This is a genomic window from Diaphorobacter sp. LR2014-1 (genome assembly GCF_002916785.1).
Classification (GTDB): Bacteria; Pseudomonadota; Gammaproteobacteria; order Burkholderiales; family Burkholderiaceae_C; genus Diaphorobacter; species Diaphorobacter nitroreducens.
Genome location: NZ_MTBE01000030.1, coordinates 1 through 57671, shown reverse-complemented (window position 1 = coordinate 57671; position 57671 = coordinate 1). Strand labels below are relative to the sequence as shown.

The 57671-nt window shown below is 68.3% G+C and carries 48 protein-coding genes, 2 tRNA genes and 1 pseudogene (1 of these 51 running past the window's edge); 26 read left to right on the top strand and 25 right to left on the bottom strand.

Annotation, left to right across the window (positions count from 1 at the left end; translation table 11 throughout):
- A protein-coding gene (locus BV908_RS17295; protein WP_047350851.1) for an IS256 family transposase crosses the window boundary here: on the bottom strand, positions 1-71 show its 5' end (the start). The gene continues 1201 nt to the left of window position 1, outside the view; the window shows 71 of its 1272 coding nt (coding positions 1-71); it begins with the start codon at positions 69-71; its stop codon lies off the left edge, out of view.
- Between the two features lie 78 nt (positions 72-149).
- On the opposite strand from BV908_RS17295, the gene BV908_RS17290 reads away from it, so the two are divergent.
- Genes BV908_RS17290 through BV908_RS17265 form a run of 6 tightly spaced genes read left to right on the top strand, consistent with a single transcriptional unit; the run spans position 150 to position 5512 of the window.
- Positions 150-932: an ABC transporter ATP-binding protein gene (locus BV908_RS17290; RefSeq protein ID WP_103738754.1), complete on the top strand. Its 783-nt coding sequence runs from the start codon at positions 150-152 to the stop codon at positions 930-932.
- Between the two features lie 17 nt (positions 933-949).
- Entirely contained in the window at positions 950-1543 is a 594-nt protein-coding gene (locus tag BV908_RS17285; RefSeq protein ID WP_103738753.1) for an energy-coupling factor transporter transmembrane protein EcfT, read from the top strand.
- Between the two features lie 36 nt (positions 1544-1579).
- Positions 1580-2164 (top strand): biotin transporter BioY, encoded by a 585-nt coding sequence (locus BV908_RS17280; RefSeq protein WP_103738752.1) that lies wholly within the window; start codon positions 1580-1582, stop codon positions 2162-2164.
- Positions 2161-3645, top strand: a complete 1485-nt coding sequence (locus BV908_RS17275; RefSeq protein WP_103738751.1) for an AMP-binding protein — start codon at positions 2161-2163, stop codon at positions 3643-3645. The genes BV908_RS17280 and BV908_RS17275 overlap by 4 nt, the downstream gene beginning before the upstream one ends.
- Entirely contained in the window at positions 3642-4811 is a 1170-nt protein-coding gene (locus tag BV908_RS17270; protein ID WP_103738750.1) for a thiolase family protein, read from the top strand. Before BV908_RS17275 ends, BV908_RS17270 begins: the two co-directional genes overlap by 4 nt.
- 2 nt (positions 4812-4813) lie before the next feature.
- On the top strand, positions 4814-5512 hold the full coding sequence (locus tag BV908_RS17265) for a nitroreductase (protein ID WP_103738749.1): 699 nt from the start codon (positions 4814-4816) through the stop codon (positions 5510-5512).
- Between the two features lie 176 nt (positions 5513-5688).
- On the opposite strand, the gene BV908_RS17260 is transcribed toward BV908_RS17265, so the two are convergent.
- The gene (locus tag BV908_RS17260) at positions 5689-6876 is read right to left on the bottom strand and encodes a metallophosphoesterase (RefSeq protein ID WP_103738748.1); all 1188 of its coding nucleotides are present in this window, start codon (positions 6874-6876) and stop codon (positions 5689-5691) included.
- A 293-nt stretch (positions 6877-7169) separates the two neighbouring features.
- Between BV908_RS17260 and BV908_RS17255 the strand changes: the two genes are divergently transcribed.
- Both BV908_RS17255 and hrpA read left to right on the top strand, forming a co-directional pair.
- Positions 7170-8510 carry a Gfo/Idh/MocA family oxidoreductase gene (locus tag BV908_RS17255; protein WP_011805521.1) on the top strand — a complete coding sequence of 447 codons (1341 nt, stop codon included), beginning with the start codon at positions 7170-7172 and terminating at the stop codon, positions 8508-8510.
- Positions 8511-8557: 47 nt separating this feature from the next.
- Positions 8558-12583: an ATP-dependent RNA helicase HrpA gene (gene hrpA / locus BV908_RS17250; protein ID WP_103738747.1), complete on the top strand. Its 4026-nt coding sequence runs from the start codon at positions 8558-8560 to the stop codon at positions 12581-12583.
- 232 nt (positions 12584-12815) lie between these two features.
- Here the strand turns inward: hrpA and BV908_RS17245 are convergent, their stop codons facing one another.
- The 3 genes from BV908_RS17245 to lexA all read right to left on the bottom strand — a co-directional run bounded on the left by BV908_RS17245 (position 12816) and on the right by lexA (position 14675).
- Positions 12816-13316: a pyridoxamine 5'-phosphate oxidase family protein gene (locus BV908_RS17245; protein ID WP_103738757.1), complete on the bottom strand. Its 501-nt coding sequence runs from the start codon at positions 13314-13316 to the stop codon at positions 12816-12818.
- A 121-nt stretch (positions 13317-13437) separates the two neighbouring features.
- The gene (locus tag BV908_RS17240) at positions 13438-13839 is read right to left on the bottom strand and encodes a hypothetical protein (protein WP_103738746.1); all 402 of its coding nucleotides are present in this window, start codon (positions 13837-13839) and stop codon (positions 13438-13440) included.
- A gap of 161 nt (positions 13840-14000) precedes the next feature.
- Positions 14001-14675, bottom strand: coding sequence for a transcriptional repressor LexA (gene lexA, locus BV908_RS17235; RefSeq protein ID WP_011805517.1), 675 nt, complete (start codon positions 14673-14675; stop codon positions 14001-14003).
- Between the two features lie 82 nt (positions 14676-14757).
- Between lexA and BV908_RS17230 the strand changes: the two genes are divergently transcribed.
- A complete protein-coding gene (locus BV908_RS17230) occupies positions 14758-15729 on the top strand; it encodes an asparaginase (protein ID WP_103738745.1) in 972 nt (323 codons plus the stop codon).
- Between the two features lie 87 nt (positions 15730-15816).
- Here BV908_RS17230 and adk read toward each other — a convergent pair whose 3' ends face one another.
- From adk to BV908_RS17200, 6 genes are all read right to left on the bottom strand, one after another.
- A complete protein-coding gene (gene adk, locus BV908_RS17225; RefSeq protein ID WP_011805515.1) occupies positions 15817-16473 on the bottom strand; it encodes an adenylate kinase in 657 nt (218 codons plus the stop codon).
- 121 nt (positions 16474-16594) lie between these two features.
- On the bottom strand, positions 16595-17383 hold the full coding sequence (kdsB, locus tag BV908_RS17220; RefSeq protein ID WP_103738744.1) for a 3-deoxy-manno-octulosonate cytidylyltransferase: 789 nt from the start codon (positions 17381-17383) through the stop codon (positions 16595-16597).
- On the bottom strand, positions 17380-17562 hold the full coding sequence (locus BV908_RS17215; protein WP_011805513.1) for a Trm112 family protein: 183 nt from the start codon (positions 17560-17562) through the stop codon (positions 17380-17382). Before BV908_RS17215 ends, kdsB begins: the two co-directional genes overlap by 4 nt.
- A gap of 8 nt (positions 17563-17570) precedes the next feature.
- Positions 17571-18587 carry a tetraacyldisaccharide 4'-kinase gene (gene lpxK, locus BV908_RS17210; RefSeq protein WP_103738743.1) on the bottom strand — a complete coding sequence of 339 codons (1017 nt, stop codon included), beginning with the start codon at positions 18585-18587 and terminating at the stop codon, positions 17571-17573.
- A 10-nt stretch (positions 18588-18597) separates the two neighbouring features.
- A complete protein-coding gene (locus tag BV908_RS17205) occupies positions 18598-19023 on the bottom strand; it encodes a biopolymer transporter ExbD (RefSeq protein ID WP_011805511.1) in 426 nt (141 codons plus the stop codon).
- A 31-nt stretch (positions 19024-19054) separates the two neighbouring features.
- Entirely contained in the window at positions 19055-19693 is a 639-nt protein-coding gene (locus tag BV908_RS17200; RefSeq protein WP_011805510.1) for a MotA/TolQ/ExbB proton channel family protein, read from the bottom strand.
- 376 nt (positions 19694-20069) lie between these two features.
- Between BV908_RS17200 and xseA the strand changes: the two genes are divergently transcribed.
- The 3 genes from xseA (at position 20070) to BV908_RS17190 (ending at position 24715) form a co-directional block, all read left to right on the top strand.
- The gene (gene xseA / locus BV908_RS22835; protein WP_246867537.1) at positions 20070-21407 is read left to right on the top strand and encodes an exodeoxyribonuclease VII large subunit; all 1338 of its coding nucleotides are present in this window, start codon (positions 20070-20072) and stop codon (positions 21405-21407) included.
- A gap of 147 nt (positions 21408-21554) precedes the next feature.
- Positions 21555-22136 (top strand): Fe-Mn family superoxide dismutase, encoded by a 582-nt coding sequence (locus tag BV908_RS22830; RefSeq protein WP_231403412.1) that lies wholly within the window; start codon positions 21555-21557, stop codon positions 22134-22136.
- A 344-nt stretch (positions 22137-22480) separates the two neighbouring features.
- Positions 22481-24715, top strand: coding sequence for an NADP-dependent isocitrate dehydrogenase (locus BV908_RS17190; protein ID WP_103738742.1), 2235 nt, complete (start codon positions 22481-22483; stop codon positions 24713-24715).
- Between the two features lie 235 nt (positions 24716-24950).
- On the opposite strand, the gene BV908_RS17185 is transcribed toward BV908_RS17190, so the two are convergent.
- Together BV908_RS17185 and BV908_RS17180 are read right to left on the bottom strand one after the other, a co-directional pair.
- Positions 24951-25457 carry a DUF192 domain-containing protein gene (locus BV908_RS17185; protein WP_103738741.1) on the bottom strand — a complete coding sequence of 169 codons (507 nt, stop codon included), beginning with the start codon at positions 25455-25457 and terminating at the stop codon, positions 24951-24953.
- A gap of 95 nt (positions 25458-25552) precedes the next feature.
- Positions 25553-25816: a hypothetical protein gene (locus BV908_RS17180; RefSeq protein WP_015913128.1), complete on the bottom strand. Its 264-nt coding sequence runs from the start codon at positions 25814-25816 to the stop codon at positions 25553-25555.
- Between the two features lie 275 nt (positions 25817-26091).
- On the opposite strand from BV908_RS17180, the gene icd reads away from it, so the two are divergent.
- Complete coding sequence (icd, locus tag BV908_RS17175; RefSeq protein ID WP_103738740.1) at positions 26092-27351, top strand: NADP-dependent isocitrate dehydrogenase; 1260 nt, start codon at positions 26092-26094, stop codon at positions 27349-27351.
- Positions 27352-27472: 121 nt separating this feature from the next.
- On the opposite strand, the gene BV908_RS17170 is transcribed toward icd, so the two are convergent.
- The 3 genes from BV908_RS17170 to BV908_RS17160 form a co-directional block, all read right to left on the bottom strand.
- A tRNA-Asn gene (locus BV908_RS17170) sits at positions 27473-27548 on the bottom strand.
- Between the two features lie 52 nt (positions 27549-27600).
- Positions 27601-27676 (bottom strand) — tRNA-Asn (locus BV908_RS17165).
- A gap of 73 nt (positions 27677-27749) precedes the next feature.
- Positions 27750-28169 carry a YbaN family protein gene (locus BV908_RS17160; RefSeq protein WP_103738756.1) on the bottom strand — a complete coding sequence of 140 codons (420 nt, stop codon included), beginning with the start codon at positions 28167-28169 and terminating at the stop codon, positions 27750-27752.
- Positions 28170-28274: 105 nt separating this feature from the next.
- Here BV908_RS17160 and def point away from each other — a divergent pair, with 105 nt between their 5' ends.
- The gene (gene def / locus BV908_RS17155) at positions 28275-28814 is read left to right on the top strand and encodes a peptide deformylase (protein WP_011805502.1); all 540 of its coding nucleotides are present in this window, start codon (positions 28275-28277) and stop codon (positions 28812-28814) included.
- Positions 28815-28872: 58 nt separating this feature from the next.
- Here def and BV908_RS17150 read toward each other — a convergent pair whose 3' ends face one another.
- On the bottom strand, positions 28873-31527 hold the full coding sequence (locus tag BV908_RS17150; protein WP_103738739.1) for a [protein-PII] uridylyltransferase: 2655 nt from the start codon (positions 31525-31527) through the stop codon (positions 28873-28875).
- A gap of 59 nt (positions 31528-31586) precedes the next feature.
- Positions 31587-32402, bottom strand: coding sequence for a type I methionyl aminopeptidase (gene map, locus BV908_RS17145; RefSeq protein ID WP_011805500.1), 816 nt, complete (start codon positions 32400-32402; stop codon positions 31587-31589).
- Positions 32403-32580: 178 nt separating this feature from the next.
- Between map and purL the strand changes: the two genes are divergently transcribed.
- Complete coding sequence (purL, locus tag BV908_RS17140) at positions 32581-36615, top strand: phosphoribosylformylglycinamidine synthase (protein ID WP_103738738.1); 4035 nt, start codon at positions 32581-32583, stop codon at positions 36613-36615.
- A gap of 19 nt (positions 36616-36634) precedes the next feature.
- Here the strand turns inward: purL and BV908_RS17135 are convergent, their stop codons facing one another.
- Entirely contained in the window at positions 36635-37066 is a 432-nt protein-coding gene (locus tag BV908_RS17135; protein ID WP_103738737.1) for a hypothetical protein, read from the bottom strand.
- A 115-nt stretch (positions 37067-37181) separates the two neighbouring features.
- Between BV908_RS17135 and BV908_RS17130 the strand changes: the two genes are divergently transcribed.
- From BV908_RS17130 to egtB, 4 genes are all read left to right on the top strand, one after another.
- Complete coding sequence (locus tag BV908_RS17130) at positions 37182-38180, top strand: DUF808 domain-containing protein (RefSeq protein WP_103738736.1); 999 nt, start codon at positions 37182-37184, stop codon at positions 38178-38180.
- A gap of 153 nt (positions 38181-38333) precedes the next feature.
- Positions 38334-38921, top strand: a complete 588-nt coding sequence (locus BV908_RS17125; RefSeq protein ID WP_011805496.1) for an OmpW family outer membrane protein — start codon at positions 38334-38336, stop codon at positions 38919-38921.
- Positions 38922-39217: 296 nt separating this feature from the next.
- Entirely contained in the window at positions 39218-40219 is a 1002-nt protein-coding gene (gene egtD, locus BV908_RS17120; protein WP_103738735.1) for an L-histidine N(alpha)-methyltransferase, read from the top strand.
- 19 nt (positions 40220-40238) lie between these two features.
- Complete coding sequence (gene egtB / locus BV908_RS17115; protein ID WP_103738734.1) at positions 40239-41603, top strand: ergothioneine biosynthesis protein EgtB; 1365 nt, start codon at positions 40239-40241, stop codon at positions 41601-41603.
- Between the two features lie 68 nt (positions 41604-41671).
- Here egtB and BV908_RS17110 read toward each other — a convergent pair whose 3' ends face one another.
- Positions 41672-42952: an aminotransferase class I/II-fold pyridoxal phosphate-dependent enzyme gene (locus BV908_RS17110; RefSeq protein WP_011805493.1), complete on the bottom strand. Its 1281-nt coding sequence runs from the start codon at positions 42950-42952 to the stop codon at positions 41672-41674.
- A gap of 291 nt (positions 42953-43243) precedes the next feature.
- Positions 43244-45247, bottom strand: a complete 2004-nt coding sequence (locus tag BV908_RS17105) for a U32 family peptidase (RefSeq protein ID WP_103738733.1) — start codon at positions 45245-45247, stop codon at positions 43244-43246.
- Between the two features lie 205 nt (positions 45248-45452).
- On the opposite strand from BV908_RS17105, the gene gltS reads away from it, so the two are divergent.
- The 7 genes and pseudogenes from gltS (at position 45453) to BV908_RS17070 (ending at position 53057) form a co-directional block, all read left to right on the top strand.
- Positions 45453-46667, top strand: a complete 1215-nt coding sequence (gene gltS / locus BV908_RS17100; RefSeq protein WP_103738732.1) for a sodium/glutamate symporter — start codon at positions 45453-45455, stop codon at positions 46665-46667.
- 28 nt (positions 46668-46695) lie between these two features.
- Positions 46696-46932, top strand: coding sequence for a hypothetical protein (locus BV908_RS17095; protein WP_015913150.1), 237 nt, complete (start codon positions 46696-46698; stop codon positions 46930-46932).
- Between the two features lie 53 nt (positions 46933-46985).
- Positions 46986-48071 (top strand): tRNA adenosine(34) deaminase TadA, encoded by a 1086-nt coding sequence (tadA, locus tag BV908_RS17090; RefSeq protein ID WP_103738731.1) that lies wholly within the window; start codon positions 46986-46988, stop codon positions 48069-48071.
- Complete coding sequence (locus tag BV908_RS17085) at positions 48064-49050, top strand: LD-carboxypeptidase (protein ID WP_103738730.1); 987 nt, start codon at positions 48064-48066, stop codon at positions 49048-49050. Before tadA ends, BV908_RS17085 begins: the two co-directional genes overlap by 8 nt.
- An 89-nt stretch (positions 49051-49139) precedes the next feature.
- A pseudogene (locus tag BV908_RS17080) lies at positions 49140-51669 on the top strand (penicillin acylase family protein).
- Positions 51670-51750: 81 nt separating this feature from the next.
- Positions 51751-52155 carry an OsmC family protein gene (locus BV908_RS17075; RefSeq protein WP_103738729.1) on the top strand — a complete coding sequence of 135 codons (405 nt, stop codon included), beginning with the start codon at positions 51751-51753 and terminating at the stop codon, positions 52153-52155.
- Positions 52152-53057: a pirin family protein gene (locus BV908_RS17070; RefSeq protein ID WP_103738728.1), complete on the top strand. Its 906-nt coding sequence runs from the start codon at positions 52152-52154 to the stop codon at positions 53055-53057. The genes BV908_RS17075 and BV908_RS17070 overlap by 4 nt, the downstream gene beginning before the upstream one ends.
- Positions 53058-53115: 58 nt before the next feature.
- Here the strand turns inward: BV908_RS17070 and BV908_RS17065 are convergent, their stop codons facing one another.
- From BV908_RS17065 to BV908_RS17045, 4 genes are all read right to left on the bottom strand, one after another.
- Positions 53116-54003 carry a MinD/ParA family protein gene (locus BV908_RS17065; protein WP_103738727.1) on the bottom strand — a complete coding sequence of 296 codons (888 nt, stop codon included), beginning with the start codon at positions 54001-54003 and terminating at the stop codon, positions 53116-53118.
- A 10-nt stretch (positions 54004-54013) separates the two neighbouring features.
- On the bottom strand, positions 54014-54787 hold the full coding sequence (locus tag BV908_RS17060) for a GGDEF domain-containing protein (protein ID WP_103738755.1): 774 nt from the start codon (positions 54785-54787) through the stop codon (positions 54014-54016).
- 34 nt (positions 54788-54821) lie between these two features.
- Positions 54822-56564, bottom strand: coding sequence for a SulP family inorganic anion transporter (locus BV908_RS17055; RefSeq protein ID WP_103738726.1), 1743 nt, complete (start codon positions 56562-56564; stop codon positions 54822-54824).
- A 188-nt stretch (positions 56565-56752) separates the two neighbouring features.
- A partial coding sequence (locus BV908_RS17045; protein WP_103737516.1) for an IS5-like element ISDisp1 family transposase occupies positions 56753-57671 on the bottom strand: 919 nt, incomplete at its 5' end.

The following is a 57671-nucleotide window of genomic DNA, read 5'->3' as shown; positions in this document are numbered from 1 at the left end:
TCGGCCGGGATGTGAAATTGCGGCTGTGCCGCCTGGTCCGCCAAAGCGGTGGGTTTGGTCTTGCGTGGCATTCATGCTCCTTGTCGACATGCTATGCCTCACACACAAAATTTCTGACAAGCTCGGCGAATTTGCTTGGCTTTCTTGGCATGCTCCCCTCCTGTTCCTCTCACCCCTCTGACGCTCCCGTGCTGCAAGTGCGGCAGGTGCGCCTGCGCCGCGGTGTCACGCAGGTCTTTGACGGGCTTGATCTCACGCTGGCCGAGCCGCGCATTGGACTGATCGGCCACAACGGCGCAGGCAAGACCAGCCTGCTGCGGCTGTTGTGCGCGCTGGAGGTGCCCGACGACGGCCAGGTGCTGTCGCACGGGCAGGATTTGCAGGCACTGCCGCAAGGGCAATTGCGGGCCCAACGCGTGGGCATGATGTTCCAGAACCCCGACGATCAAATCATCTTTCCCACGGTGGAAGAGGAGCTCGCCCTGGGCCTGCAACCGCAGGGCCTGTCCCGGCGTGATGCGCTGGCGCGCGCCCGCGCCTTCCTGGCCGAACGGGGCCTTGCCGACTGGGCCGCGCGCGCGGTCGGGGCGTTGAGCCAGGGCCAGCGCCAGCACGTTTGTTGGCTTGCATTGCTGCTCGCCGGGCCGCGAACGCTGTTGCTGGACGAACCCTTCGCCAGCCTGGACCTGCCGGGGCAGGCACGGCTGGCCGATGACATTGCCGCCTGCGGGCGGCAGGTGGTGGTGTCCACCCATGTGCTGGAGCATGTGCGCGACTACCCGCGCGTGGTCTGGCTGCATGAAGGCCGGGTGCAGGCGGACGGCCGCGGCCACGATGTGTGCGCGGCGTATGAAGCCGCCGTTGCCCAACAGGTGGCGCGGGCCCGCGCCGCGGCGGGCATGCCACATGCCCATATGCGCGCCGCGGCCTGAGCGAAGGATGCACCGCCATGGGTAGCCTCTACAGCGAACACCTCACCTGGCTGCACCGCTGGCCCGCGGGGTGCAAGCTGGCCGGCATGGCGGTGCTGGGCACGTTGCTGTTCGTGCTGTCGGCGCCGGGGGCGTTGGCGGCGGCGGGCGTGGCGTGCGCACTGTTGTGGTGGAGCCTGGGGCCGGCCACGCGCGTGGCGCGCCGGCTCATCGTGTCGGTGCTCATCGCCGCGGCGCTGGTGGCGGGCTTTCACCTGTGGATGGGACGACCCGAGGTGGCGGCGGTGAGCGCGCTGCGCCTGGCCTGCGCCTCCACACTGGGGGTGGCGCTCACCGTGAGCACGCGTCCCACGGACTTGCTGCAGGTGCTGGATGCGCTGCTGCGGCCCCTGGCGCACCTTGGCCTGCGGCCGGAGCGCGTGTCGCTGCAACTGGCGCTGATGCTGCGGTTCACCGAACATTTCTTCGTGCAGTGGAAGAAGCTGGACGAAGCCCACCGCCTGCGCACCGGCCGCGCCGGCGGCCTGCGGCTGATCGCGCCGCTCACCGTGCAGATGCTGCAGGGGGCGCAGCGTGTGGCCGATGCCCTGTACGCCCGTTTGGGCGGCTGACTATTCCTGTTTTTTCTTGTCGACCCAAGGAGTTGTATGACTGCTGCCATGTCCCGCAAAGCCTCTCACTCCATGGCGCTGGTGGCGCTGTTCGCCGCGCTCATGGCCGTGATGGGGCTCATTCCCAAGATCGACCTACCGCTGGGCGTGCCGATCACACTGCAGTCGCTGGGCGTGATGCTGGCCGGCTGCCTGCTGGGCGCGCGCCGGGGCTTTCAGTCCATGCTGCTGTTCCTGGCGGCCGTGGCGGCCGGCCTGCCGCTGCTGTCGGGCGGGCGGGGCGGCCTGGGGGTGTTCATGGCGCCGTCGGCCGGCTACCTGGTGGGTTACGCGCTGGCGGCAGGGGTGACAGGCGCGCTGATGCGCACACTGCCGCAGGGCACGCCGCTGCGCACGGCCACGAGCGCGTTCATCGCTTCCGTGCTTGGCGGGCTGGTCTTCCTGCATGCCATGGGCATTGCCGGCCTCGTGCTGCTGGCGCAGATGCCGCTGGACAAGGCCTTTCTGGCGGACCTGGTCTTCGTGCCCGGTGACCTGGTCAAGTGCGCGCTCTGCGCGGTGGTGGTGCATACCGTGGCCAAGGCGCTGCCAGACTGGCCGTTTGGTGGGCGCGAACGTTGAACACCCACCCTTGCAAGCGGCAGGCGCTGGCGCCCCTGCCGCAACTGCTGACGGGCGATGCGCTGCCTGAGCTGTTCGAGTGGGTACATGGCCCCCTGGCGCACTGGGCCCGCACGCGGCCGCACTCCCTGGCGCTGGCCAATGAAACCACCCAGTGGGACTTCGCGACGCTGCACGACCGTGTGCAGGCGCGGGCGCGCTACTGGGATGCGCAAGGCGCGCCGGCCACCGTGCTGCTGCCCGGTGATGCCGGCACGCTGGAGGGGGTGGTGGAATTCCTGGGCGTGATCGCCAGCGGGCGCTGCGCGGCGATGGGCGATCCCCAGTGGCCGGCGGGTGTGGCCCGGGCGGTTGCCGGGCGGCTGCCTCTGGGCTCCGGAGCCCCGGCAGCGGCCACGCCGCAGTCGCCTTTCTACGTGGGCTTCACCTCGGGCAGCACGGGCCTGCCCAAGGGCTTCATGCGCCACCACCGCTCCTGGGTGGAGAGCTTTCGCGTCAGCCTGCAGGACTTTGGTGTCGCGGCGGCCACGCGCGTGCTGGCGCCGGGCCGCATGTCGCATTCGCTGTTCCTGTTCGGCGCGCTGCTGGGCCTGTGGACGGGCGCTGGCGCGGTGCTGCAGGAGCGCTTTTCCGCGCCGCGCGCGCTGGACACCCTGCGCGCGGGCGGCGCGCCCTTGCTGGTGGCGGTGCCCAGCCAGCTCGTGCTGATGCTGCAGTGGACCGAGCGGCGGCAGCTGGCACCTATCGAGGGGGTGGAGCTGGTGCTGATCAGCGGCGCGCGCTGGCTGCGCGAGCGCACACCCGCGCTGCGCCGGTTGTTCCCGCGCGCACGCATCGTGGAGTTCTACGGTGCATCCGAGGCCAGCTACGTCGCCTGGATGGATGCTGAGCCGGGCGCACCGGCCCAGGCCGTGGGCCGGCCGTTCAGCAACGTGGACCTGCACATCGGCCCCGATCCCCGCAGTGCCGCGCTGCCGCAGGGCGTGCCGGGGCTGATCTGGGTGCGCAGTCCCATGCTGTTCATGGATTACGTGAACGCCGCCGACGGCACCGCCGCCCTGCGCGAGGGCGACTGGCTCTCGGTGCGCGACATGGGTTACGTGGACGACAGCGGTTTGCTGCACCTGTGCGGTCGCGAGAACCGCATGCTCGTCACCCAAGGCAAGAACCTGTTCCCCGAGGAAGTGGAGGCGCGCCTGCTGGCCCACCCACAGGTGGCGCAGGCCAGCCTGCAGGGTGTGGCCGACGGCCTGCGCGGCCTGCGTGTGCAGGCGGTGCTGCAGTGGCAGGGCGACTCGCCGCCACCCGGCGCACTGGAGCTGGCGGCCTGGTGCCGCGCGGTGTTGGAGCCTTACAAGGCGCCGCGCCACTGGTGGGTGTGGGTGGGCGACTGGCCGCAGACGCCCAGCGGCAAGACCGACCACACAGCCATCGCCCGCGCGCTGCAGGCACCGTCGCCCTCGCTGGAGCGCTGGCGGTGAACGCTATTCCCATATTGGCCTGGGCGCGCACGCCGGTGGCGCCGGTCGGCGGGCCGCTCGCGGCCTGCCAGCCGCACGATCTGGCGGCGCCGCTGGTGGCGCGCATGCTGGCGGATGCCGGGTTGCCGCCCGAGGCCGTCGATGCCGTGGTGCTGGGCAACGCCCTGGGCGCCGGGGGCAACCCCGCCCGCATGCTGGCGCTGGCGGCCGGCCTCCCCGAGGGCATTCCCGCCGTGACGCTGGACAGCCAGTGCTGCGCGGGGCTGGATGCCGTCACCCATGCCTGCGGTCTGCTGGCGCTGGGCCAGGCCGATGTCGTGATTGCCGGCGGGGCCGAGGCGTGGAGCCGCGCACCCCTGCGCATGCACCGGCCTCTGCAGGCGGAGGAGGCACCGGTGCCCTATGACCGGCCACCCTTCACGCCCTGGCCCGCGCGCGACCCCGACATGCTGCTGGCCGCGCTGGACGGCGCGCGGCGCCTGGGGCTCACGCGCCACGCGCAGGATGCGTACGCCATGGCCAGCCACGCGCGCAGCGTGGCGGCGCGTGCTGCCATGGCCCATGAAATCGTGCCGCTGCGGGGGTTGGCGCACGACGCCTACCCGCGCCTGTTGAGCGCCGCGCGTGTGGCGCGCATGCCTGCGGTGGCCAGCGGTCAATCGGTGGACGGCCAGGATTGCAGCCTCAGCACCGTCGCCGTGTCGCCCAAGGCGGACGGCGCGGCCCTGCTGCTGTTGGCCACGGCCACGGCCTGCGCGCGCTGGGGCGTGCGGCCGCGTGCGCAGTGGCGCGGCAGCGTCAGCGTGGGCGGCGCGCCCGAGTCGCCCATGCTCTGCGCCGTCGACGTGGCACGCGCCGCGCAGCAGCGCTGTGGCTGGGATTGGACGGCGCTGGAGGCGCTGGAACTGCACGACGCCTTTGCGGCGCAGGGCCTGGCGTTCTGCAATGCGCTGGGCTTGCCGCTCGGTGCCATCAACCGGGGCGGGGGCGGCCTGGCGCGCGGGCACCCCATCGGTGCATCGGGCGCCATTGCGCTGGTGCGCGTGCTGGCGCAGATGGCGCAGCGGCAGGGTGCCGACCGCACCGACCGCACGCTGCGCGGCATGGCGTGCATTGCGGGTGCGGGCGGCCTGGGTGCGGCCACCTGGGTGGAAATACCGGAGTGAGAATGACCGAACCCCTGGTGATGCCTGTGGCGCAGGACGCCTTCGAGACGCTGGCGCAGGCGCGCCATTCCGTGCGCGCCTTCCTGCCGCGGCCCGTGCCCCTCGCGCTGCTGGAGCGGTTGCTGGCTGCGGCGCGGCTGGCGCCCAGCGGGGCCAATCTGCAGCCGGGCCGCTTCTGGGCCGTGGAGGGCGCGGTGCGCGAACGCCTGAGTGCCGCGCTGTGCCAGGCGTGGCGCGACCAGGTGCCTGAGGCCGAGGACTATGGCTATTTCCCCCGCCCCATGCCGCTGGCATTGCGCAAACGCCAGGTGGCAGCCGCGCAGGCGCTGTACGGGGCGCTGGGTGTGGCGCGCGGCGACGGCGCGGGTCGGGCCACGCAGTTCGAGCGCAACTACCGCTTCTTTGATGCACCCGTGGCGCTGATCGTCACCATCGACCGCGGTTTCGGCGCAGGTGGCTTCATGGACCTGGGCATGTGCCTGCACGGACTGATGCTGGCCGCGCAGTCCCAGGGGCTGGCCAGCTGTGCCATTGGTGCGCTGGCGAGCTACCCGCAGATCGTGCGCGACGCGCTGGGCCTGCCGGCCAGCGAGGTGGTCGTCTGCGGCATGGCGCTGGGCTGGGAAGACGCGGGCGCACCCGTCAACCGCACGCGCACCGAGCGCGAGGCGCTGGAGCGCTACTTCACCGTGCTGCGCTGAGGCAATGCGGAACACGTTCCCTCGCGTGTCGTGAGCCCCACCTTTTCTGCGGCCTGCTGCGTTGCATAACGGTCGCGATGGTGATGGCGGGGCTTTGCGTGCGAGGTGCGTCCCCTCGCAGCGCAGGCAGTACCCTCGTGCCGACTTATTTGACGGCGCCGGGCCGTCGCGCGGTCTTACGACGCTGTGCCACGGCGCAGCACCAACAGGTCGATATGGGGCTGAACGCCCAGCCGCACTGCGAAGCCGGCCCACAGGCCCGCGCCCGCGCTCACGAACAGGCGCATGCCGTCCACGTCGTATTGCCCGCGCACGAAACCGTTGTTGAACGGAGCGACCAGCCAGCGGTCCATGCCGCTGATCAGCCCGCCGTGCGTGTGGCCCGAGACCTGCAGGTCCACGCCGTGCGCGGCGTTGTCGCGTGCGAGCTTGGGCTGGTGCGCCAGCAGCAGGTGGAAGTCGGCCTGCGCCGCGCGCGCCTGCCGGGCCACCGCGGCTACATCGGGGGGCACGCCCTCGGGCACGCGCGGGTCGGCATTGTGGTGAGAGGTGCGGCCGTAGACCGGGTCGCCCACGCCGGACAGAGCCAGACGCGCGCCATTCACCTGCAGCACCTGGGTCTGGTTGGCCAAGACGCCCAGGCCCAGGCGGCGAAATTCCGCCATCCAGGCGTTGTAGCCGCCGTAGTACTCATGGTTGCCGGGCGCGGCCCATACGCCGTGCGGTGCGCGCAGTTGCGCCAGTGGAGCCACGAAGGCGGCGCTGCTGCCTACGCCGCCATCCACCAGGTCACCGGGCAGCACGATCAGGTCGGGCCGCGCCGCGTGGGTGCGCTCCACCACGCTCTGCACGTAGGCGGTATGGTTGATGGGGCTCGCGTGGATATCCGCCAGCACGGCCACACGCAGGCCATCCAGGGCCTCGGGCAATTGCGGCAGGTGTACCAACTGTTCACGCACCGTGGGCGGCTGCAGGCCCTGCGCCGTGCCAAAGCCCGCCGCGCCCAGCGCCAGCGCCACGGCGGTGCCGGTCAACCGCCTGCCGCGCAGCCGCAGGTGCCATGTGTCGCCCCCGCCCATGAGCGCGGCGGCCCGCGCCGCGAGCCATGCGGCATCACGCGCCAGAAGAAAAGCAATGATCAGCACCAGCGTGCCCAACACCCAGCCGCCGGGCACCTGCAGATAGGCCAGCGTGGCGTAATCCATGGCGCCGGCCTGCAAGAGCTTGAGCAGCAGGGCCGGTGTCACGCCCAGCAGGGCGGTCAGCGCAATGGCCACCAGGCGCGCCCGGCGCGACATGCCGCGCACGGGCCCCCAGAGCCAGACCGCCAGCAGCGGAATCACCAACGCAGCAAGAGACACCATGGAAAGCCGGGGATGCAAAGAAGAAAGCGGCACCGACGTACGGGGCCGGCGTGGGGGGCGGCGCGGCGACAAGAGGGTGCGCCCCGCCGGCCGAGAACGTGCGCAGGATAACGGTCCTTTTCAATGCCTTGCAGGCGGTGGGGTACTGGGCGGTGTCCCGGCCCTAGGGCGTATCCCAAGAGACGTGGGGCGTACCCTGCGCTACGGTGGCTGTGGGATTCCCACCGGCCCGCGCGCCAGCAGGCGCCGGGGTTTCGCGCCGCAGCGGCGCACTTCTATCGTTTGCCATACCCATGAACCTTCACCAGAAACTGCTGCAGCGTGCCCGGCAAGGGCGTCCCATCCGCATTGGGCTGATCGGCGCGGGCAAGTTCGGCGCCATGTACCTGGCGCAGGTGCCGCGCATGCCGGGCGTGCACCTGGTGGGCATTGCCGATCTGTCGCCGGCCAACGCCCGCGCCAGCCTGGCGCGCGTGGGATGGGCGCCCGAGCAGTCGGAGGCCGCGTCTGCCCAGCAGGCGCTGGAGCAGGGCACGACCTGGATCACCGAGGACTGGCAGGCCCTGGTGCGCCACCCGCAGATCGAGCTGATCGTCGAATGCACGGGCAACCCGCTGGCGGCGGTGGACCACATTCTCGACGCCTTCGCCCACGGCAAGCATGTGGTGAACGTGACCGTGGAGGCCGACGCCTTCTGCGGCCCGCTGCTGGCGCGCAAGGCCCAGGCCGCGGGCGTGGTCTATTCGCTGGCCTATGGCGACCAGCCCGCCATGATCTGCGAGCTGGTGGACTGGGCCCGCACCTGCGGCTTTCCGGTGGTGGCGGCCGGGCGCGGGCACAAGTGGCTGCCGCATTTCTGCGAATCCACGCCCGAGACGGTGTGGGGCTACTACGGCCTGACGCCCGAGCAGGCGCAGCGTGGCGGCCTGAACCCCAAGATGTTCAACAGCTTCCTGGACGGGTCCAAGCCCAGCATCGAGAGCACGGCCGTCTCCAACGCCACGGGCCTGGCCGTGCCGAGCAACGGCCTGCAGTACCCGCCCGCCAGTGTGGAGGACATTCCCTACGTCACGCGCCCGGTGGGCGAGGGCGGAGTGCTAGAGAAAAAAGGCATGGTGGAAGTGATCTCGTCGCTGGAGAAGGACGGCCGCCGGATCCCCTACGACATCCGCATGGGCGTGTGGGTCACGGTGGAAGGCGAGACTGACTACATCCGCCACTGCTTCGAGGAATACAACGCCCACACCGACCCCACGGGCCGCTACTTCACGCTGTACAAGCGCTGGCACCTCATCGGGCTGGAGGTGGGCATGTCGGTGGCCAGCGTGGCGCTGCGCGGCGAGCCCACCGGCGTGCCCCAGGGCTGGAACGCCGATGTGGTGGCCACGGCCAAGCGTGACCTGCGCCCGGGCGACCTGCTGGATGGCGAGGGCGGCTACACCGTCTGGGGCAAGCTGCTGCCGGCGGCGACGTCGCGGCAGATCAAGGGCCTGCCGCTGGGCCTGGCGCACAGCGCGCGCGTGGTGCGCCCGGTGGCAAAAGGCCAGGCATTGTCCTGGGACGATGTGGCGATGGACACCACCACCCACGCCTATCGGGTGCGCCGGGAGATGGAGGCCATGTTCCCCGCCTGACCCTGGTGCGGCACGGGTGCCTGGGGGCTGGGATAATTCCCGCCCCTATGCCCCTCACGATCACCTTTCCCGAGCAACTCCCCGTCTCCAGCCGCCGCGACGAGATCATGGCGGCCATGGCCGAGCACCAGGTCATCATCGTCTGCGGCGAGACGGGCTCGGGCAAGACCACGCAGCTGCCAAAAATAGCGCTGGCCCTGGGACGCGGCAAGTGCAATGCGCCCGAGGGCACGCGCGGGCGCCTGATCGGCCACACCCAGCCGCGGCGCATTGCCGCCAGCAGCGTGGCCAAGCGCATTGCCGAGGAGCTGAACACCCCCTTGGGCGAGGTGGTGGGTTACAAGGTGCGCTTTCAGGACACGCTGCAAAAGGGCGCTTCGGTCAAGCTGATGACCGACGGCATCCTGCTGGCCGAGACGCAGACCGATCCGCTGCTCAAGGCCTACGACACGCTCATCATCGACGAGGCGCACGAGCGCAGCCTGAATATCGACTTCCTGCTGGGCTACCTCAAGCAGATCCTGCCGCAGCGGCCCGATTTGAAGGTGGTCGTGACTTCGGCCACCATCGACGCGGAGCGCTTCGCCAAGCACTTCGAGGGCAAGGCCGGTCCGGCGCCGGTCATCATGGTGTCCGGGCGCACCTATCCCGTGGAGATGCGCTACAAGCCCTTTGAAGAAAAGAAGGACTTCGACCTCAACGATGCCATTGCCGACGGCGTGGACGAGTTGTGGGCGGGCGGCAAGGGCGGAGACATCCTCGTATTCCTGCCCGGCGAGCGCGAGATCCGCGAGGCGGCGGACCACCTGCGCAAGCACCTGCAGCACTCGCCAGTGCTGAGGAACGCCGAGGTACTCCCCCTGTTCTCGCGCCTGTCGCAGGCCGAGCAGGACCGCATCTTCGACGGCCACACCGGCCGGCGCATCGTGCTGGCCACCAACGTGGCCGAGACCTCGCTCACCGTGCCGGGCATCCGTTACGTCATTGACGCAGGTACGGCGCGCGTGAAGCGCTATTCCTTCCGTAGCAAGGTGGAGCAGTTGCTGGTGGAGCCCATCAGCCAGGCGGCGGCCAACCAGCGCGCCGGGCGCTGCGGCCGCGTGGCCAACGGCATCTGCATCCGCCTGTACGACGAGGCGGACTTTCACCAGCGCGACCGCTTCACCGACCCCGAAATCCTGCGCTCGTCCCTGGCGGGCGTCATCCTGCGCATGAAGTCGCTGGGCCTGGGCGACGTGGTGAACTTCCCGTTTCTCGAGGCGCCCTCGGGCCGTGCGATCGCCGACGGCTATCAACTGCTGCAGGAGTTGGGCGCCGTGGACGAGCGCGGCAATTTGCTGCCCATGGGCCGCGAACTGTCGCGCCTGCCCTTGGACCCGCGCGTGGGCCGCATGATCCTGGAGGCCCGCACCCGCGGCGCCGTGGCCGAGGTGCTGGTCATTGCCTCGGCCCTCAGCGTGCAGGACGTGCGCGACCGGCCGCTGGAGGCGCAGCAGCAGGCCGACCAGCAGCATGCCAAGTTCGATGACGAGAAAAGCGAGTTCACCGGCTACCTGCGCCTGTGGAAGTGGCTGCAGGATGCGCGCGGCGGCAAGATCGTCGCCAAGACGCGCAAGGAGATGGCGGCCCAGACCGCCCCCGCGGCCCAAGCGCGCAACACGGCCTTCCTGCCCGTCGCACAGCGCAGCAGCGGCGCGCAAGCGGAGGCCGCAGGCGAGGAGCGCTTGGCACAGTTCCACCCCGCCGATGCGGAGGAGGCCACCCACAAGCTCAGCAACCGGCAGTGGGAGCAGTTGCTGCGCCAGAACTACATCAACATCCGCCGCGTGCGCGAGTGGCGCGACATCCATTCGCAGCTGCTCACCGTGGTGCGGGAGCACCAGTGGCAGGTGAACACCGAGCCCGCGGGCTACGAGGCCGTGCACCTGTCCATGCTGTCGGGCCTGCTGGGCAACATTGGTTACAAGGCCGAGGAGAGCGAGGCCTACCTGGGCGCGCACGGCATCAAGTTCTACCCGCACCCGGGCGCGCACCTGTCCAAGAAGCCCGGCCGCTGGATCGTCGCGGCCGAGCAGGTCGAGACCTCGCGCCTGTACGGCCGCGGTATCGCGGCGATCGAACCGCAATGGCTGGAAGAGGTGGGCGGCCATCTGCTCAAGAAGCAGCTGCTGGACCCGCATTGGTCCAAGAAACAGGCCGACGTGGTGGCGCTCGAGCGCGCCACGCTCTACGGCCTGGTGGTCTACAGCGGCCGCCGCGTGAGCTATGGCCGCGTGGATCCGTACGAGGCGCGCAACCTGTTCATTCGCCAGGCGCTGGTCGAGGGCGAGTGGGAGACGCATTGGCCGTTCCTGGGCGCCAACCTCAAGCTGGTGCGCAAGGTGCAGGAGCTGGAGCACAAGAGCCGCCGCCAGGACGTGCTGGTGGACGACGAGCTGATCTTCGCCTTCTACGACCAGCAGATTCCCAAAGACGTGTACAGCGGCGCCACGTTCGACAAGTGGTTCCGCAGTGCCGGCAAGGAGAACGCCGGCCTGCTGCTTCTCAAGCGCGACGAGCTGATGCGCCATGAGGCCGCGGGCATCACCACCGACAACTTTCCCAAGACGGTGAAGCTGGGCGGCGTGGACTGCACGGCCAGCTACCTGCACAGCCCCGGTGACGCGCGCGATGGGGTCACCGTCACGGTGCCGCTGTTCGTGCTGAACCAGGTGAGCGAGGAGCGTGCGGAATGGCTGGTGCCCGGCATGCTCAAGGACAAGATCCAGGCGCTGCTCAAGAGCCTGCCGCAGCGCCCGCGCAGCCGTTTCGTGCCTCTGCCGGAAAGTGCTGCGCGGCTGGCGTCGCTGTTCACCGAGGAAGAGCGTTGGGCCCAGGGCAGCTTGATCGACACGCTGCTCAAGCAAGTGCGCGACGAGACCTCGCTCGACGTGAAGCGCGCGGACTTCAAGCTGGACATGCTCAGCCCGCACCTGTTCATGAACTTCCGCGTAACGGATGAGCACGGCCGCCAGCTCGGCCAGGGACGCAACCTGGGCGCGCTCAAGGCGGAGTGGGGGAGCAAGGCACGTGGGGCGTTCCAGGCGCTTGCTTCATTAAAGATAGCTGGTGGCGCTCACCAGAAGCCAGATTCCGGTGGAAAACCATCTGAAACCAAGGAAAACCGGTCGCCAGCAGCTATCAAAAAAGAACCGCCTGTCGGCGCGCCCGCGGCCCGCAAGGCCGATGCCCGCTACGAGGATTGGAGCTTTGGCGAACTGCCCGAGCTGATGGAGATCGCCAAGGGCAGCCAGACGCTGATCGGTTTCCCCGCGCTCATCGACCATGGCGATGCGGTGGGCATCGAGGTGTTCGACGAACCCGAAGTCGCCGCCGCGCGCCACCGCGTGGGCCTGCGCCGGCTGTTTGCGCTGCAGATCAAGGACGCGCTCAAGTACCTGGAAAAGAACATCCCCGATCTGCAGAAGATGGCTGTGGCCTTCGTGCCGCTGGGCACGCAGGAGGAGCTGCGCGCACAAATCATCGACGTGGCCATCGACCGCGCCTTCCTCCAAGAGCCGCTGCCCAGCAACGAGGCACAGTTCAAGCAGCGCGTGCAGGACGGGCGCGGGCGCCTCACGCTGATCGCCAACGAGGTGGCGCGCATGGCGGCGGCCATCCTCATCGAATACGCCGCCACGCAGCGCAAGATCAAGGACACCAAGAACGCTCCCGAGGCCACGGCCGACGCGTCACAGCAGCTGCAGCGCCTGATGCCCAAGCAGTTCATCGCCGCCGCGCCCTGGGCGCAGCTGCAGCACTACGCGCGCTACCTCAAGGCCATCGCCACGCGCCTGGACAAGTACCGCGCCGACCCGGCACGCGATGCCGCCAAGCTCAAGGAACTGCAGCCGCTGGAGCAGCGCTATTGGCGCCTGGTGGCCGAGCGCAAGGGCCAGGTGGATGCCCGCATGCAGGAGTACCGCTGGATGCTGGAGGAACTGCGCGTGAGCTTCTTCGCGCAGGAGTTGCGCACGCCGTATCCGGTCAGCGGCAAGCGGCTGGACAAGGTCTGGTCGCAACTGGTGTCTTGAGGGGCTCTCGCGCGGGGACAGGCCGTCGGGGCAGATGTGCTGCCACCAGCCGCCGTGGGCGGGGCCGTTCATGCTTTGGCGCGCACGGCGAGCGTCCGCCAACCCGTCACCAAACCGGCCCTGGCAGCGACCCGTGTGGCCTTCCCAGGCACCGGGCTTGCGGCCGCCAGCGCTCGCCTGGGCGGAACGGCGCCTTGCCATGCAACAGCTGGCGGCGCCGATCGCCCCAGCGTCAAGACATGAGCAGCGCCTTCAGCTCCTCGGCAGATAAATCCCGCGCCGCGCCAAACCCTGCCACGTGGCGGCCCGCCGAAGGGATGATCTGCACGAACTGGAAGTCGCCCAGCGCCGTCATGGGCGCTGCCTCAGGGAAGCGCTGCAGGTAGGCGGCGCGCGCGCTGGCGGCTGCCTCGGGCGCAAGCAGTACGGCTTGCCCTTGGATGGCAACGCGCTCCAGCGCATGCACGGGCTGGGCCGCGTCCTCGGGCGCCGTGATCAGGAGAGAAACCGCGGGCGATTGCCGCAGGTTGCGGGTATGGGCGGCGAGGGCGCTGACATGCAATACCAGCACCTGGGCCGTGGAGTCGATGGCATACGGAACGAACGACACCGCTGGCGTTATGGATGGCACCGATTCCGCGCCGGGCAGGGTTTGCAGCGTTGCCAGCGCGGCCGTGCGCCGGCCCCACAGCAGTTGCCGCAGCAAGCGGTCCAGGCGGGACTCGTGGGTCATGGCGTGCTTGGGGGCGGGCAGTTGCAAGTGCCGTGCATTGTAGAAACGGGCCTGCGATGAACGCGCTGCTGCCGCGACGCCTTCGAAAAGTGTCAGAAGTGGTCGCAGCAGTGCCCCGCGGTCAGCGCAGGGCCAGGCGCTCCAGTTCCGCGCACACATCGGCCATGCGGCCGGAAATCACGAGCTTGCACGCGTCGTCGGTGTCATGGCGCAGGATCACGCGCAGGGGGGGCGAACGGGTGGAGATCGCAGGCCGCAGACCTGTGTGCTGCATGGCCGCATCCGCGGCAGGCATGGCAAAGGCGCGGTGGCGGGCCGGATTTTCTTGCGCCATGCCCGCCACGGCGGGGCTATCGGGAGGGCCGGCGTTGGGCGTCGCTCGCTGGAGTGCATCGGCGCGTCCGTGCGTGGTGCAGGCAGAGGGTGCAGCGCCGCGCGACATATGGCGTGCGGCCAGTCCCCATCGGCGCAGGCGGCGCAAGGGGCGGGAAAGGGAGGCAAAGGCAAAGAGGGCAAATCCCATGTGAAGACTCCGGCATGCCAGGGCATGAAGGTGGAACACAGGCAGGATTGCCAAGGACGTCAAGCGCGCATCCGCAGGGTTGGCATGCCGCAGCCACGGGGCATGCCCGGGCTACCGCCTGCCAGACGCCCGCCACCTGCGGCGGCGCTGCATTCAACGGACTACATGAGCATGGTGTTGCGTATCAGGCCCACGGCCAGCCCTTCGATCTCGAAAGGTTCGCCCGGCTCGACGCGGATCACCGGGTAGTCGGGGTTCTCGGGCAGCAGCTCGATGGCGCTGCCTGTGCGGCGCAGGCGCTTGACCGTGACGTCATCGCCCAGGCGCGCCACGATGATTTGCCCGTTGCGCGCCTCGCGCGTTGCCTGTACGGCGAGCAGGTCGCCGTCCATGATGCCCGCGTCGCGCATGGACATGCCGCGCACCTTGAGCAGGTAGTCGGGCTTGTGCGCAAACAGGCTGCCTTCCACCGTATAGGTCTGGTCCACATGCTCCTGGGCGAGAATGGGCGAGCCTGCCGCCACGCGGCCCACCAGCGGCAGCGTGAGCTGCGACAGGCCGGGTATCGGCAGGTTGAACTGGGCGCCGCGCGCCGCATTGATGTTGCGCACGGTTTCGCCGCGCAGGCGGATGCCGCGCGAGGTGCCGCTGACCAGTTCGATCACGCCCTTGCGGGCCAGCGCCTGCAGGTGCTCCTCGGCTGCGTTGGCGGACTTGAAACCCAACTCTGCCGCGATCTCGGCGCGGGTGGGCGGGGCGCCGGTGCGCGCGATGGCGGTCTGGATCAGGTCCAGGATCTGCTGCTGGCGGGCGGTGAGCTTGGGACTGTCGAGCATGGTGCGATCCAATGCGGTCGGTGGTTGAGTGGGTTACTGTTTTTTAATCCAGTATCTGTATTTTTGAACAGTTTTTGGAGGGATGCAAGTGGCAGCTGCAAGAAAAATCGTCGTTATGGGCACCGGCGGCACGATTGCGGGCTCTTCTGCGGTGCAAGGTGCGAACGTGGGCTACACGGCCGGGCAGATCGGCGTGGAGCAATTGCTGGCCGCGGTGCCGGGGCTGGTGCAGGCCGCGGGCGGTGCGCTGGTGGCCGAACAGGTGGTGCAGCTGGACAGCAAGGACATGGGCTTTGACGTGTGGGCGCGCCTGGCCGGTCGTTGCGCCGCACACCTGGCCGACCCGGCCGTGGCCGGCGTCGTCATCACCCACGGCACGGATACGCTGGAGGAAACCGCCTGGCTGCTGCACAACCTGCTCGATACCACCGCCAAGCCGGTGGTACTGACCTGTGCCATGCGTCCGGCCACGGCGCTCGCGCCGGACGGGCCGCAGAACCTGCTGGATGCCGTCACACTAGCGGCCGACCCCTCAGCGCGGGGGGTTCTGATGGCGGCCGCCGGCGTGGTGCACGGGGCGCGCGAGGTGAGCAAGGTGCACCCGCTGCGGCTGGACGCGTTCGACTCCGGCGATGCCGGGCCTCTGGGCTGGATGGAAGCGGGGCGCGTGCGCTGGGCCCGCGGCCTTGCGCCGCAGGTGGAACAGCCTGCGCATGGCGCGCTGGTGCCGATCCTGCCAGATGCCGCCTGGCCACGCGTGGAAATCGTCCTCAGCCACGCCGGCGCGGATGGCGCGTTGGTGGACTGGCTGGTGGAGAAGGGCGTGCACGGCATCGTGGTGGCCGCCACCGGCAATGGTACGCTGCACCATGCGCTGGAGGCCGCGCTCGCGCGTGCCGTGGCGGCCGGGGTGCAGGTGCGCGTGGCTTCGCGCTGCCCGCAGGGGCGGATGATGGACCTGACGGGCACGCCCTGGCGTGATGCGGATGGGCTGAGCCCTATGAAGGCACGGGTCAGCCTGCTGCTGGAGTTGATGCAGTCCGCTAATTCATAAGCACCGTCATGGGCCGAGGCGCTTGCCTGGGCACACAGCACAACGCCCCGCGTTGCGGGGCGTTGGCGGGCGCCGGCGGCGGGTTCGTCAGCTTGACAGTGCCGTCAGGGCGCGCTGGGTGATTTCCTCCACGCTGCCGGTGCCTTGAATGGCACGGTACTTGGGCGCGTTGGCGGGATCGGTCTTGGCCCAGCTGGAGTAATAGTCCACCAGCGGGCGGGTCTGGTCGCTGTAGACCTGCAGGCGCTTCTTGACGGTTTCTTCCTTGTCGTCCTCGCGCTGCACCAGGGGCTCGCCCGTCACGTCGTCCTTGCCTTCGACCTTGGGCGGGTTGAACTTCACGTGGTAGGTGCGGCCCGAAGCCGGGTGGGAGCGGCGGCCGCTCATGCGCTCGATGATGGCGTCGAACGGCACGTCGATCTCCAGCACATAGTCGAGCTTCACGCCCGCGGCTTTCATGGCGTCTGCCTGGGGGATGGTGCGTGGGAAGCCGTCGAACAGGAAACCCTGGGCACAGTCGGGCTCGGCGATGCGCTCCTTCACCAGGTTGATGATCAGGTCGTCGCTGACGAGCTGGCCCGCATCCATGACGGCCTTGGCCTGCAGGCCCAGGGGCGTGCCGGCCTTGACGGCGGCGCGCAGCATGTCGCCGGTGGAGATCTGGGGGATGCCGAATTTCTGGCAGATGAACGCGGCCTGCGTACCCTTTCCGGCGCCGGGAGCGCCGAGCAGAATCAGTCTCATGGATGTCCTCTAGTGTTTTGAAATCAGCGGGCACGCTTGCCGTCGGCGCGCCAGCGCGGGACAGGTGCTCTTGTTGCGAACAAGGATAGCACGCGGGCCATGCGCCAAGCTGACGGCCGCGCTAGCCGCCCAGGAGGGTGCGCACGCGCTCCAGGTCGGCTGGCGTGTCCACGCCCGCACCGGGTGCGCTGCCGGTCACGTGCACGGCGATGCGGTGGCCGTGCCAGAGGGCGCGCAGCTGCTCCAGCGCTTCCAGTTGCTCGGTCGGCGCCGCTGGCAGCTGTGGAAACCGGCGCAGAAAGCCTGCCCGGTAGCTGTAGATGCCGATGTGCCGCAGCGGTGCGAAACCCACGGGCACCCCCGGTTGGCCCGGCTGCCACCAGAGGCTGCCCGGCCCGTGGTCGCGTGCGTGGGGGATGGGGGCGCGGCTGAAGTAGTGCGCGAGGCCCTGCGCGTCCAGCACCACCTTCACCACGTTGGGGTTCGCAAAGTCCTCCGCGCTGTCGATGGCGTGCGCGGCGGTGCCCATGCTGGCATCGCCGCGCGCATGCAGCAGTGCGGCCACGGCGTCGATCAGCCGTGGGTCGATGAGGGGCTCATCACCCTGTACGTTCACCACAATGTCTTCGCCCGCCAGGCCCAGCAGCTCGCAGGCCTCGGCCAGGCGATCGCTGCCGCTGGCGTGGTCGGCGCGCGTCAGCAGAGCCTGCACCCCGTGCGCCTGGCAGGCCTGGACGATGCGCGCGTCGTCCGCCGCGACCACGCAGCGCTGGGCGCCGCTCTGGCTGGCGCGGCGGGCCACATGCACCACCATGGGCAGCCCGGCGATATCGGCCAAGGGCTTGTTGGGCAGGCGGGTGGAGGCCAGGCGCGCCGGTATCAGCACCGTGAACGGTGCGGCGCGACTCACTGTTCCAGCTCCTCGTCGCTCAAGGGGCGGGCCTCGTTTTCCAGCAGCACGGGAATGCCGTCGCGCACGGGATAGGCCAGCCGCGCGCTGCGCGAGATGAGTTCCTGGCGTTCGCGGTCGTAGGTCAGCGGGCCCTTGGTGACGGGGCAGACCAGCAGTTCAAGCAGTTTGGGATCCATGGTGTTCCTCAATGGCCGGACGATGATAGCGACGCCAGGCGGGCGTCGAGCGCGTCGAAGAAGGCCGGCGGGATCCGCACGGCCAGCGGCACGGCCAGCGCGTCCGGGTGCGCGGGCCAGAGCTTGACGGCGTCTTTTTCGGTGCAAATCAGCCGTAAGCGCTTATCTGGCGGGCGCTGCCAGCTACAAAAATCATAGTGATCGGGCAGTGCTTCCTCGCTCTCGGGCTGAATGCCCCTGGCGTGCAGCATCGCAAAAAAGTCGTGCGGCCGCGCGATCGCCGCGAGTGCGTGCGACGGTTCGCCCTGCAATTGCTCCAGCGGCAGGTGCTGCCCGCTGGCATTCACGGCATGGGCGGCGAGTTCACGTGACAGCGCGAATTGCGGCGCGACCCCACCGGGCGGGGAGCCGGCGTGGAGCACCAGGTCCACCGCGCGCGGCCAGGGCTCGCGCAGCGGGCCGGCGGGCAGCAGCCAGCCGTTGCCGGCGCCTTCGTCGTTGAAGACGCAGACTTCCAGGTCGCGCGCCAGGGCCAGGTGCTGCAGGCCGTCGTCGCAAACCAGGATGTTGGTGGCGGGGTGGGCGGCCAGCAGCGCGCGCCCTGCCTGGGCACGCCTGCGCGCCACGAAGACCGGGACGCCGCTGGCGCGGGCGATGAGCAGCGGCTCGTCGCCCACCTCGGCCGCGCTGCTGGCGGGCAGCACTTCGCGGCAGTCTGCGGTGGCGCGGCCGTATCCCCGCGAGATGACGCCCGGCCGCCAGCCGCGGGCCTGCAGGTGGCGCACCATGGCCAGGGTCACGGGCGTTTTGCCGGCGCCGCCAGCGATCACGTTGCCGACCACGATGACGGGCACGGGCAGTCGCTCGCTGCGCAGTAGACCCGTGCGATAGAGCGCGCGGCGCAGCGCCGTGAGCACGCCGTACAGCAGCGACAGCGGCCACAGCGCCAGGGCCAGCGCGCCACGGTGCTGCCAGGCGCCGCGCAGCCGCTCGGCCAGGGGGGACGGGCGGCCGGGCGCGGCCATCGGCGCAGGCTTACTTGCCGGCCGTGGCCGACGACTGGGTGGCAAAGGTGATCTGCGACAGGCCCACGCGGCGCGCGGCCTCCATCACCGTGACCACGGACTGGTGGGGGGCCGATGCGTCGGCGCTGATGATGACCACGCTGTTCGGCCCCGCAGTGGCGGCATCGGCCAGCGCCCGCGCCACCTGGTCGACCTGCCGGCCCTCCAGCGTGGTCTTGTTGATGGCGTAGCGTCCGTCGGCGGCCACGGCCACGATGACTTCCTTGGGGTGGTCGCGCAACTGCTGAGCGTCCGCTACGGGCAGGGTGAGCTGCAGCTCGGTGAACTTGCTGTAGGTGGTGGTCAGCATCAGGAAGATGAGGATCACCAACAGCACGTCGATGAAGGGGATCAGGTTGATCTCCGGCTCTTCCTTTTGGCGGGGGCGAAAGTTCATGGCGAAACGTGCCTCTGTGCGCTGGCGCCGCTCACTTGCGCAGGCGGTTGATGTGCCGCACGAATTGTTCGGACGCCAGTTCCAGCGTCAGCAGGTAGGCGTCCACACGGCTGCGGAAGTAGCGCCAGAAGATCAGCGCCGGTATGGCCACGATCAGGCCGAAGGCGGTGTTGTACAGCGCAATGGAGATGCCGTGCGCCAGTTGCGCGGGGTTGCCGCCGCCCGTCGCACCCACGGCGCCCGTGCCGGCCTGGGAGCCGAAGATCTCGATCATGCCGATCACCGTGCCCAGCAGGCCCAGCAGCGGTGCGGCCGAGGCGATGGTGGCCAGGGCGTTGAGGTACTTTTCCAGCCGGTGGGCGACGGCGCGGCCGGCACCCTCCATGGCGGCGCGCACGTCGGCCTCGGTGCTCTGGGGGTTGCTGTTGAGCGTGCGCAGGCCGCTGGCCAGCACTTCGCCCAGGGCCGAGTTCTGCGCCAGCTGGTTCACCACGTCGGGCGAGGGAATGGACTTGGAGGAGACCGAGATGGCCTCGTCCAGCAGCTTCGGGGGGGCCACACGGGCGGTCTTCAGTGCGACGAAGCGCTCAAAAACCAGCGCCAGCGCCAGGATGGAACAGGCAATCAGGGGCCAGATCGGCCAGCCCGCGGCTTGTATGATCGACAGCAATTCTCACTCCGCTCACGTAAAAAGCAGCGGGGATTATGGCGCACCTTCCAACCCGGCCTTTGGGCGCATCGTCTGCTTAACGCCACCCCTGTTCGGAGCACAGGGCCGGGGCACGTAGAGTCGCCCGGGAGACTCACATTTTCTGTGGATAACTTTGTGGGAAACCACGTGCATACCCGTCGCGAAGCGGCGCCGTTACGTGGTTTGCTTAGTTTGATGAAAAACTGCGCATCAAAAAAACATTTGAAATCAATGGGTTGCACGTACTCTTGTGGTATGGGGCCGGGTTGGCGCATGGCCTTCCGCCGTGGCGCCGGATGCCCGGATCTGTGGACTAGTGCACCGGCCCGGTGCGCGTACAAGCGTGGAGCGGCCTGTGTTTGAGCGTGCAGATACAGGCGTGGCGCCGCGAATCTGGGAGGTTGGCGCGTTATGCCGCGCCATTGCTGATGCGCTGGAGGCGCGGTTCAATCCTGTCGCGGTGCGCGGGGAGATCACGGGCTTCTCGCGCGCGTCCAGCGGGCACTGCTACTTCACGCTGAAGGATGGGAATGGTCAGATCCGCTGCGCCATGTTCCGCCGTGCGGCGGGCGTGCTGGATTTCACCCCGCGCGACGGCGAACTGGTCGAAGTGCGCGGCCGGCTGGGCGTGTACGAGGCACGCGGCGACCTGCAGCTCATCGTCGACAGCCTGCAGCGCGCGGGGCAGGGGGCGCTCTTCGAGCAGTTCATGCGCCTCAAGGCGCAACTGGAGGCCGAGGGCCTGTTCGACGCGGCGCGCAAGCGCGCGCTGCCGGCCATGCCGCGCGGCATCGGCGTGGTCACGTCGCCGGGCGCTGCAGCACTGCATGACGTGGTGACGGCACTGCGCCGGCGCGTGCCGCACATTCCCGTGGTGCTGGTGCCGGCCCTCGTTCAGGGGGCGCAGGCGCCGGCATCGATTGCCGAAGCGCTATCAAAAATGTATCTGCTTGCGCAGGAGGGGCGGGCGCTGGACGGTGATTTGACTCTGAATTCCGGGGCGCCGCCAGCCATCGACGTGATCCTGCTGGTGCGCGGCGGTGGCTCCATCGAAGACCTGTGGGCGTTCAATGACGAGCGCGTGGCCCGCGCCATCGTGCAGAGCCCGGTGCCGCTGGTCAGCGGTGTGGGGCATGAGACCGACTTCACCATCGCCGACTTCTGCGCCGACCTGCGCGCGCCCACGCCCACGGCCGCCGCCGAGTTGGTGGCACAGCCGCGTGCCGTGTGGCTGGGGGCACTCGACCTGCTGGCGCAACGGCTGGCCGACGGCGTACAGCGCCAGGTGGACCTGCGGCACCAACGGCTGGACCAGGCGGCCCAGCGGCTGGGCCGGCCCTCGGGTTTCGTGGGCCGGCAGCAATTGCGGCTGAGCGGCCTGGAACAGCGCCTGCGCCACGGTTTGCTATTGAAAACGCAGCGGCTTGCGCATGCGGGGCAAGCGCTGCAGAGTCATTTTCCTCAAATCGTGCAGCGCAGCCTGGTGCAGCGCAGAGAGCGCCTGGAGCGCGCGGCGCTGCGGCTGCAACTGCTGGATCCGCGCCTGGTGCTGCAGCGCGGCTATGCCTTGCTGACCGATGCGCAGGGGCAACCCGTGACGCGCCCCGCCCAGGTGCGCCTGGGCGACGCCGTGCATGCCCAGTTGGCCGAGGGCGAACTGGACCTGACAGTATCGCAGCGCCGCTTGCTGTGAACGCGGCGCCGGTCAATCCCGTACCAGAGGGCAGGAGTCGCCGCCCGCCTACAGCGGCGAGTGCTATTACTATCCTACAATGCCCGTTGCTTCGCCGCGCCCTGGTGGCCGCGATCTCCCCCATCCCAACCCACGAAGGACTTGACCATGGAACATACCCTGCCTCCGCTGCCTTACGCGATTGATGCCCTGGCCCCGCACTACAGCCAGGAAACGCTGGAATACCACCACGGCAAGCACCACAACGCCTACGTGGTGAACCTGAACAACCTGCAAAAGGGCACCGAGTTCGAGAACATGACGCTGGAGGAGATCGTCAAGAAGTCGTCCGGCGGTATCTACAACAACGCCGCGCAGATCTGGAACCACACCTTCTTCTGGAACTGCATGGCCCCCAACGGCGGTGGCGAGCCCGGCGGCGCCCTGGCCCAGGCGATCCATGCCAAGTGGGGCAGCTACGCCGCGTTCAAGGAAGCGTTCGTGAAGAGCGCCGTGGGCAACTTCGGCTCCGGCTGGACCTGGCTGGTCAAGAAGGCCGACGGTACGGTGGACATCGTGAACACCGGCGCCGCCGGCACGCCGCTGACCACGGCCGACAAGGCGCTGCTGACGGTGGACGTGTGGGAACACGCCTATTACATCGACTACCGCAACCTGCGTCCCAAGTTCGTCGAGACGTTCCTGGACAAGCTGGTGAACTGGAAGTTCGCCGAAGCCAACTTCGCCTGAGCCGAAAGCGCACGCCGCGCCCTGCGGCGTTGAGCGACCCAAAGACAAACGGCCCGCAGAGGAATCTGCGGGCCGTTTTTTCGTCTGGCTTGACGGCCCGGGCGGCGGCCTCATTGGGTACGGCCTCCCTGGGTAATTTGGCAGCGGGACGACAGTCTTGTAGAAGACTTGCAAAAAAAAGTGCCAGTTCCCCTGTCAATTTTTTGCAATGCGATATTCGATTGCAAATTACACGATTTCCGCGCAACGACTCGCGCACAATCCGGACTGTCACATCGGATGACTGCGCGCGAGGCCGCGGACCGGCGGCGCAAGACCTCTGTTTTGTTTACCTGAGAGACGAGATGAGCACCCAGAAACCCACCATCATCTATACCCTGACCGACGAGGCTCCCCGCCTGGCCACGGCCTCCTTCCTGCCCATCGTGCGCAGCTTCGCGTCGGTGGCCGGTATCGAAGTGGCCGAGAGCGACATCTCCCTGGCGGCGCGCGTCCTGGGTGAGTTCCCTGACTTCCTGACGCCCGAGCAGCGCGTACCCAATACGCTGGCTGAACTGGGCAAGAAGACGCTCGAGCCCGACGTCAACATCATCAAGCTGCCCAACATCAGCGCGTCCGTGGCGCAGTTGATCGCCGCCATCAAGGAACTGCAAGGCAAGGGCTACAACCTGCCCGACTACCCCGAGAACCCCACCACCGACGAGGAAAAGGCCATCAAGGCCCGCTATGGCAAATGCCTGGGCTCGTCCGTGAACCCGGTGCTGCGCGAGGGCAACTCCGACCGCCGCGCGCCTGCCGCGGTGAAGAACTACGCCAAGAAGCACCCGCACTCCATGGGCGAGTGGAAGCAGTGGTCGCAGACGCATGTGTCCCACATGCACGAGGGCGACTTCTATCATGGCGAAAAGTCCCTGACCCTGGACAAGGCCCGCGACGTAAAGATGGTGCTGGAGACGAAGTCCGGCAAGACCGTGGTGCTGAAGGAAAAGGTCGCGCTCAAGGACGGCGAGATCATCGACTCCATGTTCATGAGCAAGAAGGCCCTGTGCGCCTTCTACGAGAAGGAACTGGCCGACTGCAAGGAAGCCGGCATCCTGTTCTCGCTGCACGTGAAGGCCACGATGATGAAGGTCTCGCACCCGATCGTGTTCGGTCACTGCGTGAAGATCTACTACAAGGAAGCCTTCGAGAAGCACGGCGCGCTGTTTGACGAGCTGGGCATCAACGTCAACAACGGCATGGCCACGTTGTACGAGAAGATCGAGACGCTGCCGGCCTCCAAGCGTGAAGAGATCATCCGCGACCTGCACGCCTGCCAGGAGCACCGTCCGGCGCTGGCCATGGTGGACTCCGCCAAGGGCATCACCAACTTCCACTCGCCCAACGACATCATCGTGGACGCCTCCATGCCCGCCATGATCCGCCAGGGCGGCAAGATGTGGGGCGCCGACGGCAAGCCTTACGACTGCAAGGCCGTGATGCCCGAGTCGACCTTTGCCCGTATCTACCAGGAGATGATCAACTTCTGCAAGTGGCACGGCAACTTCGACCCGCGCACCATGGGCACCGTACCCAACGTGGGCCTGATGGCGCAGAAGGCCGAGGAATACGGCTCGCACGACAAGACCTTCGAGATCGCCGAAGACGGCGTGGCCAACATCGTGGACATCGCCACGGGTGAAGTGCTGCTGTCGCAGAACGTGGAAGCCGGCGACATCTGGCGTATGTGCCAGGTCAAGGACGCTCCGATCCGCGACTGGGTGAAGCTGGCCGTGACCCGCGCGCGCAACTCCGGCATGCCCGCCGTGTTCTGGCTGGACCCCTATCGCCCGCACGAGAACGAGCTGATCAAGAAGGTCGAGAAGTACCTGAAGGACCACGACACTACCGGCCTGAACATTCAGATCATGAGCCAGGTGCGTGCGATGCGCTTCACGCTGGAGCGCGTGGCGCGCGGCCTGGACACCATCTCGGTGACCGGCAACATCCTGCGCGACTACCTGACCGACCTGTTCCCGATCATGGAACTGGGCACGTCCGCCAAGATGCTGTCCATCGTGCCCCTGATGGCCGGCGGCGGCATGTACGAGACGGGCGCGGGCGGCTCCGCTCCCAAGCACGTGCAGCAGCTGCTCGAAGAGAACTACCTGCGCTGGGACTCGCTGGGGGAATTCCTGGCGCTGGCCGTGTCGCTGGAAGACCTGGGCCTGAAGGAAAACAACCCCCGCGCCAAGCTGCTGGCCAAGACGCTGGACCAGGCTACCGGCAAGCTGCTGGACGAGAACAAGTCGCCCTCGCGCAAGGTGGGCGAGATCGACAACCGCGGCAGCCAGTTCTATCTGTCGCTGTACTGGGCCCAGGCCCTGGCCGCGCAGTCCGAGGACGCCGCGCTGGCCGCCAAGTTCGCTCCGTTGGCCAAGACCCTGGCCGATAACGAGGCCAAGATCGTCGAGGAACTGCGCGTGGTGCAGGGCAAGCCCGCCGACATCGGTGGCTACTACCTGCCCGATCTGTCCAAGCTGGACGCCGTGATGCGCCCCAGCGCCACGTTCAACGCGGCCATCGCAGCGCTCGCCTGACGGAGCACCGGCCGGGCGTCATCCCGGCCGTCGCCACCCGGCCGTCACCGGCCTTCCCGTAAGGGGAGGCCGGTTTCTTTTTGCACGGCCTTTGGGTGGGGTGGACCCTCGCAATCGCGGACAGGGATGCTATGAAAAATGAAGCTATTTGCGCTTGATACGCAATGGTTTCAAGGTAAATATTTCATGAAATCCTTACGGGGAAAGCGCTGCCAGCTCCTGAATAAATAGCGCGCTACCGCTGCGCAAACGGTCTTCCGCTGAGCCTGCTGCCCGCCTTCAGCCCGCGCTTGGCGAACCAGCCCTGGTTCATCTCCAGCACGAAGCGCACCGGCCGCTTGGAGCAGTGCGATTCTTCGGACAGCGGCTGCATGTCCACCAGGTTCACGATGGTGCCGTCGTCGGCCACGAAGGCCGCGGTGAGCGGCAGCGGCGTATTGCGCATCCAGAAGCATTGCGTGGCCGGCTGCTCGAAGACGAACAGCATGCCCTCGTGCATGGGCATGTCGCGGCGGTGCATCAGGCCGACTTGGCGCTCCTGCGGCGCGGTGGCGACCTGGGCGTCGATGCGGTGCATACCGGCCTGCAACTCCACGCGCGGCAGGTTCATTTGCGGAACACCCTGCGCCGCCGCGGTTGCGCACAGGCCTAAGGCCACGCCGTATGCCAGCAGGGGAGACAGAAAGCTGCGCAGCAAGCGCGCGATGGGCATGGCAGGTGCGGTGAGCGAAAACATGGACATGGAAGACAGGGGTTGGCAGTGGCAATGCGGAACCCCGAGCGTAGCAGGCAGCAAAAAGCCCGCCGAAGCGGGCTGTTCAGCAGTGGCCGCGGCGATCAGGCGGCCGTCTTGCTTCGCTTGGCGGTCTTCTTGGCGACCTTGGCGCTCTTGTGCTTGGCGGGCGCCTTGGCGTGGTGGTTGCGCAGCTTGGCGGGTTTGGTGGCGGCGGCCGGAGCCGGTGCGGCGGCCGCAGGGGCGGCCGTGTCGGGGGCGGCCACAACGGCCGGGGTGGCGGGAACTGCGGGCGTGGCAGGGGTCGCTTGCGCGAAGGCCCCCGTTGCGAGCAGACCGCCGGCCAGGATAGCGAGGAGTTTTTTCATATGTGCCAATTCCTTGGAAGGGTCGGTATACCGGTATACGCCAGGCGGCCAGGCCGCATGGCACGGATGCGTGCGTCGGCCGCGGAGCCTGTTGCACGCCCTGTCTCAACGGCTTCCCGGAGCGCGCGTTGACAGCGACCCTTCGCGGGTCATCATGCCGGGCCGACATGCGCTGCGGGGCGGGCCACCCTGCAGCCTTGCCCTAGAATCTTTGGGCGCCGTTCCTGCGCGAGCAGCCCGCCGCCTTGCGCACGCACCTACAGGAGACCTTCTTCATGACCAGCTACCAGCACATCCAGATTCCGCCCCAGGGCCAGAAGATCACCGTCAACGCCGACATGTCGCTGAACGTGCCCCACCAGCCCATCATCCCGTTCATCGAGGGCGATGGCACGGGCATGGACATCACGCCCGTGATGCTCAAGGTGGTGGATGCGGCTGTGGCAAAGTCTTATGGCGGGCAGCGCAAGATCCACTGGATGGAGGTGTATGCCGGCGAGAAGGCCACCAAGGTCTATGGCCCCGACGTGTGGCTGCCCGAGGAGACGCTGCACGCCGTGCGCGACTACGTGGTTTCCATCAAGGGGCCGCTCACCACGCCCGTGGGCGGCGGCATCCGTTCGCTGAACGTGGCGCTGCGCCAGGAGCTGGACCTGTACGTCTGCCTGCGCCCGGTGCGCTACTTCAAGGGCGTGCCTTCGCCGGTGCGTGAGCCCGAGAAGATCAACATGGTCATCTTCCGCGAGAACTCCGAGGACATCTATGCCGGCATCGAGTTCGAGGCCGAGTCGGACAAGGCCAAGAAGCTCATCAAGTTCTTGCAGGAGGAATTCGGCGTCAAGAAGATCCGCTTTCCTGAGACGTCGGGCATCGGGGTCAAGCCGGTGTCGCGCGAGGGCACGCAGCGCCTGGTGCGCAAGGCCATCCAGTACGCCATCGACAACGACCGGCCCAGCGTGACCCTGGTGCACAAGGGCAACATCATGAAGTTCACCGAAGGGGGCTTTCGTGACTGGGGCTATGAACTGGCAGCCCAGGAATTTGGCGCGCAGCTGATCGACGGCGGCCCGTGGATGCGCATCAAGAATCCCCGCACCGGCAAGGACATCACCATCAAGGACAGCATTGCCGACGCCTTCCTGCAGCAGATCCTGCTGCGCCCGGCCGAGTACAGCGTGATCGCCACGCTGAACCTGAATGGCGACTACATCTCCGACGCATTGGCGGCGCAGGTGGGCGGCATCGGCATCGCCCCGGGTGCCAACCTGTCCGACAGCGTGGCGATGTTCGAGGCCACCCATGGCACGGCCCCCAAGTACGCGGGAAAGGACTATGTCAACCCGGGCTCCGAGATCCTCTCGGCCGAGATGATGTTGCGCCACATGGGCTGGACCGAGGCGGCCGACCTGATCATCAGTTCCATGGAGAAGGCCATCCAGAGCAAGAAGGTGACCTATGACTTTGCGCGCCTCATGGACGGGGCCACGCAGGTGAGCTGCTCGGGCTTCGGGCAGGTGATGATCGACCACATGTAAGCGCCCCGCCAACCACGGGTGCGTGACTGGGCCCGCCGCTGGTCGGCGGGTTTTTTTGCCCTAGCGCAAGGTCAGCGCCCAGCAAAAAGGCCATCCCAACAGATGCTGGAATGGCCTTGAATGGCTCCTCAACCTGGGCTCGAACCAGGGACCTACGGATTAACAGTCCGGCGCTCTACCGACTGAGCTATTGAGGAATGATCGGTGCTTGTTTTTGGCAGGCCTTGTGCAATTGCAAGGCTTGGAATTTGGCTCCTCGACCTGGGCTCGAACCAGGGACCTGCGGATTAACAGTCCGTCGCTCTACCGACTGAGCTATCGAGGAACAAGACTTAGATTATATACATAAAAAAGTGCCGCCTTGACGCTGTGCTGTGCAAGGGATGCGAAGGGCGATGTCAGCGCTGCGGCTCTGGGCGAAGCCACAGCCACACCAGTACGCAGGCCATGCTGACCACCGCGCTGATGGACGCCCAGCGCGGGATATGCACCACCCACAGCACCAGCGCGCACAGGGCCATCAGGAAGGTGGCGCTCCACTTCGCATGGCGGCTCACGCGCCCGCCGTTGGCCCAGTTGCGCAGCATGGAGCCGAACAGCGGGTGGAACCACAGCCAGCGGTACAGGCGCGGCGAACTGCGCGCGGCCGCCCAGCCCGCCATGAGGATGAACACCGTGCTGGGCAGGCCCGGCACGACGATGCCGATCACCCCCAGCGCCAGGCAGAGTGCGGCAAACACCAGCAAGAGCCAGCGCGCCAGCGCGGGCAGGGGCGCTTGCCCAGGGACGGGCGGCAGTGGCTCGGGCGGCGGAGACATGCCTGCCATTGTGCAGGTGTTGCCGGGAGTTATGCTCCAAGGCAGGGACGCCGCCATGCCTTTCGCCATGCCCTGCGCTTGGCGGCTGCAGCCCGCAGACCCACCATGACCATCCGCACCATCCTGAAGATGGGCGACCCGCGACTGTTGCGGGTGGCCCAACCCGTTACCGCATTCGATACGCCCGCGCTGCACCAACTGGTGAACGACATGCGCGAGACGATGCAGGCCGTGAACGGCGCGGGCCTGGCGGCGCCGCAGATCGGGGAGGATTGGCAGGTGGTGATCTTCGGCTCCGGCGAGCGCAACCCGCGCTATCCCGACCGCCCCATCGTGCCGCCCACGGTGCTCATCAATCCCGTGATCACGCCGCTGGGCGCCGACGAGGAGGACGACTGGGAGGGCTGCCTGTCCGTGCCGGGCCTGCGCGGCAAGGTGCCGCGCTTTGCGCGCATCCACTACCGCGGCGTCGATCTGCTGGGCGCGCCCATCGACCGTGTGGCGGAAGGTTTCCACGCGCGGGTAGTGCAGCACGAGTGCGACCACCTGATCGGCAAGCTCTACCCAATGCGCGTGCGCGATTTCACGCAGTTCGGTTACACGGAGGTGTTGTTTCCGGAGATTGGTGCGGTAGAAGACGATTGAGCGCTCAATCAGGCTGTAGCGCCCTTGTGGCAAGCGCAAGCAGCTATCGAAATCATAGTCATTGATCGGCCAGCGCCTGCAGTAGCTCGGTCTCGATCTGGATCTGTCGCGCGTTGTTCTGCATCTCCGGGCCCTGCACCAGGAACACGTCCTCCACCCGTTCGCCCAGCGTGCTCACCTTGGCCAACTGCACGCTGAGGCCGTGGCGCGAGAGCACGCGCGCCACCAGGTACAGCAGGCCGGCACGGTCGCTGGCGGAAATGCTGATGAGCCAGCGCTGGGCCTTTTCGTCAGGGCGCAGCGTGACGCGCGGCGCGATGGGGAAGCTCTTGACGCGACGCGACACGCGCTTGCGCGTAGGCTCGGGCAACGGCCGCGGGTCTTCGATGGCGCGCAGCAGGTCGTTCTCGACCATGTGAATGAGCTCGCGGTAGGCGCCTGGCTGGCTGGAGGCAACGACCTGGAAGGTGTCCAGCGCATGGCCGTTGTTGGCAGTGTGCACGCGCGCATCCAGGATGGAAAAGCCCGCACGGTCGAAGTAGCCGCAGATGCGCATGAACAGGTCGCTCTGGTCGGGCGCATACACCAGCACCTGCAGGCCTTCACCCGCCAGCGACTGGCGTGCGCGCACCACCGGCTTGCCGGCACCCACGTGGCGCGAGAGGTGGCGGGTGTGCCAGGCGATGTCCGCCGCCTCGTGGCGCATGAAATAGCTCACGTCCAGCGTATCCCACAGCTTCTTGTGCGCCTCGTGGGGCTGGGAGGCCAATGCCAGCAGCACCAGCGCCTCGCGTTTGCGCGCCTCGATCTCGGCGGCGGCGTCGGGTGCGCGCCCGCCCAGGGTACGCAGCGTCGCGTGGTACAGGTCTTCCAGCAGCTTGCCCTTCCAGGCGTTCCACACCTTGGGGCTGGTGCCGCGGATGTCGGCCACGGTGAGCAGGTACAGGGCGGTGAGGTAGCGCTCGTTGCCCACGCGGCGCGCGAAGGCGGCGATCACGTCGGGGTCGGACAGATCCTGCTTTTGCGCCACCTGGCTCATGGTGAGGTGCTCGGCCACGAGGAATTCAATGAGCCGCGCGTCCTCGCGCGTGATGCCGTGCGCCGCGTGCTGGCGGCAAAAGCGCCGCACTTCCTGCGCGCCGATCTGTGAATGGTCGCCGCCGCGCCCCTTGCCGATGTCGTGGAACAGCGCAGCGATGTAGAGAATCCACGGTTTGTCCCAGCCTGCGGCGAGCTGTGAACACGACGGGTATTCATGTGCGTGCTCGGCCATGAAAAAGCGCCGCACGTTGCGCAGCACCATCAGGATGTGCTGGTCCACCGTGTAGACATGGAACAGGTCGTGCTGCATCTGCCCCACGATGCGCCGGAAGGGCCACAGGTAGCGGCCCAGCACGGAGGTCTGGTTCATGAGCCGCATGGCGTGCGTGATGCCTGCGGGCTGCTGCAGGATCTGCATGAACAGCCCGCGGTTCGCGGGGTCGCGCCGGAATTCACTGTCCATCACGCCACGCGCGTTGTAGAGCGCTCGCAGCGTGCGTGCCGACAGATCCTTGAGCCCTACGGTGGTCTCATAGAGCAGGAAGGTTTCCAGGACGGCGTGGGGTTCTCTTTCGTACAGGTCGTCGCTGGCCACTTCGATCATGCCGGCCTTCTCGAAGAAGCGCGGGTTGATCGGACGCAGTTCATGCGTGGAGGGGTTCAGTCGCTCCTCGATGCCCAGCAGCAGGATCTGGCACAGCTGCGACACGGCCTTGGCGGCCCAGTAGTAGCGGCGCATCAGCGTCTCGCTGGCACGCATCGCCAGGCGCTGGCCGTCCGGTGCGGTGGAGCGGTAGCCGAAGGTCTCGGCCACGGCGGTCTGCAGATCGAACACCAGGCGGTCTTCGCGCCGGCCGGCCAGCGCATGCAGGCGCGCGCGGATCAGGAACAGCAACGCCTCGTTGCGCTCGATCTGCTGGACCTCGAACGGTGTGGCCAGGCCGCTGGCCGCCAGTTCTCGCCAATTGCGCCCCAGACCCGCGGCGCGCGCCACCCACTGGATGAGCTGCAGGTCGCGCAGGCCGCCGGGCGACTCCTTGCAGTTGGGCTCCAGCGCGTAGGGGGTGTTTTCGTACTTCGTATGGCGCTGGCGCATCTCCAGCGTCTTGGCGACCAGAAAGGCGCGCGGGTCCATCTGCGCGTCGTAGCGCTGGCGGAACGCATCGAACAGCGCGGCGTTGCCGCACAGCAGGCGCGCTTCCAGCAGCGATGTCTGCACCGTCACATCGGCGGCGGCCTCGCTCAGGCATTCGGCCACGCTGCGCACGCTGGAACCTACCTCCAGCCCCGCGTCCCAGCAACTGCCGATGAAGGTCTCGATCGGCGTGCAGGGTGCCGCACCTGCATGGCCCGCGGCCACGCTCATGCCGTCCGGCAGCAGCAGCAGCACGTCCACGTCGGAATAAGGGAACAGCTGTGCGCGTCCGTAGCCCCCCACGGCGACCAGCGCCATGCCTTCAGGCAACTGCGCGCGGTCCCACAGCCGGCACAGCAGGCCGTCGGTCAGCGACGAGAGGCGATGCAGCAGGCTGCGCACGCCGCGCGTGGACGCTCCGGGCGCGCGCAGGGTCGCCAGCAGGGCGGCCTTGTCCTGGCGGTAGGCGTCGCGCAGCGCATGCAGCTGCGCGAGATCCGGTGCGGTGGCGGGGGGGCAGGGGGGGATGGAAGGCATGGAGGACGTTTAGCAAGAACCGTGCATGCCTTGCGGCGCTCTGGGCGCGGCGGCCTGGCTCAGGTCGTGGTGGCGGTGACGAAGGCCGGCAGCGCGGGGGAGCCGGCGGAGAGGGTCAGCACGTCGTAGCCGGTCTCGGTCACGAGCACGGTGTGTTCCCACTGCGCCGACAGGCTGTGGTCTTTGGTGATGATGGTCCAGCCGTCCTTGCCCAGCTCCTTGATGTCGCGCTTGCCCAGGTTGAGCATGGGCTCGATGGTGAAGGTCATGCCGGGCACCAGCTCCTCGCCCGTGCCGGGGCGGCCATAGTGCAGCACCTGCGGGTCCTCATGGAATTTCTGGCCGATGCCGTGGCCGCAAAACTCGCGCACCACCGACAGGCCGTGGCCCTCGGCGAACTTCTGGATGGCGTGGCCGATGTCGCCCAGGCGCGCGCCCGGCTTGACCTGCTGGATGCCCAGCCACATGGATTCGAACGTGAGCTGCGACAGCCGCTTGGCCGCAATGGAGCATTCGCCGATGAGGTACATGCGACTGTTGTCGCCATACCAACCGTCCTTGGTGATCACGGTGACGTCCACATTGACGATGTCGCCCTTCTTGAGCGGCTTGTCGTTGGGAATGCCGTGACAGACCACATGGTTGACCGAGGTGCACAGGTGGCCGGGGTAGGGCGGGTAGCCCGGAGGCTGGTAGCCGATGGTGGCGGACACGGTGCCCTGGGCGGCCATGCATTCCGCGCCCAGGCGGTCGATCTCTGCGGTGGTGATGCCGGGCTTGATGTGTGGGGCAATGTAGTCCAGCACTTCGGACGCCAGGCGGCAGGCCTCGCGCATGCCGGCGATGCCCTGCGCGTCTTTGATGGTGATGCTCATGGCGCAAATTATCCCATCGGCCTTTGCCCCCTGTGGGCGCGGGGCGGGCAAGGGCGGGTGCCGCGGGCTAAAATAGCGGGCTCCCACCAACACGCGCTGCCGGCGCGGCGGCCCCATTCAGCGGCTGCCTCAACCAGCGGGCGAAACGCCTCTTTCTGCCACCACACAGGCCGCTACCGTGACCTTGCACATCACCCCGCTGGAGGGCGGCAATGCCCTCAGCACCTTCCGCGCCCAGCAACTGCAACCCGCCCTGGCGGCCATTCATCCCAAGATCGACGGCATTGCGGCGCGCTTCGTGCACCTGGTAGCTGGCGACGCCGCACCCGATGCCGCCGCGCGCGAGCGCCTGGCCGCGCTGCTGACCTACGGCGACCCATACGCCGGCCCGCGGGACGGCATGGTGCTGTATGTCACTCCGCGCCTGGGCACGGTGTCGCCCTGGGCGTCCAAGGCCACGGACATCGCCCACAACTGCGGCCTGGCGGTGCGCCGCATCGAGCGCATCACCGAATACCGCATCAGCCTCAAGGGCGGCCTGCTGGGTGGCAAGCCCGAGTTGAGCACCGAGCAGCTGCAGCAGGTTGCGGCGCTCTTGCACGACCGCATGACGGAATCGGTGGTCACCACGCTGGACGAGGCGCAGCGCCTGTTCACCGAGCTGCAGGCCGAGCCCATGGCCTTCGTGGATGTGCTGCAGGGCGGGCGTGCGGCGCTGGAGGCTGCGAACAAGGCTTGGGGCCTGGCCCTGGCCGACGACGAGATCGACTACCTGGTCAACGCCTTCACAGGCCTGGCGCGCAACCCCACCGACGTGGAGTTGATGATGTTCGCCCAGGCCAACAGCGAGCACTGCCGCCACAAGATCTTCAACGCCCAGTTCACCATCGACGGCGTGGCGCAGGACAAGAGCCTGTTCGGCATGATCCGCAACACCGAAGCCGTGTCGCCCCAGCATACCGTGGTGGCCTATGCCGACAACGCCTCCATCATGGAAGGCAGCGAGGTCGAGCAATTCATCGCCAAATTCGAGTCTTTCGCCCAACAGGTAAGCGCTCCAAGCTATCAAAAGCGTAGTGCAACCCACCATGTGCTGATGAAGGTGGAGACGCACAACCACCCGACGGCCATCTCGCCATTCCCCGGCGCTTCCACCGGCGCGGGCGGCGAGATCCGCGACGAGGGCGCTACCGGCCGCGGCTCCAAGCCCAAGGCGGGCCTCACGGGCTTCACCGTGTCCAAGCTCTGGGGCAGCGAGGTGGGCAAGCCCGAGCACATCGCCAGCCCCCTGCAGATCATGACCGAGGGGCCGCTGGGCGGCGCCGCGTTCAACAACGAGTTCGGCCGGCCCAACCTGACGGGCTACTTCCGCGAATACGAGCAGGTGGTCGGAACGGGCGAGGGCGCCATCATCCGCGGCTACCACAAGCCCATCATGATCGCGGGCGGCCTGGGCACGATCGACGCGCGGCTCACCCAAAAAATCCTGTTCCCCGCCGGCACGCTGCTGATCCAGCTGGGCGGCCCCGGCATGCGCATCGGCATGGGCGGCGGCGCCGCCAGTTCCATGGCCACGGGCACCAACGCGGCGGAGCTAGACTTTGACTCGGTACAGCGCGGCAACCCCGAGATCGAGCGCCGCGCGCAGGAGGTCATCAACCACTGCTGGGCGCAGGGGGCGGATAACCCCATCCTGGCCATCCATGACGTGGGCGCGGGCGGCCTGTCGAACGCCTTCCCCGAGCTGACGAATGACGCGGGCCGCGGCGCGCGCTTCGACCTGCGCGCCGTGCCGCTGGAGGAGTCCGGCCTGGCGCCCAAGGAAATCTGGTCCAACGAGAGCCAGGAGCGCTATGTGCTGGCCATCGCGCCCGAGTCGCTGGCGCAGTTCACGGCCTTCTGCGAGCGCGAGCGCTGCCCCTTCGCCGTGATCGGCACGGCCACCGAGGAGCGCCAACTGGTGCTGGAAGACACGGCGGTCACGTCGGGCGACCAGAAATATCCTGTGGACATGCCCATGGACGTGCTGCTGGGCAAGCCGCCCAAGATGCACCGCGACGTGACCAGCGTGCAGCGCAGCTTCGCGCCGCTGAACGTGGACGGCCTGCCGCTGGAGAAGGCCGTGATCGAGGTGCTGGCCCACCCCACGGTGGCCTCCAAGCGCTTTCTCATCACCATCGGCGACCGCGCCGTGGGCGGCCTGACCCACCGCGACCAGATGGTGGGCCCCTGGCAGGTGCCCGTGGCCGACGCGGCCGTGACGCTGGCCGACTTCCGTGGCTTTGCTGGCGAGGCCATGGCCATGGGCGAACGCACGCCGCTGGCGGCGCTCAATGCGCCCGCGTCGGGCCGCATGGCGGTGGCGGAAAGCATCACCAACCTGTTGGCGGCACCCATCGAACTGCCGCGCGTGAAGCTGTCGGCCAACTGGATGGCGGCCTGCGGCGAGCCCGGAGAAGACGCCGCGCTGTACGAGACCGTGAAGGCCGTGGGCATGGAGCTGTGCCCGCAGCTGGGCATCTCCATCCCCGTGGGCAAGGACAGCCTGTCCATGCGCACCCAGTGGAGCGAGGGCGGCGAGACCAAGAAGGTCACCTCGCCCGTCAGCCTCATCATCACCGCGTTCGCCACGCTGGCCGACGTGCGCGGCACGCTCACGCCGCAGCTCGACGCCAAGGAAGAGGACACGACCCTCGTGCTGATCGACCTGGGCCGCGGCAAGATGCGCATGGGCGGCTCCATCCTCGGGCAGGTGATGAACCAGACCGGCGACGAGACGCCCGACCTGGACGACGCCAAGGACCTGATCGCCCTGGTGGACGCCGTGAACGCGCTGCGCGCTAAAGGAGCGATCCTCGCCTACCACGACCGGGGCGACGGCGGCCTGCTGGCTACCGTGGCTGAAATGGCCTTCGCTGGCCACGTCGGCGTGGCCATTAACGTGGACATGCTCGTCACTGAAGGCGACGGCATCAGCGACAGCCGTATGGAAACCGGCGACGCCAAGAACTGGGCGCAGCAGGTGAGCGGTCGCCGTGAAGAGCTGACGCTGCGCGCGCTGTTCAACGAGGAACTCGGCGTGGTATTGCAGGTGCGCACGGCCGAGCGCACGCAGGTGATGCAGACCCTGCGTGAGCATGGCCTGGCTGCCTGCAGCCACTTCATCGGCAAGACGCGCCCGGCCTCCTCGCCCATCGACGCGGGCAAGGGTGAACTGCAGGTCTGGCGCGACGCCAAGGCCGTGTTCAGCGCATCCCTGGCGGACCTCCACCAGGTTTGGGATGCCGTGAGCTGGAAGATCTGCCAGCAGCGCGACAACCCGGCCTGTGCCGACAGCGAGCACGCCGCGGCGGGCGATCCGGCGGACCCGGGCATGCATGTGCACCTCACGTTCGATCCGAGCGACAACGTGGCCGCGCCGTTCATTGCCACCGGCGCCAAGCCCCGCGTGGCCGTGCTGCGCGAGCAGGGCGTGAACTCGCACGTGGAAATGGCCTATGCCTTCACTGAGGCGGGCTTCGAGGCGTTCGACGTGCACATGACCGACCTGCAGACCGGCCGTGCCGACTTGGCGCAGTTTGCTGGCGTGGTGGCCTGCGGCGGCTTCAGCTACGGCGACACGCTGGGCGCGGGCATCGGCTGGGCGCGCTCCATCACGTTCAACGAGCGCCTGTCGGCCCAGTTCCAGCAGTTCTTCGCGCGTGGCGATACCTTCGCCTTGGGCGTGTGCAACGGCTGCCAGATGTTTGCCGAACTGGCCGACATCATCCCTGGCGCGCAGGACTGGCCGCGCTTCACCACCAACCAGAGCCACCGCTTCGAGGCGCGCCTGTCGATGGTCGAAGTGCTGGAATCGCCCAGCATCTTCCTTCAGGGCATGGCCGGCAGCCGCCTGCCGATCGCCGTCGCGCACGGCGAGGGGTATGCCAACTTCCAGTACCGTGGCAATGCCGAGAAGGTGGTGCGTGCCATGCGCTTCGTGGACAACCATGGCCAGCCGACCGAGCGCTACCCGTTCAACCCCAATGGCAGCGCCGGCGGGCTCACGGCCGTGACGACGGCGGACGGACGCTTCACGGCCATGATGCCGCACCCCGAGCGTGTGTTCCGCAACATCCAGATGAGCTGGACCGATCTGGCCGCCACGGGGGGCAAGGACGCGTTCAGCCCTTGGATGCGCGTGTGGCGCAACGCACGCAAGTGGGTGGGGTGATCGGCGCCGCGGCGCGCGGCTAGCAGCCGCCGCGCACATGGCACTCGGGCACGATGCGCCCGTGCGAGTCGCGCCACTGCAGGGTCGGGCCGCCGGAAGACGGCGCCGCCGGCGCGGGTGGCTGCGGCGGCCGGTACGGATCGTGCAGCACGGTGGATGAGCCCACGCCGGCTCCGACGTGTGCGCCGCCCATGGGAACCGAGGCACCCACGCCCACGCCGCCAGTCACCTGGCCGCTTGGGTGCACTCCCACTCCGACGCCCACCGGCCCCACGCCGGTGCCCACCCCGGCTGATACGCCGCCCGAACCCACGCCGACGCCCACGCTGAACGGCCCCACCGGCACACCCACGCCCAGGCGCGCCGACGGGCCGGCGCAGGCGGACAGCACCAGCGCGGCCAGCGCGGCGGCGGTGCGCACGGGGCGCGAGGACGCAGTGCGAGAGGGCATGCCGCCATGGTACGCCTGCCCACCGTATTGCAAAAACAATAGCTGTCAGCGCTTGTCCCACATGCGTTAGGGGTGTTTTCATTCAGAATGGCGGCTTCTTGAAAGGAACTCACCCATGGCCGGCGCCAGCCTTCTGACCCTGCTTGACGACATCGCCACCATCCTGGACGACGTGGCCCTCATGACCAAGGTGGCCGCCAAGAAAAGCGCCGCCATGGCCGACGACGTGTCCGTCATGACCAAAGTGGCGGCGCAAAAGACCGCAGGGGTGCTGGGCGACGACCTGGCGCTCAATGCCCAGCAGGTCACGGGCGTGCGGGCAGAGCGCGAGATCCCCGTCGTGTGGGGCGTGGCCCGCGGATCCCTGGTGAACAAGGCCATCCTCGTGCCGGCGGCGCTGCTCATCAGCGCGTTCGCGCCGTGGGCCGTGACGCCGCTGCTCATGGTGGGCGGGGCCTTCCTGTGCTTCGAAGGCTGCGAAAAGCTCGCGCACAAGCTTTTGCACACGCCCGAGGAAGATGCCGTGCAACACGCGATCCATGCGCAGGCCAACGCCAATCCCAACGTGGACCTGGCGCGGGTGGAGAAGGACAAGATCAAGGCGGCCGTGCGTACCGACTTCATCCTCTCTGCCGAAATCATCGCCATCACCCTGGGCGCCGTCGCGGGCGCGCCTTTTGCGCAGCAAGTGGCGGTACTGGCGGGCATTGCCGTCCTGATGACGGTGGGGGTCTATGGCCTCGTGGCGGGCATCGTGAAGCTGGACGACCTGGGCCTGTGGCTCAGCCGCCAGGCCAGCAACGCGGCACAGGCCCTGGGCCGCGGCATCGTCGCGGCCGCTCCCTGGCTCATGAAGACGCTGTCGGTGGTCGGCACCGCAGCCATGTTCCTCGTCGGCGGGGGCATCCTGGTGCATGGCGTGCCGGCGCTGCATCATGCCGTCGAGGGCGTGGGCGCGGCGGTGCAGGGTTGGCCGCTGGGCGGACTGTGGTCGGTGCTGGTCACCAACCTGCTCAATGCCGTGGTGGGCTTGGTGGCGGGCGCCGTGGTGCTGGCGGTGTGGACGCTGGTGGGGCGGCTGCGCGGCAAGGCGGCTGCCAATGGCACGCATTGAGTGAGGCCATATGCCGCCGTTTGTGACGAAATAGACACATACGAATAGACACACAGATTCTGGGTTTGATCTGCAGCAATATTGACCATATTACTCGTGGGCTTAATACGTGCACGGGGGTCGTCCCCGGTCAACCCAACGTATCGAGTCAACATGAAAAAGAATCTTCTGGCCCTGGCCGTTCTGTGTGCGATGACCTCCGGCGCTGCCTTCGCGCAGCAGGTTGCGGAAGGTTCCTGGCTGGTGCGTGCACGCGCGGTGCATCTGGACAGCGCCAACAACGGTGCCGCCGGCGACGCGGGCGTGAGCATCAACGACAAGTGGATTCCTGAAGTCGACGTCTCGTACTTCTTCACGCCCAACCTCGCTGCCGAACTGGTCCTGACCTACCCGCAAAAGCACGACGTGCGCCTGAACGGCGACAAGATCGGCTCGCTCAAGCACCTGCCGCCCTCGCTGCTGCTGCAGTACCACTTCACGAACTTCGGCGCGTTCAAGCCGTACGTGGGCGCTGGTGTCAACTACACGCGCTTTTCCAGCGTGAAGCTGCCCGCGGGCCTGGACGTGAAGCGCAACAGCTGGGGCGGTGCCCTGCAAGTGGGCTTCGACTATGCGCTGGACAAGAACTGGTCCCTGAACGTGGACGTGAAGAAGGTGTACATCGACACCGACGTGCGCGGCGTGGGCACTTTCAAGGTCGACCCGGTGCTGTTCGGCGTGGGCGTGGGCTACCGCTTCTAAGCACGCAAGTTCCGTTCTTCATGGTGGGGTGGGCCGGCGCATGCGCCGGCCCTTTTTTTATCCTCGGCGGACGGTAAATCGATGCTCTCATTGAAGGAGCTATTTGCGCTTGATGGGCAAGCGCTTCCGCCCGATTTGATCCTTTATTGGCAGGGCGGCGAAAAAGCCAACCACAGCGGGCAATCCGGCACAAGAGGTGCACTGTGGATTGCCCTGCAGATCGCGCGTGCGTCCTACCTGAAGAGGTGTCGTTGGATTGCAGGGGCGCGTTGGCAGGTGGCCTACGCTGCAGCGCTATGTCTGCAGTTTCTCCCCTTGCTCGGCTTGACGGCGTCCTTCACCACCTCGGCCTGGCACCGCCGCAGCCGCCCGCGGGTGTGGCCTCGGCCGACGAACGCGGCGAGATCCTGGCCGGCCTGTTGCAGCCGCAGGCGGCGCTCTCACCCAAGTATTTCTATGACCAGCGGGGCTCGGAACTCTTCGAGGCCATCACCCGCCTGCCCGAGTACTACCCCACGCGTACCGAGCGTGCCTTGCTGCGGCGCCACGGGCACGCCATTGCCCAGGCCGTAGGCCCGGCGCGTGTGGTGATCGAGCCCGGGGCGGGCAATTGCGACAAGGCGCGCGAGCTCTGCGCGCTGGTACGGGCCACGCACTTCGTGGGGGTGGACATCTCCGCCGACTACCTGCGGGATGCTATCGCGCGCCTGCGTGTGGCACTGCCGGGCCTGCATGCCCGCGCCGTGGGCGCGGACATCACCCGGGGTGTGCACCTGCCGTCGGACGTTCCCGGCGCGCGCCGCCTCGTCTTCTACCCTGGCTCGTCCATCGGCAACTTCGACCCGCCCCAGGCACTGGCCCTGCTGCGGCACATGCGCGAACTGGCGCTGGACGATGGCGGCCTGCTGATCGGCTTCGACCTGCCCAAGGACGTGGCCGTGCTGGAGGCCGCGTACGACGACGCCGCCGGCGTGACCGCGGCCTTCAACCGCAACGCGCTGGCCCACGTGAACCGCCTGGTCGGCAGCGACTTCGTGCCCGCGCAGTGGCGCCACCGCGCCTTCTTCAACCCCCATGCCTCGCGCATCGAAATGCACCTGGAGGCCGCGGGGCCGCAGCGTGTGCGCTGGCCGGGCGGCGGGCGCGACTTTGCGGCGGACGAGCGCATCCATACCGAGAACAGCTACAAGTACCCGCTGCCGGATTTCACCGCGTTGCTGCGCGAAGCGGGTTTCACGCGCACGCAGGCCTGGATGGACGATCGCGGCTGGTTCGCCATGGTGCATGCCCAGGCGTGATGCCGCCAGGGGATACCACATGCGCTTGCCACCCTCGACTCCCACGCTGCCGTCGTCGCCGCGGCAGTCGCAGCCCTCGATGGCGCTGCGCTACGCCGCGGTGCGCGCGGCCACCGAGGCGCTGGCGCGGCCCCTCTCGGCCGAGGACTGCTGCGCCCAGTCCATGCCCGACGCCAGCCCCGTCAAATGGCACCTGGCGCACACGAGCTGGTTCTTCGAGACCTTCGTCCTGGAGGCGCACGAGAGCGGCTTCCGAGCATTCGATCCGGCGTTCCGCGTGCTGTTCAACTCGTACTACCACGGCGTGGGGCGGCAGCACCCGCGCCCGCAGCGTGGCTTGATCACGCGGCCCGACCTGGCCACCGTGCGGGCCTACCGCGCCGACGTGGATGCGCGCATGCAGCAGCTCCTGTCGCAGCCCGAAGTTCCGGGTGACGTGCTGGCGCTGGTGGAACTGGGCCTGCAGCATGAGCAGCAGCACCAAGAGCTGATCCTCACCGACGTCAAGCACCTGCTCTGGTGCAACCCGCTGTGGCCGGCCTACCAAGGCACAGCCGCGGCCGTGGTGGCGGACGCCATTGCGGCACAAGACACCGCGTGGCGGCGCCTGGAAGGCGGCCTGGCGCAGATCGGCCACGATGGCGAGGGCTTCGCTTTCGACAACGAGACGCCGCGCCACACCGTCTTCCTGCAACCCTTCGAGATCGCCACCCGACCGGTGACCAACGCGCAGTACCTGGCTTTCGTGCAGGCCGGCGGCTACCGCGAGCCGGCCCACTGGTTGGCCGAGGGCTGGGACTGGCGGCGTGCGCAAGGGCTGGAGCACCCCATCTACTGGTGCGGTGATGGGGAGTGCGGCCAAGGTGGCGGGCCGGGCGGCTGGAGCGAATTCACGCTGACAGGCGAGCGCCCGCTGCATCCTGCGCAACCGGTGGTGCACCTGTCCTACTACGAGGCCGATGCCTTTGCCCGCTGGGCCGGCGCGCGCCTGCCCACGGAAGCCGAGTGGGAGGTGGCCGCCGCGGCGGCCTGTGCCGGGCCCGCGGGCTGCGTGGGCCATCCCGCTGATGCCGATGTCTTGGACGACGGCGGCCGGCTGCATCCCCGCCCAGCGGCGCCGGCGGTCGGCGCCGATCCCTTCCAGCCGATGGGCGGCGAGGTCTGGGAATGGACGCAGTCCAGCTACGCCCCGTACCCCGGCTTCGCGCCCGCGCCCGGTGCCGTGGGCGAGTACAACGGCAAGTTCATGGTGAACCAGTACATCCTGCGCGGCGGCTCCTGCGCCACGCCGCCCGGCCATGTGCGTGCCAGCTACCGCAACTTCTTTCCCGCCACGGCGCGCTGGCAGTTCACGGGCCTGCGGCTGGCACGCGATGCCCGCTGAGCAGTGGGTATGCTCCTGAATCAGGAGCTACTAGCGCTTGCCAGGAAAGCGCTAGAGCCGAAAATCGCTTAAACCGCGTCCAGCGCCTGGTGCAGGTCGGCCAGCAGGTCGTCGATGTGCTCGATGCCGATGGACAGGCGCACCATGCCCTCGGTCACGCCCGCCTGGGCCAGTTCTTCGGGATTGAGCTGGCGGTGCGTGGTGGAGGCCGGGTGCGTGGCCAGCGACTTGGCGTCGCCGATGTTCACCAGGCGTGTGAACAGCTGCAGCGCGTCCAGGAAGCGCGCACCGGCGGCGCGTGGGTCGCCGCTGGCCTTCAGGCTGAACGACAGGATGCCCGAGGCGCGGCCCTTCATCTGGCGCTGCACCAGGGCATGGTCCGGGTGGTCCGGCAGGCCCGCGTAGCGCACCCACTCCACCTTGGGGTGGCCCTGCAGCGCCTCGGCGATCTTCTGCGTGTTCTCGCAGATGCGGTCCATGCGCAGCGCCAGCGTCTCGATGCCTTGCAGGATCAGGAAGGCGTTGTGCGGCGAGATGGCAGCGCCCGTGTTGCGCAGCGGCACCACGCGTACGCGGCCGATATAGGCGGCCGGGCCCAGGGCCTCGGTGTAGACCACGCCGTGGTAGCTCACGTCGGGCTCGTTCAGGCGCTTGAAGCGTGCCTTGTGCTCAGCCCAGGGGAACTTGCCGCTGTCCACGATGGTGCCACCCATGCTGTTGCCGTGGCCGGCCAGGTATTTGGTCAGGGCGTGCACCACGATGTCGGCGCCGTGCTCGATGGGGCGCAGCAGGTAGGGGCTGGGCACGGTGTTGTCCACGATCAGCGGCACGCCATGCGCATGGGCCACGTCGGCGAGGGCGCGGATGTCGGTCACGTTGCCCAGCGGGTTGCCGATGGATTCGACAAAGATGGCCTTGGTGCGCGCGTCGATCAGCTGGCCGAAGCTGGCGGGATCGCGTGCGTCGGCAAAACGCACCTCGATGCCCTGCTGGGGAAAGGTGTGGGCAAACAGGTTGTAGGTGCCGCCATAGAGCGTGCTGGCGCTGACGATGTTGTCGCCCGCCTCGGCGATGGCCTGGATGGCGTAGGTGATGGCCGCCATGCCCGAGGCCACGGCCACGGCGGCAATGCCGCCCTCCAGCGCCGCGACGCGCTTTTCCAGCACGTCGGTGGTGGGGTTCATGATGCGCGTGTAGATGTTGCCGGGCACCTTCAGGTCGAACAGGTCCGCGCCGTGCTGGGCGCTGTCGAAGGCGTAGGCCACCGTCTGGTAGATGGGCACGGCCACGGACTTGGTGGTGGGGTCGGGCGAATAGCCGGCGTGGACGGCCAATGTCTCGATGCGCATGTGCTTCCTTTGCGGGTGAAGGGGAGGGCGGGGCCCGGCGTCCTGGGGCGCTTCCTAGTGCGAGCCCTGGGCGCCCTGGGGCGGAGATAGCCGCGCGATTATGGCGGTCCACCCTCCACAGGCCAACGATGCATTGGCAATGTCGATATGCGCCCGCGCGGCGCCGGGCGGGCGTTGCGTTATCCCCGCAGCCTGTGGGCTGTGCTGTGGAAAACCCCGTGGGCAACTGCGCGAAGCCGCGCCAGTCATGGCCTGGCACGCGATGCCCATGTTTTGGGCAGCAGGCCAGGATCAGGCGGAGGTGGGCGCCGGTCGCGTGCGGTAGAACTGCAGCGGCTGGGCCTGCATGTCCTTGAGATGCTGGTTCATCACCGACTTCTTCATCTTGCCCACCACGTGCATCTCGCAGGGCTTGCAGTCAAAGCGCAGGGTGAGCTTTTCCTTGCCGTTGATGAGCTGCAGCGGCTCGGCCTTGATGGTGCCCTTCACGCCGATCACACCCTTGGCCTGCTTGGGGCACAGGCTCATGGAGAAGCGCACGCAGTGCTTGGTGATCATCAGGCTGACTTCACCTTCTTCCTCTTTCGATTCGTACGCGGCGTCGATCACCTTCACGCCATGCTTCACGTAGAAGTCGTGCGCCTTGTGGTTGAACACATTGGCCAGGTAGGTCAGCGTGTCTTCGGGGAAGGGCACGGGCGGCTGCACCGGCACGGCGCGCGGCAGGCGCACGAAGCCGGCGGTGCGCGCGTCCTCCAGCGCGACCACGGCGTCACGGCGCAACTGGTTCAGTGCCGATGCGGGCACGAACCACGGCTGCGAGAGCTGCAGCGCCATGGCGTGCACGGCGAAGCGGGTGGCGCCAAAGCGCCCGAGCTGATCGCGCAGCGTGGCCTCGGCCTTGACCGCATCGGTGGCTGGCTGGTGGGGCTGGATGACCGACGCACTGCCCACGAAGCCGTCTTCGTCGGTGAGCGTGAGCGCAAAGCCGTCGGCGGTCTCGGCCAGATGGGCCCACAGGCCGATGCGGCGGTCGCTGGATTTCTTCTCCAGCGTGCGCACCCAGTCCATGTCGCGGTTGCGGTTGATCTCCAGGCCCTTGCGCAGGTCCTTGAACTCGGTGATCTCGTTCTTGGGGAACACGCGCCAGATGCCCTTCTTGGGCGCCACGCATTCGGCGCGGTTGATGTGCACGCCCACCAGTTCCTTTTGCAGGTCGTAGTAGCACAGACCGTCGCCGTTGTGCAGTGCGGTGGCTTTGTCGCTCACCTCCAGCTCGAACCAGTTGTCGCCGATCTGCGTCACCCAGCCGATGGCGCGGCCCGGCGTCTTTGGGGTGTCGAAGGCGCCGATGTCTTCCTTGCGGCCGTTGACGAAGTAGTCGGTGAACTCGCGGTTGAAGTTCTGGTCGGGATCGGGCTCGAACGTGAAGGTGGTGCGGCCGCTGGACGAGCGCGCCAGCGGCTCGGCCGTGAACTCGCGCTCCTCGATGATTTCGTCCAGCAGCTTGCGGTAGTGGGCGGTGATGTTCTTCACGTAACCCATGTCCTTGTAGCGGCCCTCGATCTTGAAGCTGCGCACGCCGGCGTCGATCAGCGCGCGCAGGTTGTCGCTCTGGTTGTTGTCCTTCATCGACAGCACGTGCTTCTCGTGCGCGATGATGCGGCCGGCGCCGTCCAGCACCTCGTAGGGCAGGCGGCAGGCCTGGTTGCAGTCGCCCCGGTTGGCGCTGCGCCCGGTGTGGGCATGGCTGATGTAGCACTGGCCCGAGTACGCCACGCACAGCGCGCCGTGGATGAAGAACTCGATGGTGGTGCGCGCCGGGTCGGTGGCCGCGCGGATGGCGGCGATCTGCGCCAGGTCCAGCTCGCGCGCCAGCACGATCTGCGACAGGCCCACGTCCTGCAGAAAGCGCGCCTTCTCGGGCGTACGGATGTCGGTCTGCGTGCTCGCGTGCAGCTGGATGGGCGGCAGGTCCAGCTCCAGCAGGCCCATGTCCTGGATGATGAGCGCGTCGGCGCCGGCCTCGTACACCCGCCAGGCCATCTGGCGGGCGCCCTCCAGCTCGTCGTCGCGCAGGATGGTGTTCAGCGTGATGAAGATGCGGCTGTTGAAACGGTGCGCGTGCTGGATGAGCCGCTCCAGGTCGCGGATGTCGTTGCCCGCCGTGGCCCGCGCGCCAAAGGCCGGGCCGCCGATGTAGACGGCGTCGGCACCATGGTTGACGGCCTCGATGCCGATGTCGGCATCGCGCGCGGGGGAGAGCAGTTCGAGCTGGTGGGGCAGGAGGGACATAGGGCGTGAATTATCCCGGTCTGCGCCCGACCGTGCCGGGGCGGGGGTACCCGGCGGCAGGTTCGCGTCTGGCAAAATTGCGGGTTTTCCCGGATGGTTCATGGACAGGGCGCTTAGCGCGCGTGTGGTTTGTGCGCCTGCCGCTTCCACCGCCAGCGGCACGGCCGGGTTGCGTCCGCCGGCGTGGTTCTTCCTTTGAGATCACATGGATATACAGTTCAGCACCTACTACACCCTGATCTTCGCGGCCATCGTGCTGCTGGTGGGCAAGTTCCTCGTGCAGCGCATCCGCTGGCTGCGCGAATTCAACATTCCGGAACCCGTGGCGGGCGGCCTGGTGGCGGCGCTCATCTCCTGGGGGCTGAACGCCGCGTTCGACGTGCGTGCGTCGTTCGACACCGGCCTGCAGACCGCCTTCATGCTGGTGTTCTTCTCCTCCATCGGGCTGAGCGCCAACTTCCTCAAGCTGCGCGAGGGCGGCATGGGGCTGATCGTCTTCCTGCTGGTCGTGGTGGTGTTCATCGGCGTGCAGAACAGCGTGGGCGTGGCGCTGGCCACCGCGCTGGGGCTGGACCCGCTGATCGGCCTGATCGCAGGCTCCATCACATTGGTGGGCGGGCACGGCACGGCCGGGGCCTGGGGCTCGGTGCTGGAAAACGACCACGGCATCCCTGGCGCCATCACTTTGAGCATTGCCTGTGCCACCTTCGGCCTGGTCATCGGCGGGCTGATCGGCGGGCCGCTGGCCAAATGGCTGATCCAGCGCCACGGGCTGAAGCACCCGCAGGGCACGGGCGATGCCGGCGCGCTGGAGGCGGGCACGCCCAACTTCGAGTTCCCGCACAAGACACGCCTGATCACGGCGGACGCGGCCATCGAAACCATGGCCCTGTTTGCCGGCTGCCTGGCCTTTGCCGAGTTCATGAGCCAGTTGACGAAGGGCACGGCGCTGCAACTGCCCACCTTCGTGTGGGCGCTGGGCGGGGGCGTGCTGATCCGCAACGTGCTGGACTACGTCTTCAACTTCGAGGTGTTCGACCGCGCCATCGACGTGTTCGGCAATACCGGGCTGTCCGTCTACCTGGCGATCGCGCTGCTGTCGCTCAAGCTGTGGGAGCTGGCCGGGCTGGCGGGTCCGCTGGTCATCATCCTGGGCGCGCAGACGCTGGTCATGGCGGCCTACGTGGGCTTCGTCACCTTCCGCCTGATGGGAAGCAACTACGATGCGGCCGTGCTCTGTGCGGGGCATTGCGGCTTCGGCATGGGCGCCACGCCCACGGCGGTGGCCAACATGCAGGCCATTACCAACCAGTACGGCGCGTCGCACAAGGCTTTCCTGATCGTGCCCATGGTGGGCGCGTTCTTCATCGACCTGGTCAATGCCGTGGCCATCCAGGTCTTCATCAACGTGTTCGGCTAAGCGCCCACCACGGCGCGGAGGGCAGGCGGTGCGTACAGGATTCGGACTGATCGGGCTGCTGCTGGCCCTGGCCCTCGTGGCCGTGCTGGTCAAGAAGCAGATGGGCGCCACGCGCGTCGCCGTGCCGCCCGCCGTGCAGGGGCTGCCGGCGCCGGCGGAGGGCGCCGCCTCCACGGTGCGCGCGCAAAGCCAGCAGGTGCAGCAGCAGGTGAAGCAGCAGATGGACGCACTGATGCAGCAGCCACGCACCCTGCCCGAAGATTGATGGCCAAAATGGACTCTAGCGCTTACCCATCAAGCGCGAGCAGCTATTGAAAGATGAGCGAATCCGACGACGCCCACTGGATGCGCGAGGCCATCGCCCAGGCGCGCGCCGCGCAGCAGGCGGGCGAGGTGCCCGTGGGCGCCGTGCTGGTGCGCGACGGGCAGGTGATCGCCACCGGGCGCAATGCCCCCATCGCCGGGCACGACCCCACGGCGCATGCCGAGATGGCCGCGCTGCGCGCCGGCGCGGCGCAGCTCTCCAACTACCGGCTCGACGGCTGCACGCTCTACGTCACGCTGGAGCCGTGCGCCATGTGCAGCGGCGCCATGCTGCACGCGCGCCTGCCGCGCGTGGTCTACGGCGCGGCGGACGCCAAGACCGGCGCGGCGGGCTCGGTGGTCAACCTGTTCGCCGAGCCGCGTCTCAACCACCAGACCGCAGTGCAAGGCGGCGTGCTGGCCGATGAATGCGGTGCACTGCTCAGCGACTTCTTCCGCGACCGCCGCCGCGCCCAGCGGGCGCAGCAACTGGCCGCCTACCCGCTGCGCCAGGACGCGCTGCGCACGCCCGACGCCGCGTTCGCCCACCTGGGCGGCCCCGCGCCGCATTACGTGAGCGATCTGCCCGCGCTGGCCGGCCTGCGCCTGCACTACCTGGACGAAGGCCCGCGCGACGCCGCCCGCACCTGGCTGCTGCTGCATGCCAGCCCTGGCTGGAGCCATGGCTGGGAGCCCATGCTGGCGGCCTTCGCGCAGGCCGGCCACCGCGTGGTGGCGCCGGACCTGATCGGCTTCGGCCGCAGCGACAAACCCAAGAAAGAAGCCGCCCACCGCCTCGACTGGCATCGACAGGTGCTGGCCGAGCTGGTGCAGCGCCTGGCCCTGCGCGGCGTGGTGCAGGTGGCGCAGCCCGGTGCGCCGCTGCTGCCCGATGCGGCGTCGGCGCCCCTGGTGCGCGTGCTGCATGTGCGGGGGGGGGCGCCCTGCGATGCCGCGCCGTTCCCCGATGCCGGCCATCGCGCCGGGCCGCGCGCCTTCGCCCGTTTTGCCGATGCCGATGCCGCGCCGCTCCTCACCGTGCCGGACGCCAGCGCCGCCTCGGCGCTGCGCGCTATGGAATACTTCACCCGCTATGCCTAACCACCCCCACGACTGCGGCCACGATCACTGCGATCACCCTCACGGCCCCCGGCACATCTACATCTACTCCCCTTCCGGCGCGGTGCGCGACAAGGCCGCGTTCAAGCGCGGCATTGCCCGCCTGCAGGCCATGGGCCACGAGGTGGAGGTGGACCCCGACGCGCTAGCGTCCCACACGCGCTTTGCCGGCGACGATGCCACGCGCCTGGCCGCCATCCACCGCGCGGCCGCCAGCGGCGCCGACGTGGCGCTGATCAGCCGCGGCGGCTACGGCCTCACGCGCATCCTGCCGGGCATCCAGTACAAGGCCGTGGCCAAGGCGGTGGAGCGCGGAACCCAGTTCGTGGGCGTGAGCGACTTCACGGCCTTCCAGTCCGCGCTGCTGGCCAAGACCGGCGCCACCACCTGGGCCGGCCCGGCGCTGGTGGGAGACCTGGGCGTGCCGGGCGAGCCCGACGACATCATGCTGGCCTGCCTGGACGATCTGCTCACCGGCCACGGCGAGGGCAGCGGCTGGCGCATGAACGCCGAGAAACCCCGCGCCGACGGCCAGCCCGCCGTGCGCGACATCTACGTGAAGAAGGCCACCCTGTGGGGCGGCAACCTGGCCGTGCTGTGCTCGCTGGTGGGCACGCCGTATTTCCCGCAGGTCAAGGGGGGCGTGCTGTTCCTGGAGGACGTGGGCGAGCACCCTTACCGCGTCGAACGCCTGCTCACCCAGCTGCTGCACGCCGGCGTGCTGGCCCAGCAAAAGGCCGTGGTGTTGGGCCAGTTCAATGAATACAAGCTCACGCCGCACGACAAGGGCTTCAAGCTGCAGAGCGTGGTGGACTGGCTGCGCACGCAGATCAAGGCGCCCGTGCTCACCAACCTGCCGTTCGGCCATGTGCCCACCAAGGTGCTGCTGCCCGTGGGCGCGGAGGTGTCGCTGTCGGTCGAAGGGCGCGACGCGCTCATCTACTGGGGCCATGCCCACTGAGATGCTATTGATTTAAGAGCTGCCAGCGCTTGAAGGGTGGGCGCGATGGTAGGTTCTGGCTTGAAACGCCGCGACGGCGGGGGGGCGGCATGGGCAGATCGCAACGCATCGGCGCGGGCGCCGTGGTGGCGCTGGTGGCAGCGCTGCTGCTGGCCGGCAGCGTGGCCGCGGTGTATGCGCTGCGCAGCTTCCCGCAACTGGACGGGGCGCTGCGCGCCGCCGGGCTGCAGCACGCCGTGGCGGTGCGCCGCGACGAAGCCGACGTAACGCACATCGAGGCGCAGACCCCCCTGGGACGCGTGGTTTGCCATGGGCTACGTGCATGCGCAGGAGCGCACCTGGCAACTGGAGTTCAACCGCCGGCTGATGCACGGCGAGCTGTCCGAGATCCTCGGCCCCGCCACGCTGGATACCGACAAGCTCATGCGCACGCTGAACATCATGGGTGCGGCGCGCCGCCAGTACGCCGCGCTGCCCGCGTTCGCGCGCGAGGCGCTGCAGGCCTACAGCCGGGGCATCCAGTCCTTCCACGCGGCGCGGACCCAGGCGCTGCCGCCGGAGTTTTTGCTGCTGGGTGCGCGGCCCGGCGGTGCGCAGGGCGTGGCCTGGGCGCCCGAGGACAGCGTGGCCTGGGCGCTGATGATGGCGCTGGACCTGGGCGGCAACTGGGGCAACGAGTTCGCGCGCCTGTCGCTGGCGGCCGCGCTGCCCACCGAGCGGCTATGGCAGCTCATGCCGCCCTATCCTGGCGAGGCACCCGCGACGGCGGTGGACCTGCAGGCGCTGTACCGGTCGCTGGGCGTGTACCGCGCGCCGCAGGCGGCTGCACCGGCCCCGCAGGCCGATGCCGAGTCCGCAGGCGCAGGCGCAGGCGAAGGCGAAGGCGCGGCGCAGGCGCTCCAGGCCTGGTCGCAGGACTTCGTGGCGGGACTGGGCACGCCCGGCGGGCGCGGCAGCAACAACTGGGTGCTGGACGGCACGCGCACGGCCAGCGGCCGGCCGCTGCTGGCCAACGACCCGCACCTGGGCCTGGGCGCGCCGGCGCTGTGGTACTTCGCGCACCTGAAGGCGCCGCAGGGCAGGGCGTCCGACGGCACGCCCGTCGCGGCCATTGACGTGATCGGCGCCACCTTGCCGGGCCTGCCCTTCGTGGTGCTGGGCCGCACGGCCGAGGTGGCCTGGGGCTTCACCAACACCGCGCCCGATGTGCAAGACCTGTACATCGAGGCCATCCACCCCGACGACCCCTCGCGCTACCGCACGCCCGAGGGCTGGCAGGCCTTCGAGCAGCGCGAGCACGTGATCCGCGTAAAGGGCCGCCCTGATGTGCGCCACACCGTGCGCAGCACGCGCCATGGGCCGGTGATCAGCGATGCGCAGCCCGCGCTGCACGGCAGCGTGCTGGACCTGCGCCGGCATGTGATCGCGCTGCGCTGGAGCGCACTGGATGCCGACAATTACACCGTGCTGGCGGGCCTGCTGAGCAACCAGGCGCGCTCGGTGGAGGAGCTCTTCGCAGGCATGGCGCACTACCACTCGCCCATGCAGAGCGTGGTGGCGGCGGACGTGCATGGCGCGATCCGCCTCCAGGCCTTTGGGCGCGTGCCCCTGCGTGCGGCCGGCAACGACCTGCGCGGTGTGGCCCCCGCGCCGGGCTGGGAGGCGCGCTACGACTGGCAGGGCTGGCTGCCCCTGGCGCAGACGCCGCAGGACGACGGCGGCGCGCGCGGCTGGATCGCCACGGCCAACCAGCGCATCACGGCGCCGGGCTATCCGCACTTCCTGACGCAGGACTGGGCCTTGCCCTACCGCTACCAGCGCATAGAGCAGCAGCTGGAGGCACGGCGCCTGCACGACCTGCCGTCCCTGCGCGCGCTGCAGGGCGACACGGTGTCCCCCGCCGCGTTGCGCCTGTTGCCCCATTTGCTGGCGGCTCCGGTTTCGCAGCCGCTGGCGCGGCAGGCCCAGGCGCTGCTGCGCGGCTTTGACGGCGACATGCGCGCCGACCGCGCGGCGCCGCTCATCCTGTCGGTGTGGGCCGACGAGCTCACGCGCGCACTGGTCGTGCCCCGCGTGGGTGAGGAGCGCTTTGCCGCCACCTACGGCCGGCGGGACTTCCGTGCGGGCCTGGAAGGCATGCTGGAGCGCGGCGACACCTGGTGGTGCGCGCCCCACGGCTGCGCCGCCCATGCCGGCGCGGCGCTGGAGCGCACCGTGCAGCGCCTGGCCGCGCGCTATGGCAACCAGCCCGAGCGCTGGGCGTGGGGCGCGGCGCATCCGGCGCTTTCCGTGCACAAGCCGCTGGGCAGCGTGCCCGTGCTGTCGCGCTGGTTCAACGTGGGCGTGCCCTCGGGGGGCGATGCGTACAGCGTCAACGTGGGCCAGTACAACGCTGCGCAGCCCGTGGAGCCCTTCGCCAGCCGGCACGCGCCCTCGCTGCGCGCGCTGTACGACCTGCAGGACCCGGAGCGTTCGCTGTTCATTTACCAGACGGGTCAGAGCGGGCTGGTGTTCTCGCCGCGCTACGCCGACATGGCCCAGGCCTGGGCCGGCGGCGGCTACCGCCCCCTGCAGCGCCGGCCGCGCCGCTACGTGCACCAGTTGCAGCTGCGCCCCTAGACACCGGGCGGGCGCACGCCGCGGTGCTTGTCACGCCTGTCGCATTACAGTGGCACGGACAACCCTGAAGGAGAGCCGTCCATGACCATCCAGTTGCAGCGCATCGAGGGCACCCCCATGGCCCAGCGCCTCGCCATCCGCAGCCACGAATGGGTGGTGGACGGCACGGCCGCCGAAGGTGGCGACGACACCGGCCCCAACCCGCACGACCTGTACGACGCCGCGCTGGGCGGCTGCAAGGCGCTCACGCTGCTGTGGTACGCGCGGCGCAAGGGCTGGGACGTGCAGGACGTGCGCACCGTGGTGGAGCGTGATGCCTCGCAGGAGCGCAGCGGTACCTATCGCCTGGCCACACGGCTGCAAGTGCAGGGCGACTTGAGCGATGCGCAGATCGCCGAGCTGCAGGCCGCGATCGGCAAATGCCCCGTGCACAAGCTCATGACCCAGGTGACCACCGAGATCACCACCGTGGTGGAGCGCGCATGAGCGCCGACGCCATTCCTGCGCAGGGCCCTCTGCGCCTGAGCGGGCACTTCAAGGACCTGGGCGGCGGCTTCACCGTGCGCCGCCTGCTGCCGGCGCTGCAGCGCCGGTCGGTGGGGCCCTTTGTGTTCTTCGACCATTTCGGCCCCGCGACGGTGGCGCCTGCATCCGCCTATGACGTACGGCCCCACCCGCACATCGGGCTGGCCACGGTCACCTACCTGTTCGAGGGCGCGATCCTGCACCGCGACAGTTTGGGTTCGCTGCAGCAGATCGAGCCCGGCGCCATCAACTGGATGACGGCGGGGCGCGGCATCGTGCATTCCGAGCGGCGCCCGCCCGCGCTGGCGCACAGCACTTATGTGAACCACGGCATCCAGCTCTGGGCGGCGCTGCCGCAGGCGCATGAGGAAGCGGCGCCGCATTTCGCCCATACCCCTGCGGACCAGATCCCGGCCTACCAGCATGGCGGCGCAGCAGTGCGGGTGCTGATTGGCGCGGCCTTCGGCTGCCAGTCGCCCGTGGCCACGTTTGCGCCCACGCTGCTGCTGGATGTGCGGCTGAAGCCGGGTTCTGCGCTGGACCTGCCCGCGCTCGCCGACGAGATGGCGCTCTACACCGTGAGCGACGGGCTGTGGCTGGACGCCGAGGCGTTGCCCGCGCAGACGCTGGCGCTGCTGGAGCCCGGCCGCTCCACCAGCGTGCGCGCGGGTAAGGCGGGGGCGCGGTGTGTGGTGATCGGCGGCGCCGCCCTGGACGGCCCGCGCCACATCTGGTGGAACTTCGTTTCCAGCCGCAAGGAGCGCATCGTGCAAGCCGCCGATGACTGGGAGCGCGACGCCACGGGCCACATCCCGGGCGAGAGCGAACGCATTCCCCTGCCGCCGCGGAGGTTCCAGGTGTAAGTTGTTGAGAGAAAAATTGGCTGTAGCGCTTGTTAGGTAAGCGCTAGCAGCTATTTTTTCAGGAGCGATTTGCGCCCGGTCCTTCGGGGGATGGCGTGAGCATCGTGGACTCCACCTTGTTCGCCAACTGGGCCACGGCCAGCGCGGCCGGGCAGCCGGGCATCTGCAGCATCAGCAACTGGCGGCGCATCACGGCGTCGCGCACCGAGGTGTCGGCGGGAATGTCCCCCACGTGGATCAGCCGCATGGGGCGGCCGGTGTCGGTGGTCACGAAGCGGTCCAGCACCTGCTGCAACTGCCCGGTGATGGCGCGTCCGTCCCCCGGACGTGCGGCCTGGTTCACCACCATGCGCACGTGCTGGCGCTTTTGCTGGGTGGCCAGCACCTTGATGGCGGCGTAGGCGTCGGTGAGCGACGTGGGCTCGGGCGTCGCGACGATGAGCACCTCGTGCGCCAGCGAGACGGAAAACAGCACCACGTCGGAGATGCCCGCGCCGGTGTCCAGCAGCACCACGTCAAAGCGGGGTGCCAGCGTGTGGATGACGTTGAGGAATTCGTTGCGCACCTCGGGCGTGAGGCGCGAGTACTCGACCATGCCGGAGCCGGCCAGCAGGACCGAAAAGCCGCCGGGTGCCTTGATCACGGCGTCTTCCAATTGGGCCTTGCCGGTAAAGACGTCGTGCAGCGTGACCTTGGGGTGCAGGTTCAGCACCACGTCCAGGTTGGCCAGGCCCAGGTCGGCATCCAGCACCAGCACGCGGTGCCCGCGGCGGGTGAGGGCGGCCGCCAGGTTGGCGGAGACGAAGGTCTTGCCCACGCCGCCCTTGCCGCTGGTGATGGCGATGATGCGTGCGTTGGCGGGTGTGGCGGAGGGCACGGAAGCAGAAGCCGGCGCAGCGGCGCCGGCCGGTGGAGTCGTCGGGTTGGGGGACAGCGCGTCGTTCATCACTGGGCTTTCAATAGGCGCTGCCTGTGGATGGATCCAAAGGCGGGGGCAGGTCGCCCCATCCCGACGGAGTGTATAGCGGGCCGAACAGCAAACTCTTTTCTTCCGCAGTGACCGTGCTGTCGGGTTGTTCTTCGATGCTGATGCAGTTGCGGCCGCCGAGCTTGGCCTTGTACAGCTCGGCATCGGCCCGGTCGGCCCACAGGGCGGTGGTGCTGCGGATCCATTGCAGCGCGAAGGCGCCGCCGATGCTCACGGTGACGTTCAACGTGAGCGATGGCGAGATGCGCACGGGCGTGGCTTCGATCGCGCGGCGCACGCGTTCGGCGATCACCCGGCCAAAGCCGAACTGGCAGGCGGGCAGCACGATGGCGAATTCCTCGCCGCCGTACCGGGCCACGGTGTCCATGGGGCGTACGCAGCTCTCCAGCGTACGCGCGACGGACTGCAGCACGATGTCGCCGGCCAGGTGGCCATGGCGGTCGTTGACCTGCTTGAAATGGTCGATGTCCAGCATCAGCAGCAGCGCGGCTTCGCCCGAGCGCGCGACCCGGTCGATCTCGCGCTCCAGCACCGCACGCACGTGGCGGCGGTTGGCCAGCCCGGTGAGCGGGTCCTTTAGCGAGAGTTCGCACAGGCCGTCAATGAGGTTCTGCAGGTACAGCAGCGGCGTCTGGCCCTGCAGGGACACTTCGGAACCCAACGACTGCGCCACCAGGGCATGGGCCGTGGCCAGACGCAGGTCGCGCAGAGAGACGGAAGCGGGGGACGCGGTGTTTGTCACAACCAGAAACAAATATCTATCGGCAGTGTAGCAGCTATAGCTTCGGTAGCGACTGAGCTGGGCCACTTGTGTCGGACTGCGGCGTCGAGACAGGGTTCCCGGCGTCGGGAGGAGCCAGCCTCTGCAGTGCCGCGATGGCCTCGGCGTCGGTGCGGTACAGCGCGAAGTTGGGTCCCGGCGCCAGCGCGCCTGCATTGTCCAGCGTGTGCTGTACCGGCAGCTTGATGCCGGTCACATGCAGCGTGCCGCCGTGGCTTTGCAGCAGCGCGCGCAGGCGGATGAAGGCCTCCACGCCCGTCACGTCGATGCGGTTGATGGGCAGCGCGAACAGGCACAGGTGGCGGATGGACGGGCGCTGGGCCAGCTCGTCGGTCACACGGCGCTCCAGCGCATTGGCGGAGGCGAAGTCCAGCTCGGCATCCATGCGCAGGGCCAGCAGCTCTGGCGCCAGCGGGGGCAGCTGCCACAGGTGGCGGTCGCGCAGGCTGCCGTCGGGGTGCAGGCCCACCTCGATGATGCGCGGGTGCAGCCGCTGGTAGAGAAAGTGGCTCAGGTTCATCAGCAGGCCCACCAGCACGCCCCAATACATGCGTGGTGCTGTGGCCAGCGTGAGGCCGAAGGTGACGAGGCCGATGGCCGTCTCCACGCGCGAGACGCGCCACAGGCGGAACATGCCGACGGGCTTGATGAGGCTGGTGACCGCCGTCACCACCACGGCGGCCAGCACCGGCTGTGGTACGTGGTACAGGGCCGGCGTGAGCCACAGCAGCGTTGCCAGCACCAGCACCAGCGCGAACAGCGTCGCCCAGCCGCTCTTGGCGCCCGCATACAGGTTGATGGCGGAGCGCGAGAACGACGCGCTGGTGGCAAAGCTGCCGCACAGGCCCGAACTGATCTTGGCCATGCCATGGGCGATCAGGTCCTGGTTCTCGTTCCAGCGGGTGCCGCCCTGGTGGTGCTCCACCTTGGCGCTGGAGGCGGTCTCCAGGAAGCTGACCAGCGTGACGACCATCACCGGCATCACCAGCGCGCCCATCTCTTCCCACGAGAGCCATCCCGGCCAGTACAGCGTCGGCAGGCCAGAGGGCAAGTGGCCGATCACGGCGCCGTCGGCATCGGCATAGCCCATGGCCCAGCTGATGAGTGCCGCCAGCGCGATCACCACGATGGCGGCCGGGAAGCTGGAGCGCCAGCGCCGCGCCAGCACCAGGCAGCCCAGGCTGCCCAGGCCGAACGCCAGCGCGCGCAGGTCGAAGTGGTGCAGCGACGGGCTGACCGCCAGTGCGCTCCAGCTGGTGCGAAGGCCCAACAGGTCGGGCAGTTGCGAGGCCAGGATCAGCAACGCCGCAGCCTGCGTGAAGCCGCCCAGCACCGGCGAGGTCACCAGGTTGAGCAGCCAGCCGAAACGCACCACGCCCAGCAGCAGCTGCAGCAGGCCCGACAGCAGGGCCATCCACACCGCCAGCGTGACCCAATGGGCGCTGCCTGGCTCGGCCAGCCCGGTGATCGACGCTCCGATGAGCAGGCTGGTGAGCGCCGTGGGCCCGACGCCCAGGCGGGTGGATGAACTCCACAGCACGGCCACCAGTGCCGGCACCAGCGATGCGTAGATCCCCGTCACCAGCGGCATGCCGGCCAGCGCGGCGTACGCCACGCCCTGCGGCACCAGCATCAGCCCGACGGTCATGCCGGCCCAGAACTCGCCCTGCAGCAGCGCGGATGTCGGGCGGGGCCAGGAGAGAAAGGGAAACCAGCGATGCAGCAAGGATGAGGACATGGGCCGATTGTCCAGGCTTGCGTCGGCACGTGCCTTAACAGGCCGTTGAAAAAGTGCTTTTCGAACGCATCAGGGACGCTGAGTGCGAAGACACGAGCTGCCCAGACGCGTCTGCGCAGCGATTGCAACGGCCCATCTGGCCGGTTTGCAGGCCCTCCCGCCCATTTCGGGCGCACGTATCCCTGGGCTCACGCATGATGCGCGTCCCACCAGCCGCCGATGCTGCCCATTCGCACAAGGTTGTAGGTGGCAAAGCACAGCAGCGCCTGGCCCGTGAGCTTGGCCTGACCGATCAGCTTGGTCTTTGCCAGACCACCGACGGTCTTGATCCAGCCAAAGGCCTCTTCGATGCGCTTGCGCACCTTCAGGCTGGTCTTGTAGCCCTCGTGCCGTGTCACTCGCGCATCCACCGCCGAGTGTTTGTCCTTGGCCGCCACGTGGGGCGTGACTTTGAGCTTTCTGCAGCCTTTGATGAAGGCCTTGCTGTCGTAGCCCTTGTCGGCACCGACCGTGGCCCGTTTGTTCCTGTTGCCCCGACGCTCCAACATGGCCAGCGCCGCCTCGCGCTCGGCCGTGCCGCTGGCGTGGGTGATCTCGACATCCACGATCAGCCCGTTGCGGTTCTCCATGAGGATGTGCCCCATGTGGCACAGGCGGGATTTGTCGCCCTGGCTCTTCTTGAACAGCCGGGCATCGGCGTCCGTGGTGCTCTCGTGGGTGTCGTTGCAGCGCTCCTGCCCCTTGAAGTCCACCTCGGGGTTGCGCCCAGGCGGCGTGCCGCTGTCGTCGTCTTTGCGCTTGAAGCTCTTGTGCGAGGCCCAGGCGTCAATGAGCGTGCCGTCCACGCTGAAGTGCTCGTCGCTGGCGAGCTTGCCCCACTGGGCACTGAGCTTGACGCGCTCGAAGAAGGCGCGGGCGAGGTCTTCGTTGAACAGACGTTCGCGGTTGGCGCTGAAAGTGGAGTGGTCCCAGACCTTGTCTTCGATGTTCAGGCCCACGAACCAGCGGTACAGCAGGTTGTAGTTGATCGCTTCGACCAACTGGCGCTCGCTGCGGATGGAGAACAGGATCTGCAGCAGCAAGGCCTTGAGCAGCATCTCCGGTGGC

Coding starts and splice junctions, on each gene's coding strand:
- BV908_RS17290 (WP_103738754.1), top strand. CDS start 150: ATGCTCCCCTCCTGTTCCTCTCACCCCTCTGACGCTCCCGTGCTGCAA.
- BV908_RS17285 (WP_103738753.1), top strand. CDS start 950: ATGGGTAGCCTCTACAGCGAACACCTCACCTGGCTGCACCGCTGGCCC.
- BV908_RS17280 (WP_103738752.1), top strand. CDS start 1,580: ATGACTGCTGCCATGTCCCGCAAAGCCTCTCACTCCATGGCGCTGGTG.
- BV908_RS17265 (WP_103738749.1), top strand. CDS start 4,814: ATGACCGAACCCCTGGTGATGCCTGTGGCGCAGGACGCCTTCGAGACG.
- BV908_RS17260 (WP_103738748.1), bottom strand. CDS start 6,876: ATGGTGTCTCTTGCTGCGTTGGTGATTCCGCTGCTGGCGGTCTGGCTC.
- BV908_RS17255 (WP_011805521.1), top strand. CDS start 7,170: ATGAACCTTCACCAGAAACTGCTGCAGCGTGCCCGGCAAGGGCGTCCC.
- hrpA (WP_103738747.1), top strand. CDS start 8,558: ATGCCCCTCACGATCACCTTTCCCGAGCAACTCCCCGTCTCCAGCCGC.
- BV908_RS17245 (WP_103738757.1), bottom strand. CDS start 13,316: ATGACCCACGAGTCCCGCCTGGACCGCTTGCTGCGGCAACTGCTGTGG.
- BV908_RS17240 (WP_103738746.1), bottom strand. CDS start 13,839: ATGGGATTTGCCCTCTTTGCCTTTGCCTCCCTTTCCCGCCCCTTGCGC.
- lexA (WP_011805517.1), bottom strand. CDS start 14,675: ATGCTCGACAGTCCCAAGCTCACCGCCCGCCAGCAGCAGATCCTGGAC.
- BV908_RS17230 (WP_103738745.1), top strand. CDS start 14,758: ATGCAAGTGGCAGCTGCAAGAAAAATCGTCGTTATGGGCACCGGCGGC.
- adk (WP_011805515.1), bottom strand. CDS start 16,473: ATGAGACTGATTCTGCTCGGCGCTCCCGGCGCCGGAAAGGGTACGCAG.
- BV908_RS17215 (WP_011805513.1), bottom strand. CDS start 17,562: ATGGATCCCAAACTGCTTGAACTGCTGGTCTGCCCCGTCACCAAGGGC.
- lpxK (WP_103738743.1), bottom strand. CDS start 18,587: ATGGCCGCGCCCGGCCGCCCGTCCCCCCTGGCCGAGCGGCTGCGCGGC.
- BV908_RS17205 (WP_011805511.1), bottom strand. CDS start 19,023: ATGAACTTTCGCCCCCGCCAAAAGGAAGAGCCGGAGATCAACCTGATC.
- BV908_RS22830 (WP_231403412.1), top strand. CDS start 21,555: ATGGAACATACCCTGCCTCCGCTGCCTTACGCGATTGATGCCCTGGCC.
- BV908_RS17190 (WP_103738742.1), top strand. CDS start 22,481: ATGAGCACCCAGAAACCCACCATCATCTATACCCTGACCGACGAGGCT.
- BV908_RS17185 (WP_103738741.1), bottom strand. CDS start 25,457: ATGTCCATGTTTTCGCTCACCGCACCTGCCATGCCCATCGCGCGCTTG.
- BV908_RS17180 (WP_015913128.1), bottom strand. CDS start 25,816: ATGAAAAAACTCCTCGCTATCCTGGCCGGCGGTCTGCTCGCAACGGGG.
- icd (WP_103738740.1), top strand. CDS start 26,092: ATGACCAGCTACCAGCACATCCAGATTCCGCCCCAGGGCCAGAAGATC.
- BV908_RS17160 (WP_103738756.1), bottom strand. CDS start 28,169: ATGTCTCCGCCGCCCGAGCCACTGCCGCCCGTCCCTGGGCAAGCGCCC.
- def (WP_011805502.1), top strand. CDS start 28,275: ATGACCATCCGCACCATCCTGAAGATGGGCGACCCGCGACTGTTGCGG.
- BV908_RS17150 (WP_103738739.1), bottom strand. CDS start 31,527: ATGCCTTCCATCCCCCCCTGCCCCCCCGCCACCGCACCGGATCTCGCG.
- map (WP_011805500.1), bottom strand. CDS start 32,402: ATGAGCATCACCATCAAAGACGCGCAGGGCATCGCCGGCATGCGCGAG.
- BV908_RS17135 (WP_103738737.1), bottom strand. CDS start 37,066: ATGCCCTCTCGCACTGCGTCCTCGCGCCCCGTGCGCACCGCCGCCGCG.
- BV908_RS17130 (WP_103738736.1), top strand. CDS start 37,182: ATGGCCGGCGCCAGCCTTCTGACCCTGCTTGACGACATCGCCACCATC.
- BV908_RS17125 (WP_011805496.1), top strand. CDS start 38,334: ATGAAAAAGAATCTTCTGGCCCTGGCCGTTCTGTGTGCGATGACCTCC.
- egtD (WP_103738735.1), top strand. CDS start 39,218: ATGTCTGCAGTTTCTCCCCTTGCTCGGCTTGACGGCGTCCTTCACCAC.
- egtB (WP_103738734.1), top strand. CDS start 40,239: ATGCGCTTGCCACCCTCGACTCCCACGCTGCCGTCGTCGCCGCGGCAG.
- BV908_RS17110 (WP_011805493.1), bottom strand. CDS start 42,952: ATGCGCATCGAGACATTGGCCGTCCACGCCGGCTATTCGCCCGACCCC.
- BV908_RS17105 (WP_103738733.1), bottom strand. CDS start 45,247: ATGTCCCTCCTGCCCCACCAGCTCGAACTGCTCTCCCCCGCGCGCGAT.
- gltS (WP_103738732.1), top strand. CDS start 45,453: ATGGATATACAGTTCAGCACCTACTACACCCTGATCTTCGCGGCCATC.
- tadA (WP_103738731.1), top strand. CDS start 46,986: ATGAGCGAATCCGACGACGCCCACTGGATGCGCGAGGCCATCGCCCAG.
- BV908_RS17085 (WP_103738730.1), top strand. CDS start 48,064: ATGCCTAACCACCCCCACGACTGCGGCCACGATCACTGCGATCACCCT.
- BV908_RS17075 (WP_103738729.1), top strand. CDS start 51,751: ATGACCATCCAGTTGCAGCGCATCGAGGGCACCCCCATGGCCCAGCGC.
- BV908_RS17070 (WP_103738728.1), top strand. CDS start 52,152: ATGAGCGCCGACGCCATTCCTGCGCAGGGCCCTCTGCGCCTGAGCGGG.
- BV908_RS17065 (WP_103738727.1), bottom strand. CDS start 54,003: ATGAACGACGCGCTGTCCCCCAACCCGACGACTCCACCGGCCGGCGCC.
- BV908_RS17055 (WP_103738726.1), bottom strand. CDS start 56,564: ATGTCCTCATCCTTGCTGCATCGCTGGTTTCCCTTTCTCTCCTGGCCC.